Origin of the sequence: Streptomyces sp. B6B3 (genome assembly GCF_039871525.1) — a bacterium.
GTDB lineage: Bacteria > Actinomycetota > Actinomycetes > Streptomycetales > Streptomycetaceae > Streptomyces.
This window is the reverse complement of record NZ_JBDPLU010000010.1, coordinates 229,205-274,250: the sequence shown is the minus strand read 5'-3', so window position 1 is coordinate 274,250 and position 45,046 is coordinate 229,205. Positions and strand designations below refer to the sequence as shown.

Sequence of the window (45,046 nt, the reverse complement as noted above, 5' to 3'; positions counted from 1 at the left end):
CGGGGGGGCGGCCCGCCGCGGGGGGGGCCGCCCTCTCGGCGCGCTCGTCACGGCCCGAAGGTGAGGGTGTCGACGAAGAGTTCGGGCTGCGAACCGTCGGGCCAGTCGGCGACGACGTAGAGGTCGTGCGCGCCGCCGGGGTCGGTCACCTCGGCGGTGAACGACTCGTAGACCCGTTCGGACAACGAGGTCGAGCCGGTCCACGGCAGGTTCTCGAGGCGCGCCACCACCGGCCCTTCGGGCCCGCCGGCGTGCACGGTGACGTTCGCGCCCGCCGTGCGGGTGGCGAGCCGGATCGTCAGCTCCCCGACGTCGGCGACGTTGATCCGCGGGAACATGAACCAGTTGCCCGAGTCCGGCAGGAACAGCTCGCCCATGTAGAGGGCGACGCCCTCGCCCTCGGGGTAGGTGGCGGCGTCGTACTCGCTCGGATGCAGCACCACGTCGCTCTCGCCGGTGAGCGGGGGCGCCTCGCCGGCGCCGCCCGCGTCGGTGTAGCTGGCCTGGACGATGTGGAACACGTACGCGCCTGGCCCGTGTTCGGCGTCCCGCCCCGGCGAGATCACGCCCTCGCAGTCGGCGTTCGGCGTCGCCTCGCCCATGGGGTGGCCGTGCTCGTTGTGGCCCAGCAGGTACGTCACCTCGCCCTGGGTGCAGTCCACCGCCCCGCCGTCCGGATCCTCGACGCTGACCCGGAACGGGATGTCCTCGCCGAACTCGGCGAACGTGCCGTCGGCCGGCGTCTCGATGGTGACGGTCGGCCGGGTGTTGCCGGCGACCACCGTGAGACGGGTGGTCGCGGAGGCGCCGTGGGCGTCCGTCACGGTCAGCCGCGGCTCGAAGGAACCGGCGGTGGTGTAGGTGTGCGAGACCGTGGCGCCGGTGGCGTCGTCGGTGCCGTCGCCGTCGAGGTCCCAGGCGTAGCCGAGCGCGTCGCCGTCGGGGTCGGTGGACGCCGTGGCGTCGAAGTGCACGGCGAGCGGCAGCGCGCCGGAGTCGGTGCTGGTCTCGGCGGACACCAGCGGGGTGCGGTTGCCCTCCACGTGATCGATCCGGTAGAGGCCGGCGTCGTCGTTGCTGGAGCCCCAGCCGTTGCCGTACTCCAACACGTACAACGAGCCGTCGGGCCCGAACTCCAGGTCCATGGGCTTGGCGAAGTCGAGGTCGGGCAGGAACTCCCGCATGTCCCGGGGCTCCGTCAGCTGCCGGTTCATGTCGGTGGTCTGCACCCAGTCGGTGGTCCAGTCGTAGAAGAAGCGGCGGCCGTCGAACCATTCGGGGAACTTCGTCGGGGAGTCGCTGTCCTCGTCGTAGTGGTACATCGGCCCCGCCATGGCGCCGCCGCCGTAGAGCTCGGGGAAGTACTCCTGCTTGTCGTAGGTGTAGTAGACGGTGGCGGGCTGGATCGCCGGGAGCCTGACCCGGCCGGTGTTGTTGGGCGAGTCGTTGACCGGCCGGTCGCAGTCGAACCAGGGTCCCGGCTCGTCGGTGACGTAGTTCCAGTCGTTGTAGGGCTGGTTGTCCATGGTGCAGTACGGCCAGCCGTAGTTGCCCGGCTCGGTGATCAGGAAGACCCGGACGTGTCCCGCGGGGCCGCGCTCGGGGTCGGCCTGCACGGCGTCGGGCCCGTAGTCGGCCATCCAGAGGGTGTCGGTCCGTTCGTCGTAGTCGCCGAGGGTGAACGGGTTGCGGAAGCCCATCGCGTAGATCTCCGGCCGGGTCAGGTCCGCGTGATCCCGGCTCTCCGGGAACAGGTTGCCCGCCGGGACGCGGTAACCGCCGTCCGGCAGCGGCACGATGCGCAGGATCTTGCCGTTCAGGTCGTTGGTGTTGGCCGAGGTCCGCTGGGCGTCGCCGCCCTCGTGCCCGGGTCGTTCGTCGGTGCCGGGAAAGCCGCGGGAGGCGCAGCACTCGGTGTTGTCGCCGGTGGCGACGAAGAGTTCGCCGTCGTCGGTCATCAGCAGGTCGCCCGCGCTGTGCCAGCCCATCACCCCCGCGGGATGCGGGATGTCGATGATCGGGGTCTCGGAGTCCGGGTCGAGCACGTTGTCGGCGCCCAACGTGAAGCGGGACACCCGGGAGACGAAGGTGGTGTCCCAGTCGGGCGGTGAGAAGTGCAGGTAGAGGTGGCCGGTCTCGGCGAAGTCCGGGGCCAGCGCCAGGCCCACGAGGCCCAGTTCGCCGGTGACCCGCACGGGCACGGTGCCCGCCACGACCGACGTCTGCAGGTCCGGGTCCCAGATCTTCACCCGGCCGTCCCGCTCGATGTAGACCACGCGGCCGTCGGGGGCCACGCTGATCCGCATCGGCTGGGTCAGGCCCTCACCCTCCAACAGCACCTTCTGGAACCGGTCGTCGGCGGGCGGCTCGGCGGCCGCGCTGCCGGTCCCGGCGACGGCCCCGTCGTGGGCGCCGTCATGGGCGCCTTCGTGGGCCGCCCCGTCGTGAGCAAGGGCCGTGGGCGCCAGCAGCGCCCAGGGCAACAGCAGCGCGACCAGCACGGCCCGCAACCGGCCTGCCGCGCCCGGGCGGTGCGCGCGGCACCGCCGAGGGCCTGACCTGGGTCGGTGAGGGGACATCGGGTTCCTCCGTCTCTCGCGGCTGAGCCGGGCGTGGGGGAATCTAGGCGCTCTCCGCGTCACCGGGAAGACCACGGACGGCGATTGACCGACTTTCCTCGGTGACCGACGCGTCGCCTCCGGTGCGCTGCCGGAAACGGTCGGCCCGCCGCGCGTATCGTGCCGCGCGCCGGCCGGTGCGACGATGAGGGTGTTATGGACGCGGGCCGAGCGTTGCGAGTGGCGCGGGCTGCGGTCTTCGCCGGGCTCTGCGTGCTGCTCGCCGCCTCGGGCCACGTCCTGGCCTCGGGTGCCGCGGTGTCCGCCGCCTCGTTGCTGCCCGCCTTCGCCGGCTGCGGCGCCGCCGCCTGGCTGTTGGGGCGCCGGGAGCGCGGGACGCGCGCGGTGGTCCTGGCGGCGCTGGGCACCCAGGCGCTGCTGCACGTCTTCTTCTCGGTCTTCTCGGTCTTCCCCGGCTTTCCCGGCTTCCCCAGCTTTCCCGGCTTCTCGGGCCTCGCCCCCGGCCAGGCCCGCTGCCCGGCGACGCCGGCCGCCGACTGGTGGCGGCTGGTCGAACCGCCGCCGTGTGGCTCCCCCGGACCCCATGCCGAGTCCCGCCACACGGTCCCGCACGACGCCACGGCGGCCCCTGAGGCCATGACCGACGCGGCGGCGCAGGCCCTGGCCGGTCCCGCGCACGGCGCGCTGCCCGGCGGTTCCGCCGGGATGCTGGCCGCCCACGCCGCCGCCGCGCTGCTCGGAGCCCTGTGGCTGAGTCGCGGCGAGCGCGCGGTGTTCCGGTTGCTGCGCCGCGCGGCCCAGCGCGTGCTGCCGCCCCTGCCACTGCCGGACGGCTGCCGCGCCGCGCCGGCGCCCACCCGGTCGGCCGTCCCGCGCCCCGACCGCGACACGCCGGCCCCGCGTCGGCCCACCTTCGCCCGTTCGCTGCCGTCCCGCGGCCCGCCGGCGCCGCTCGCTGTCGCGACGACAGCACGGCGCCACGGCCGGGGCTCCCCCACCTGAACGCGCGTCACCGCGCTCCCTCCTGCCCTCAGGGACCCCGGGTCCCGGCCCTCTCCCCGCCGCGCCCTCCCCGCGGACGGCGCGGCCCACGTGAAGGGCGACGGGACGATGACCTCAACGACTGGTGCCGGGGACGACGCCACGGTGACGGCCTGGGCGCTGGCCGCGCGCGGCGGCGACCGGGAGGCCGCCGACCGCTTCGTGCGGGCGGTGCGCGGCGACCTCCAGCGCTATCTCACCGGGCTCACCGGCGATCCGCAGGGTGCCGAGGACCTGGCACAGGAGACCCTGCTGCGCGCGCTGCGCGGCCTGCCGGCCTTCCAGGGCCGCTCCTCGGCACGCACCTGGCTGTTCGCCATCGCCCGGCGAACGGCGATCGACCGCCTGCGCTACGAGCGGTCCCGCCCCCGGCTGGCCGCGACCGCCGACTGGACGGCGGCGGCGGACGGCGCCCAACGCGCCCATCCGCCCGGGTTCGAGGAGGGGGTGGCGCTGCACGACCTGCTCGCCGCGCTGCCGGCGGACCGGGTGGCCGCGTTCACGCTCACCCAGATACTCGGGCTGCCCTATGCCGAGGCCGCGGCGGCCACCGGATGTCCGGTCGGCACCGTGCGTTCCCGGGTGGCGCGGGCCCGACAGACGCTGATCTCGCAACTGGCCACGGCCGAGGGGGCCGGGGCACCGGAACCGGTCCGGAGAACGCACCTCCCCTTTTCTTAGTCGTATGAAACGGGCACCTGGTTCCCCGCGCCATCCGAATAAGTTGCCACATTTTCCCGGAGTTTCGCGATCGATAATCCGGGGCACCATTCGCGTCGGTCAGACACCACTTTTCTGGTGAGTGAGGTGACCAACCGTCATGCCATGGTATGAGGACGAGAATTCCCGGTCCGATTTCTCCGCCACCCTCCTCTCCGATTCCCTGTTCCGCAAACGAAGACGACGGGAAACGGCGCGGGTCGGGAACGTCCCTCGACCACCACTCCCGGCGGCCCGTCGTGCGCGCCCGTCCCGCGGACGGCCGGTCGCCCCCGGAAGGAGTTCTCCATGATCCGACCACCACTCCCCCGCGTCCCGGCGCCCACCGGGCGCCGCCGGTCGGGCGGGGGGTGACCGAAGTGCCGCCGCCACCCCCCACCGTCGTGCACGAGCACGTCACCGACGCCGTCAAGGCGCCCGACCTGGTCAGGCTCGGCCCGCACACCGTCCTCGCGCGGTTCGAGACGCTGAAGGTCTACGCCGCGCTCGGCGCCGTCCGCCAGTTGCTGGAGCGCGGCGTCGTCACGCCGGGCCAGACCATGGTGGACAGTTCCAGCGGCATCTACGCGCTCGCCCTCGCCATGGCCTGCCACCGGCACGGCCTGCGCTGCCACATCGTCGCCTCCACCACCGTCGACGAGACCATGCGCGTGCAGTTGGAGATCCTCGGCGCCACCGTCGACCAGATGCCGCCCGCCCACGACTTACGGCTCGACCAGGAGCGCCGGGTGCGCCGGGTGCGCGAACTGATCGCCGAGCGCCCCGACATGCACTGGATGCGCCAGTACCACGACGCCGTCCACTACGCCGGATACCGCGAGTTCGCCGAGTTGGTCCGCGCGGCGCTGCCGGGCCGGGAGCTGACCGTCGTGGGCGCGGTCGGCACGGGCTCCTCCACCGGCGGCCTGGTGCTGCCGCTGCGCGAGCACGGCCTGGACGTCCGGCTGGTCGGCATCCAACCGTTCGGCAGCGTCACCTTCGGCGCCGAGCGGTTCCGCGATCCCGAGGCCATCATCGCCGGCATCGGCAGCTCGATCCCGTTCGAGAACGTGCGCCACCAGCTGTACGACGCGGTGCACTGGATCGACTTCCGCCACGCCATGGCCGGGGCCGTGGGGCTGCTGCGCGACCACGCGGTCTTCGCCGGCCTGTCCACCGGCGCCGCCCATCTGGCCGCCGGTTGGGAGGGCGCCCGCCACCCCGGGCGCACCTGCCTGGTCATCGGGCCCGACACCGGGCACCGCTACGTCGAACGGGTGTTCGCCCGGCACCGCGAGGCGGCCGATCCGCGCACCCTGAAGCCGCACCAGATAACCGACCTCGCCGATCTCGCCCCTCCGTGGTCCGTCATGGAGTGGCGGCGCCGGCCGCACCCCGTCCGCCCCGCGCCGGCGCGCGTCGCCCGGGCCGGCCGTCCCCGCCGACCCGCCGAGGACCGCGGCAGGGAGACCGCCTCCTGACCGTCGCCGCCCGACCGTCCCCACCCGAACGACGTCGCCCGACCGACGGCCCCGCTGATCCCGGCGGCGGGATCAGCGGGGCCCTCCCGGACGGCGGCCGCCGCGCGAGCGCGACCTGTTGACCGGTCAGGTCGTCGCCTCTACGGTCTGCACGGCTGGCCGACGACTTCTCCGCCGGCGCCGACCAGTGGAGCCACGCCACCGGCGTCGGCAGCCGGGCGGTGGCGGACGGCGCGTACGTGCAGAGCGACACCACCGCGGAGAACACCATGGTCACCGCCGGCGACCCCGGCTGGACGAACTACGACCTGGCGGTGACCGCGACGAAGCAGGCGGGCGGCGAGGGCTTCCTCGTCGGCTTCGGCGTGCGGGACACCAGCACCTACTACTGGTGGAACCTGGGCGGCTGGAACAACACCGCCTCGGCCGTGGAGAAGGCGGAGGACGGCGCCAAGACCACGCTGCTCCAGGACGGCACGACGATCGAGGCCGGCCGCGCCTACGACATCCGCGTCGAGGTGCGCGACCGCGAGGTCACCCTCCTCCTGGACGGCGAGGAGTGGGGAAGCTTCACGGACGACGCGGTCGCCGAGCCGTTCCGACAGGCCGTCACGCGGGACGCGGAGACCGGCGACCTGATCCTGAAGGTCGTCAACGCGCAGGAGGACGCGGCCCGCACCGCCATCGACCTAGGCGCCGGCACCGCCGTGCGCCCGACGGCAGAGGTCACCACCCTGCGGGGCGATCCGGAGGCGGTGAACACCGGGACGGAGCGGCCCGTCCAGTCGGTCGAGTCCACCTTCGACGGGGTGGACTCCCGCTTCGACTACACCTTCCCCCCGTACTCCGTGACCTTCCTGCGCATCCCCGCGGAGGAGTGACGACCGGATGCCCGCGGACCCCGCCACCGTCACCGGCGGGGTCCGCGCCGCCCGCGACCGCGCGGCCCTCCCCGTCGCCCGCCCGGCGGACTTCCATACAAGATCCATATGTGACGGCTGGGATGCTGAGCGCATGCGGGTACTACTGGTCGAGGACGAGCAGCCGTTGGCCGGGTACATCGCGGTCGGGCTGCGCAAGCGGGGCTTCGCCGTCGACGTGACGCACGACGGCGCGACCGCCCTGGAGAAGGCCGAGGGCACGCCGTACGACGTGGTGGTGCTGGACCGGAACCTGCCCGGCGTGCACGGGGACACGATCTGCCGGCGGCTGGCGCGCCGCGGCACCTCCCGGATCCTGATGCTCACCGCCTCGGACGCGGTGCAGGACCGGGTGGCCGGCCTGACCCTGGGCGCGGACGACTACCTGGGCAAGCCCTTCGCGTTCCCCGAGCTCGTCGCCCGGGTGCAGGCGCTGGCGCGGCGCAGCACGCCGGCCCGGCCGCCGGTGTTGCGCGCCGCCGACGTGGTGCTCGACCCGGCGCGGCGCACGGCGGAGCGCGGAGGCCGGCCGCTGTACCTGACGCCCAAGGAGTTCGGGGTTCTGGAGTTGCTGCTGGCCGTGGACGGCGTCGTGGTCAGCGCCGAGACGCTGCTGGAGAAGGTGTGGGACGAGCACGCCGACCCGTTCACCAACGCGGTGCGGATCACCGTGGGCACGCTGCGCCGGAAGCTCGGCGAGCCGCCGCTGATCGGGACCGTCACCGGCGCCGGCTACCGGATCAGGGCGTGCGCGCCCGACTGACCGCCAGGAGCCGGCTCACGCTTCTCTTCACCGTGACCGTGCTGGTCGCCGGGTTGCTGATGACGGCGCTGACGTACGCGTTGATGCGCGGCAGGCCCGTCGTGCGGATCGTTCAGTACGAGCGGCGGCTTCCCGGCGCCGAGGCCCCGTCGCCCTCCGCCGAACTGGGCCATCTCCTCGACGAGGCTCGCTCCGCGGCGCTTTCCGATCTGCTGACCCGGGCCACCGTGGCGCTGGTGGTGGTGACGCTGCTGGCCGCCACGCTCGGCTGGTTCGTGGCGGGCCGGGTGCTGCGCCCGATCCGGACCATCTCGGCGACCGCCCAGCGGCTCTCCGCCGAGAACCTCTCGGAGCGGGTGCCGGTCCGCGGGCCGGCCGACGAACTGGCCGCGCTCGCCGGCACCGTCAACGGGATGCTGGACCGGATCCAGCGCGGCATCGCCGAACGCGACCGGGTGCTGGCGAGCCAGCGGATGTTCACCGCCAACGCCGCGCACGAGCTGCGCACCCCGTTGACCACGATGCGCACCGCGATCGACGTCACCCTCGACGGCACGCCCAGCCCGCGGGAACTGCTCACCATGGCCGGCGACGTCAGGACCGCCGTGGAGCAGAGCCAGCGCACCCTCGACGGGCTGCTGGCGCTGGCCCGCAGCGAGGGCGGCCTGCGCGAACGCCGGCCGGCGGACCTCGCACACGTCGCGGCCGGCGTGCTGGAAGGCGCGACCGACCCGGCGGCGGCCCGCGACGTCACCCTCCGTCCGGAGCTGCGCCCCGCACCGGTCACCGGCGAGCCGGTGCTGCTCGAACGCCTGGTGAACAACCTGGTGGACAACGCGGTGCGGTACAACGTCCCGGGCGGCCGGGTCGCCGTGACGACGGGCAGCGCGGACGGGTGGGCGTTCCTGCGGGTCGCGAACACCGGCCGGCCGCTGCCCCCCGACGCGGCGGACGGGCTGCTCGAGCCGTTCGTCCGCGGCGCGGAGGCCCAGGGCGAGGGCGCGGGGCTCGGCCTGTCCATCGTGCGCGCCATCGTCGCCGCCCACAGCGGGGAGCTCCGCGCACTCGCCACGCCCGCCGGCGGTCTGGACATCACCGTCCGCCTCCCCTTCCACTCCGACACTCCCCCGGGACGGTCGGAACCCGAGGTGGCCAATCGAACACTTCGGGTAGTCGAGGGCTGAGAGGCCCGCGCGCCGACCGGGGTCCGGGCCGCCCGACCTTCGGGAGTGCACCATGCCAACGAGCCGCACCGCCGACGTCGCCGTCGTGGGAAACGGCGTGCTGGGACTGTCCGTCGCCGTCGAGGTGGCCCGACGGGCGCCCGACGCGCGGGTCGCCGTGGTCGGACCGCCGGAACGGCGGATGGGCCGCGACCGCCGCGGCCGGCGCCATGCTCAACTGCTTCGGCGAGGTGACCCGGGCGACCGCCTCGCATGTCGCCTCGGAGGCGAGGTTCGCCGTCGCCCGGCAGGCGCTCGACGCGTGGCCGGACTGGCTGGCGTCGCTCCATGACGCGGCCGGGACGGGGCTCCGCCGTTACCTGCTCGCGGCGCGTGACCACCACGGCCGGGCCCGCGCCGGGGGCGGGCCCGGGGCGGGCGGGGCATCCGGGTGAACCGGGGTGCGGCGTCGTTTGCCGTGGTCGGTCGGGGGGACTCGGGGCCCATGAGCCAGGCGCAGGGTAAGTCGCGGGTGGCCGACGCCGCCCGGCGGAGGTGGCGGGGCGCGGCGCGGCCGGGCCGTGGACCGGTGATGACGGCGCTCGACCGGCTGGAGGGCGCGGCCGTGCTGGATCCGGTCGCCGAGCGGCTGCGGCGCTGGGTGCGCGCGCTCCCGTTGGGTCAGGCCAGGGACGCGTTGCACGGCAGATGGCTCGGGCATCCGCTGCACCCGGCGCTGGTGCAGGTGCCGATCGGCGCCTGGACGTCGGCCGCGGTGCTCGACCTCCGGCCCGGTCAGCGTGGCGCCGCCGGCACGCTGGTGGCCGTCGGCCTGGGCGGGGCCGCGCCCGCCGCGCTGGCCGGCTGGGTGGACTGGGCCGAGCTGCACCGGCAGCAGACCCGGGTCGGCCTGGTGCACGCGACGTTCAACATCGCCGCCATCGGCCTGTACGCGGGGTCGCTGGCCGCCAGGATCGGCGGGCGGGACCGCGCCGGACGCCTGCTCGGCTTCGCCGGCCTGACCGCGGCGTCGGCCGGCGGCGCGCTCGGTGGCCACCTGTCCTTCCGTCAGGCGTCCGGCGCGAACCACGCCGAGGAGGTGCCGCATCTGGTCCCGTCGGGCTGGCAGGTGATCGGCGAACTGGCGGACCTGCCGGTGGGCGAGCCGGTGCGGCGCACCGTGGGCGAGGTTCCGGTGCTCGCGCTGCGCGAGGGCGACGACACGGTGTGGGTGCTGGCCGAGCGGTGCAGCCACCTGGCGGGGCCGCTGTCCGAGGGCGAGATCGTCGACGGATGCGTGCGGTGCCCGTGGCACGGGAGCACGTTCCGGCTGTCCGACGGCTGGAACGTGGGCGGTCCGGCCACCGCGCCGCAGCCGGCCTTCGACGCCCGGGTGGTGGACGGGCGCGTCCAGGTCCGGCTCCGCGAGGAGCCGAGCGCGGCCCGCTCCGCCGGCGCCGGCGGCACGCTCGGGCAGGCCGGGTCCGAGGCTGCCTGAGGTTCCGGCCTGGGGTTCCGCGCCCTGCCGTCCCCGCGGTCAGCGGGCGTCGGCGCTGCGCAGGGTGAGAATGCGCACCTCGCGGTCGCCCGGATGTCCGTCCCGGCCGTGCCAGCAGCGGTAGTTGTCGAGCAGCAGGATCTCCCCCGGGGCGACGGCGAAGCGGGGCAGCGTCCGCTCCGTCTCCCGCACCCGCTCGTCGAGGCGCGCCAGCATGGCCCGCACGTGGTCCGCCTCGGGGTCCCGGTGCAGCGGGACGGCGCCGTCCGTGCGCCGGACGATGCGCCGGCCGGTGCGGGTGTACTCGACGTGCCGGCCGACCCGCGGCGTGGCGGGGAGGCCGCGCAACCCGGCCCAGGCGCCGTAGAGGTCCACGTCGGCGGTGGTGAGGAAGGTCCACAGCTCGGGGTCGGCCGCGGCGCACTCGTCCACGAACCGGTAGGCGTCGGCGACGAACGACGCCCCGCCGGAGTCGGACGGCCGGACGCACTGGACCAGCACATGGTCCTCGTCGGGGTCGCGGCGCCGGGTGGGCACGCCGCCCACGTCGACGGTCAGGTCGAAGCTGTCGGCGTGCAGGTGGACGGGGTCCGCGTCCCGGGAGGTCCGGCGGCGCACCGGGAAGAGCCGCCGCAGCCGGTCGCCGAGCGCCAGCGCGGCGGCCACCACGAGCGCGTCGGCCGTCGGCGCCAGGCCGGCGAGGAGCACCGCGCCGTCGCGGTCGAGCAGGGCGCGGGCCCGGGCGGCGTCCGCGGCGTCGGTGGCCTCGACCCTGGCGGGAACGATGCCGAGGGCGGCGCCGGACGCGGGGGCCTGGGGGTGGGCGGTGCGGATGGGCATGGCGCGGGCGCTCCTTGGGCGTGCTCGGTGTTGCTCGGTCGTGCTGGTCGTGTCCGGCCGGGGCGGGCCGGTCTGGGCGGGCCGGTCTGGGCGGGCCGGTCTGGGCGGGTCGGGTCAGGGGGCGTGGGGTCGTCGGGAGAAGTGCCGGGCGGTGGGCACCGTGGCGGCGGCGGCCGGGGCGAGGAAGCAGACCAGGGCGCAGCCGGCGAGCACCGGGCCGGCGCCGAAGGCGGCCACCGCCGGGGCTATGAGGGCGAGCCCGGCGGGCGCCAGGCCGTAGGAGAGCAGGAAGTCGAGCGACGACACCCGGGCCAGCAGGCGGGGTTCGACCTCACGCTGGATGGCGGTGAACCAGGGCACGTTGAAGAGCTCGATGCCGAGTCCCGCGGCGGCGTAGGCGGCCACCACGAACGCCGCGTCGCTCGGCAGCCACAGGCTCAGCGGCGCGAAGCCGTAGCAGGCGAGCCCGGCCAGGGCGGCCCAGCCGAGGGTGCGGGGCCGCCAGCGGGCCATCAGCACCGCGCCGGCCAGCGCGCCGGCGGTGTACCCGGTGGTCGCCAACGCCAGCACCACCTCGGTGCCGTAGCGGTCGCGGCTGACCAGCGGGAGCACGACCCCGGTCGCGGAGTATCCGGTGGTGATGACCGCGGCGAGCGCGGCGAGGCCCGCGAGGAACCACGGGTGCCGGCGCGCCTCGCGCACGCCGTCGGCGAACTCACGCAGCATCCCGGCGCGTTCACCCGCGCCGGCCGGGGAGTCCGGGGAGGCAGGGGAGGCGTCCCGCGCGCCGCCCGGCGGCACCAGGCCGGCGGCGAGCCAGAGCGCGGCGGTGCCGAGCAGCAGGGCGCCGGTGCCGACCACGGTGGCGAGCAGCGCGGTGAGCGCGGGGGCGGTGAGCGTGGTGACGCGCACCGACAGGGACAGGGCGGCGTTGGCCTGTTGCCGTCGCGAATCCGCGACGACCTCGGCGGTCAGCGCCTGGAACGCGGGCCGGCAGGCCCCCTGTCCGGCGCCCACGACGAGGGCCGCCGCGGCCATCAGCGGCAGGGAGCGCCCGAGTCCGACGGCGATCAGCGGTGTCGCCGCCGCGGCGGCGAGCGCGGACCACCGCACGACGCCGCGCCGCGAGTGCCGGTCGGCCAGCACGCCCCCGACCGGCACGGCGACCAGGAAGCCGGCGGTGCGGGTGGCCAGCACCAGGCCGAGGCCGCCCGGGCCGAGCGACGACTCCAGCACGGCGAGGCCGAGCACGAACGGCATCGCCCAGGTCGCCAGTCCGGACGCGGTGCTGCCCGACCACAGGCGCAGGAAGGCCGTGTCGCGCAGCAGCGGCCGGGGGTGGACGAGCTCTGACGTCGTCGCCGGGGGTGCGGTCACAGCGACCGTGCTCCTTCTGTCAGTATTGCCAACAGTATGCATCTGCGATGAACAAGTAGATTCAAATGAAAATACTTTTCGTTTAGACTACCGGCCATGTCTCTTCGCACGAACCTGGGAACCGTCGCCGTGTTGACGCTCGTCGTCGCCGGCTGCGCCGATCCGTCCGGGAGTTCGCCGGACTCGTCCGCCGGCGGGGACGGCCCGACGGTGTCGAGCTGCGGACGGGAGTTGACGTTCGCCGACCCTCCGGAACGCGTCGTCACGCTGGACCAGTCCTCGACCGAGACGCTGCTCGCGCTGGGCCTGGCGGACCGCATGGTCGGCACCTCGAACCTCAAGTCCCGGGTGGCGCCGGAGTACCAGGCCGCCTACGAGGAGATCCCGGTGATCAGCCCCGACATACCCACCGCCGAGCAGCTCCGCGAGGCCGCTCCTGACCTGGTGGTCTCCTCGTTCTCCGAGCACTTCACCCGGGACCGGGTGGGTACCCGCGCGGAACTGGCGGACCTCGGGCTGCCCTCGTACGTCAGCGCCGTCGACTGCCCGGGCGCCAACGCCGCCGACCTCACCTCCTTCGACCGCCTCTTCACCGACTACGAGAACCTGGGCCGGATCTTCGGCATCGAGGACCGGGCCGCGGACCTGGTCGCCGAGCAGCGGCGGGCGACCGAGGAGGCCGCCGCGGCCGGCGAGACCCTGACGGAGGAGACCTCCGTGGTGTGGGTGTACTCGGTCTACAACGACGTCCCCTACGTGGCGGGGCGGGGCGGGATGCCGGACGCCATGGGCGAGCTCGCCGGCCTGACGAACGTCTTCGACGATGTCGACGAGCTGTGGCCCGAGGTGTCCTGGGAGGAGGTCGCCGCGCGGGACCCGGACGTCATCGTGGTCGGCGACCTGTCGGAGCGCGGCACGCCGGGCGACAGCGCCGAGGAGAAGCTCGCGATGATGCGCGACCATCCGGTGGTCTCCCAGCTGCCGGCGATGCGGGAGAACCGGATCATCGAGGTGCCCGGCATCGAGATGGACCCGTCGGTGCGCACCGTGGACGCGCTGGGGGTGCTGGTCGAGGGACTGCGGGACCTCGGTCATGTCCGCTGATCCGGCCCTGCTGGGCGTGCTGCACCCCACCGCGCGCGGCGCCGAGGCGCCGGCGCCCCCGACGAAGCCCGTCCCGGCCGCCCGGCCGCCGGCCCGGCGGGGCGGGGGCCGGAGGCGGCGGGCGGTCTGGTTCGTGTGCGGCGTCGCGGTGCTGCTGGTGTCGGTCGTCCTCTCCGTGCGGATCGGCGCGAGCGACGTCGGCTACGGCGAGCTCGGCCGGGTGCTGGGCGGCCGCCTCGGGCTGGACGTGGAGCCGCTGCCGCCGCTGCTCGACTCGCTGGTGTGGGACCTGCGGCTGCCGCGGGTGCTGATGGCCGCGCTGGTGGGCGCGACGCTGGCGGTCAGCGGCGCGGCGTTGCAGGCCCTGACCCGCAACGCGCTGGCCGAGCCCTATCTGCTCGGCGTCTCCTCCGGCGCCTCCACGGGCGCGGTGGCGGTGGTGGTGCTGGGCCTCGGCGCCGGCTCGCTCGGCGTCACCGGCGGCGCGTTCGTCGGCGCCCTGCTGTCCTTCGGCCTGCTGCTGCTCCTGCTGCGGCGCGGCGGTCTCGACTCGCTGCGGATCGTGCTGACCGGGGTGATCGTGGGTCAGTTCTTCTCCGCGCTGACGTCGCTGGTGCTGATGGCGTCGGGCGACCAGGACACCACCAGGGCCGTCACCCACTGGCTGCTGGGGTCGATGGCCTCGGCGCGCTGGGACGTGGTGGTGGTCTGCGCGGTCGTGGCCGGGGTGGGGCTGGCCGTGGTGTGGGTCTTCGCGTCGGCGCTGGACGGCCTCGCGTTCGGCGCGGACACCGCGGCGTCGTTGGGGATCGACGTGCGGGCGGCGCGCGGCGTGCTGTTGGTCGTGACGGCGTTGATGACCTCCGCGGCCGTGGCGTCGGTGGGCGCGATCGGGTTCGTCGGCCTGATCGTGCCGCACGGCGCGCGCTTCCTGGTGGGTCCCGGGCACCGCACCCTGCTGCCGTTCGCCGCGCTGGCCGGCGCGGTGTTCCTGGTGTGGACCGACGCGCTGGCCCGGATCGCCTTCGCGCCCCGCGAGGTTCCGGTCGGCGTCTTCACGGCGCTGGTCGGCGTGCCGCTTTTCCTGCTCGTCCTGCGCCGGCGGGGGGAGCTGTGAGGATCAGCGTCGAGCGGCTGAGCTGGGCGGTGCGCGGCACCGTCATCGTGCGGGAGGTGGACGCCGACATCGGGCCCGGCGAGACGGTCGGCCTGATCGGGCCCAACGGCTCGGGCAAGTCGTCGCTGCTGCGCTGCGTCGCGGGCCTGCGCACACCCACCTCCGGAGCCGTCCGCTACGACGGCCGGGACATCCGCGACTGGTCGGCGCGGAGCGTCGCCCGGCACACCGCGTTCGTGGAGCAGGTCGCGCACGCCGAGAGCGACCTGCGGCTCGGCGACGTCGTCGCGCTGGGCCGGACGCCGTTCCGCGGCCGGCTGCGCGGGCTCGGCCCGACCGACCATCTGGTGGTCGAGGCGGCGCTGGCCCGGGTGGGGCTGACCGGTCTCGAGTCCCGGCCCTGGCACACGCTCTCCGGCGGCGAGCGGCAACGCGCCCATCTGGCGCGGGCCCTGGCCCAGCAGCCGCGCGGCATCCTGCTGGACGAGCCGACCAACCACCTCGACGTCCGGCACCAGTTGGCGCTGATGGAGCTGCTGGCCACGACCGACCAGACCGTGCTGGTGGCCCTGCACGACCTGACGCTCGCCGCCCGCTACTGCGACCGCCTGCTGCTGTTGCACGGCGGCCGGCTGGTCGCGACCGGGTCGCCGCGCGAGGTGTTGACCGCCGACCGGCTCCGGGAGGTCTTCGGCATCGACGCCGAGGTGGACCGGGACGCGCTGGGCAACCTCACGGTGGCCTACCGGGGCGCGCTCTAGATAAAAATGATTTTCATTTGTATCGTGAGGGAGTTGCCGTCACCTCACCCGTAACGGAGCTCTCCACGTGAACGCCTCACCGTCGCTCGCCCTCCGGACCGTGGCCGAACTGCACGCCGCCGTGCTGGCCGGCGACCTGGGTCCGCCGCCCGCCACCCGGGTGGCGACGAGCGTCTTCTGGCTGCACCACGGCACCCGGCTGGCCGGCGGCGGGACCACCTACCGCAACCACTACGTGCTGGTGCGGGTGGGCGGTTCGTTCGGCGCCTGCGCGTTCGAGGCCGGCGAGATCGACCCGGCGGTCTGCGCGGACGCCTCGGGCAGCCCGCTGGACGCGCTGCTCCGCGAGGCGCCCCCGGCGCTCCGGATCGCCGCGCTCGACGCCTACCTGGCCGAGGGCCGCCCGCACCGCGACGCCCCGGACGCCGAGCCGGTCACCCTGCCCGCCGGGCCGCCGGAGGTGCGCGCAGAGGCCAGGGACGCGGCGGTCGCCGGGCTTCTCGACATCCGGCCCGGCGCCCGGGTGGCCCTCATCGGCGTCGTCAACCCGCTGGTCGCGGCCATCCGCGAACGCGGCGGCGACTGCCTGCCCTGCGACCTCAACCTGCGCACCACCCGGTGGGGCGACCCGGTCACCGACTCGATGGCCGAGGTGCTCGACGCGGCGGACGCGGTGGTCGCCACCGGAATGACGCTGGGCAACGGCACGTTCGACGCGATCCTGCGGCGCTGCCGGAAGCGCGGGCTGCCGCTGGTCGTCTACGCGCAGACGGGAAGCGCCGTGGCCCGGGCGTTCCTGGGCGCGGGCGTCACCGCGCTGTCGGCGGAGCCGTTCCCGTTCTCGCAGTTCAGCGCGGAGCCGACGGTGCTCTACCGGTACCGCGCGACCGCGCCGGGGAGCGCCGGATGACGGCGACCGGCGCCGGCCACGCCGCCTGCCACCACGGGGAGATACTCCAGGGCGTCTTCCGCGACCGGCGCGGGGCCCGCTGCCTCGGGCTGGTGACCCTGCCGGTGCCCGGCGTCGGCAGCCGCGCCGAGTTCGAGCGCCGACCCGGCACCCCGCCCGAGGACCTCGCCGTGCTCCCCGCCGACCGGACCCGGGCCCGGCGGGCCGCAGCGCTCGCCGTCGCGGAATGCGCCCGCCGGACCGGCCGGCCGCCCTGCGGCGGCCGACTTCGACTGCGCGGCGGGGTGCCGGTGGGCCGCGGCATGGGCTCGTCCACCAGCGACGTCATCGCCGCCGTGCGGGCGGTCGCCGCCAGCTTCGGCACGCGGCTGCCGCCCGCGGCGATCGCGGAGCTGGCGGTGCGCGTCGAACGCGCCTCGGACCCGCTGATGCTGGACGGCGGTCCGCTGCTCTTCGCGCAGCGCGAGGGACGCGTTCTGGAGGTGCTCGGCGCCGCGCTGCCGCCGGTCGTGGTGCTCGGCTGCGCCACCGGCGGCGGACGGCCCGTGGACACGCTGAGCGTGCCGGCGGACCGCTACGGCGAACGGGACGTGCGGGCCTTCGAACGGCTGCGCGCGCTGCTCCGCCGGGCCGTGGCCGCCGCCGACCCGGTGCTGCTCGGGCACGTCTGCACCGCCAGCGCGCGCCGCCACCAGCGGCTGCTGCCCAAGGAGGAGTTGCCGTTGCTTACGTCCCTCGCCGCGGCGGCGGGCGCGGTCGGCGTGCAGGTCGCGCACAGCGGCAGCGTGGCCGGCCTGCTGTTCGACGCCCGCTCCCCCGACCTGGACCGCCAGCTGCGGCGCTGCGCGCGCGATCTGGCGAACGAGGGCCTGACGCCCGGCGCCCTCTTCGCCACCCGTCCGCATCCGCCCGCGCCCGCGCTGCCGACCGCCCTCACGGCCCCGGCCACGGTCACGGCCACCCCCACGTCCGCACGAGAGGGAGACCCCACGTGTTCGACCACGTCGCGGAGGCGCTCGCCCGCCCCGACCTGATCCGCCTCGAACCCCGCCTGTGCTGCCTGCGGTTCGAGACGATGAAGGTCGTCTCCGCGCTGGCCGCCGTGCGCCATCTCCTGGACCAGGGCCGGATCCGTCCAGGGGACACCCTGCTGGACAGCTCCAGCGGCATCTACGCCTACGCCCTGGCGCTCGCCTGCCACCGCTACGGCCTGCGCTGCCACATCGTCGGCTCCGCGACCGTCGACGCCACCCTGCGCGCCCAGCTCGCCGTGCTCGGGGTCCGGCTGGAGCAGATGGCGCCCACCGCCAACCTCAAGCTCGACCAGAGCCGGCGCGTCCGGCGCGTCGAGGAGATACTCCGCGACCACCCCGACCACCACTGGATGCGGCAGTACCACGACGAGGTGCACTATCTGGGCTACCGCGCGGTCGCCGAGCGGCTGCACGCGGAGCTGGGCGACGCGACGCCGCTCACGCTCGTCGGCGGCGTGGGCTCGGGCGCCTCCACCGGTGCCCTCGCCACGTACCTCAGGGAGCGCGCGCCGGACACCGAACTCGTCGGCGTGCAGCCCTTCGGAAGCGTCACCTTCGGCAGCGCCCACGTCGCCGACCCCGAGATCATCATCGCCGGGATCGGCAGCTCCATCCCGTTCGGCAACGTCCGGCACGCGCTCTACGACACCCTGCACTTCACCGCCTTCGAGGCCGCCCTCGCCGGCAGCGTCGACCTGCTGCGCCGGCACGCGGTGTTCGCCGGGCTGTCCACCGGCGCCGGCTACCTGGCGGCCCGCTGGGAACGCGACCGCGACCCGCGTCGCACGGTGGTGTTCGTGGCCGCCGACACCGGGCACCGGTACACCGACGCGGTCTTCGCGCGACACCGGGAGGCGGCCCCCCTGGCCCGGCTCGCACCGCACCAGGTGACCGACCAGGACGACCTCGCCCTGCCGTGGAGCCGGATGCCGTGGCGCCGGCGGCCCGCAGGTCAGGGCCTGGCGAAGTCGCGCAGGACCGGGAGGTAGTCGGTGGGCTCGCCGCCGCCCGCCTGGCGGGTGGAGGTCCAGACGCACGGGAACCCCGAGCCGTCGCATTCGGGTCCCCACCACAGGGCGACGTCCGCGCCGCCGTCGCGCATGCCGTCCAGCACCGAGCGGATGGCCGCCGGGCTGCTCTCCGGGCCGTCCGCCGAAAGCGGCGCGTAGAACTCCGCCCACCAGATGGGCAGGTCGGCGCGGCCGCCGAGCCAGGCGGAGACCGCGCGGAACATGTCGCCGGCCCGGTCGGCGGGCGGGTGGTAGCCGTCGTTGGTGCTGGCCCAGCCGTCCACGGTGAGGAAGTCGGCGCCGACGCTGTGCTCCAGCCAGTAGTCGACGGCGTCCAGATCGCGCTGGTCGACCGTGCCCCAGTCACCGGTGAGCGACGAGGGATGGCTCATCTGGTCCTGGTCCCGGTACACGTTGAACGACACGTAGGGGCCGCCGATCATCAGGTCCGGGTCGTGCGCCTTCAGGCGCTCGTAGACCAGGTTGTACAGCTCGGTGTAGCCCTCGTGGTCCCAGCGGTTGCGCTCGTCGTCCCAGAAGCCCTTGAACTCGTTCCACACCTGGAAGTACCGCACCTGCGGATAGCGTCTGGCGGTCTCCACGGCCAGGTCCGCGAAGTCGTCGTAGTGCTCGGGGGTGGGCGCGGCGTCCATGTCCCAGTCGTCGGTGCCCTTCATCCAGCCGGGCGCCGAGCAGAGCGTGATCACGGCCTCGCCGCCGGTCCGCTCGATGAGGTCCATGCGCTCGTCCATGCTCGCCCAGTCGTACACGCCGGGCTCCGGCTCGGGATTCTCCGTGCCCCAGCCCATCAGATGCTGGTTCTGCAGCGGGCCGACGGTGGTCAGGATCTCCTCGGCCCGCGCCCGGGACTCGGCCTGGCCGTCCACGCTCTGCTGGGTGTGGGTGACCCCGACCTCCAGGGTCTCCGCCGCGGTGGCGCCGGCGCCCTCCTCGGATGTGACCGCCTCGGATGTGACCGCCTCGGAGCTGACCGCGCCGGACGCGGGGGAGAGTCCGGCGCCGGCCAGGCCGACGGTGACGAGCAGGACAACGAGGCGGGCCCGCGGACGGCGACGTGCCGCTGAAGACGTCATCGTCGGATCGTAGGCCCACCTCACTCCGCCGGTCACGCCCCCGTACGCCCCCTCGGACGCTCACGGGCCGCGCCGCACCGCCGCGTCCCTACCCGGGGGACGGTGCCCTTCGATCGCGGCCGGTGCGTCGGGTGGAGGGCTCGGGGGCGGGGGCCTCGTCGGCCGCACCGAAGTCCGGAGCCTGGAAGGGGTTCGTCACCGGAGGTCGCGGTGCCGTCACGGTGTGCGGGACGGCCGGCTCCGGTTCGGAGAAGAGCGAGAACGTATCGATGGGGCTTCCCACTTTCGGTGGTGGACTCGGTCCTGGACAGGGTTAACGGCGCGACGTGGTGACGAGTCGGCTCCGGCGCCCCGGAGGGCGGCCGGCGCGGACCCATGCCACGCCACGGCTGGACGTCGGGCGGTGCCTCGTCCGAGGCCCCTTCAGAGCTTGGTCATCTTGCTGAAGGGGGATGTGATCCGTGTCCGGGCGGTACCGAAATCGACGAGCACGGCGGTCTCGCCCTCGGCGCCGACGACCCAGCCGAGGCCGTGCTCGTCGTGCGTCACTCGGTCTCCCACGGAGAACTGCTTGGGGTGCGGCGCGGCCGGGGCCTTGAAGGGGCTGGACGGCAGGTGGCGCCGGAATGCTGGTTTCGTCATCTCCACCAGTATGCGCCTGCCGTCCGGGTTACGGCCCACACTCTCGATCCAGTCACCGGATGGTTATCGCCGCGGTCGCGTGTGACGCAGGACACAGCGGCCCCCGGCCCCGGCCTCACCCCTTGGTCGCGCCCTGGAGCAGGCCCGCGATGAAGCTGCGCTGGAAGACCGCGAAGAGGATCAGGATCGGCAGCATCACGATGATCGTGCCGGCCGCCAGGGTCGGGATGTCCGTGCTGTTCTGCCCGACGAAGAAGCCGAGGCCGGCCGGCGCCGTGTGCTTGGTGGTGTCCTGGATCAGCACCAGCACCAGCAGGAACTGGTTCCACGACCACATGAAGACGAGCAGGCCCAGGGTCATCAGCGACGGCCGGGCCAGCGGCAGCAGGATCCGCAGCAGGATGGCGCCGCTGGAGGCGCCGTCGATGCGGGCCGCCTCCACCAGCGACGGCGGCGTGGCGAGGAAGTGGGTGCGCATCCAGAAGACGCTGAACGGCATGAACAGCGCGATCTCCGCCAGGATGACGCCCAGGTAGGAGTTGGTCAGGCCGACGCCGCGCAGGTCGAAGTAGAGGGGGACGACGACCAGTTCCACCGGGATGGTGAGGCCGGCGACGAAGAAGCCGGCGACCGCGTCGCCGCCCGGCAGGCGCATCGTGCCCAGCGCGTAGCCGGCGAGCGTGGCGAGGACCAGGGAGGCGGGCACCACGCCGAGCGCGATGACCAGGCTGTTGCGGATCAGGTCGGAGAACCCGGCCACCGACCACGCCGCCTCGTAGTTGTCCCAACTCCAGCGCTCCGGCCAGGTGAGGCCCACCACGGGCGTGCCGGCGGGCTGCACCGAGGCCAGGAAGACGCTGAGGAACGGGATGACCACGGCGATCGCCAGCACGGTCAGCAGCGCGTAGCCGGACCAGCGTTCCGCGGAGGTGGCGGTGTTCGCGGAACCGCCGGCGGCGGCGCCGGAACGGGCGGGGCGGCGGGCGGCGCGGGGGTCGACGGTGTCGGTCGCGGTGGTGTTCGTGGCGGTGCTCATCACTCGGCCCTCTCCGGCCTGGACAGACGGTTGACGGCGTAGACCAGCACGAGGATCAGGCAGCTCAGCACGACGGCCAGGGCGGCGGCGAGGCCCACCCGCCCGTCGGAGAACGCCAGCCGGTAGACGAGAAGGCCCGGCACCGTGGTCTGCTCGCCCGGGCCGCCGTTGGTGGTCACGTAGACGATGTCGAAGCTGGCGAGCGCGGCCACCAGGGTCACGGTCATCGCGACGGCCACCTCGCCGCGCAGGTGCGGCAGGGTGACGGAGACGAACTCCCGCACGGGGCCCGCCCCGTCCAGCCGGGCGGCCTCGTAGAGGCTCGGGTCCACCTTCTGCACGCCGCTGAGGAAGAGCATCATGCACAGGCCGCTCAGCACCCAGGTGCCGACCAGGCCCACGGCGACCAGCGCGGCGTCGAAGTCGCCGAGCCAGGCCCGGGTCACGCCGTCCAGGCCGACCGCGCGGAACGTCTGGTTCACCAGGCCGTCGTCCCCGTACAGCCAGCGCCAGGTCACGCCCACCGCGACCAGCGGCACCACCTGCGGCAGCATGAACAGGAACCGGTACGCGCCCATGCCGGGCCGCCGGTGGCGGGCCAGCAGACCGGTCATGGCCAGGCCGAACGCGATCGGCAGCAGCGAGAAGAACGCCACCAGCACCAGGGCGTTGAGCACCGACCGGCGCAGCACCGGATCTTCTAGGAGAATCTCCCGGTAGTTGTCCAGGCCGACCCACTCGCCGAGAGTGACGCCGTCCCAGTCGAAGAAGGAGAGGTAGGCGGTGTGCAGCGCGGGCAGCACCGCGAAGGCGAGGTAGACGGCGAGGGCGGGCAGCACGTACAGGTAGCCGCGCCACCGGCCGCGCCCGCGGGTGGTGTGGAGGGCCGGTGCCGGCCTAGTCCGCGTGTTGTTCATCCCACACGTCCTGGAGAGAGTCGAGGTAGTCGGCCGGGTCGACGCGGTCCGCCACGAGCTTCTGCACGCCGGAGCGCAGCGCGTCGAGCATGGCGGGAGCGGCGAAGTCGGGGAACGTGGTGATGCCGTCGTCCGTCACGGCCTCCCGGTGAGCCGCCGCCACGTCGGCGAGCACGCCCTCGGGGTCGGCGACGGCCTCGGGGTTCGTCGGCAGGAAGCCGTTGTCGGCGATGATCTGGTTGGCCTCGGGCGAGGTCATGAAGTCCAGGAACGCGCCGGCGGCCTCGGGGTGTTCGGTCTGCGAGGAGACCGCGTAGGAGACGCTGAAGCCGGACGCCACGGTTGGGTCGCCGGGCCGCTCGCCGGGCAGCGGGAAGAAGCCGACGTTGTCGCCCATGACCGTGGCCAGCTGGCCCGCGGCCCAGTTGCCGTTGACCAGGAAGACGCTGTCGCCCTGGGTGAACTGGGCGGTGGAGTCCCCCTGCGCGGTGCCGTTGGCCGAGTCGTTGTAGTAGCCGCGGCTCCCCCAGTCGATGACCCGCTCGGTGGCGTCGATCGCGCCGTCGGTCTCGATGGTGGCGCCCGGCGTGCCGTTCACCCAGTCCCAGTAGTCGTCCGTCGGCATGCTCTGGTTCAGCAGCGCGGCCCACAGGTGCAGGCCGCCGGTGTCCAGCGCGCCGACGCCGAGCGGGGTCAGGCCCGCGTCCTGGGCGGCGGCCAGCTGGTCCTCGAACTCGGCCAGCGTGGCGGGCGGGCCGTCGATCCCGGCCCGCGCGGCGAGGTCCTTGTTGTAGTAGATGCCGGTCATCGACAGGCCGGCCGGGACGCCGAACAGGGCGTGGCCGCCGGTGGCCTCGCTGGTGAGCCCCGCGGTGAGCTGGTCCAGGCTGACCGGCGGCACCGCCTCGTCCCAGCCGTACGCGTCGCGGTACGGCGCGAGGTCCAGCACGTAGCCGTCCTCGGCGAGGTCGCTCATGCCGACCGCGTACTGGGCGATGTCCGGCGCGGTGTCGGACGTCATGGTCAGCTTGAGGTTCTTCACGTAGTCGTTGAACTGCTTGAACTCCGGCTCGATCGTGATCCGCGGATGGTCCTCCTCGAACGCGGCGATCAGCGCGTCGACCATCAGCGGGGCGTCGGCGAACTGGAGGCGCAGGGTGATGTCCTCGTCCGGCACGGCGGTCGAGGACGGCGCGCTGCGCGGTCCCGGCGCCTCGGCCGCGCTGCCCGGGGTGAGCGCCTCGCAGGCGGCGAGCGGCAGCACGAGTGCCGCGGCGCCAGCCGCCGCAAGGCGCTTGCCGCGTGTGCCGCGCGGTCGGCGGGGGCGGGTCGGTGGGGACACCGTGCCTCCATTCTTGGGAAAGGGCCTGATGAGTGGGTTCGTGGGGGACCTGATGGGGATCGAGGTGCGGGATGACGCGGCCGTTGGCGAGGTCCGGCCGCGGTGCGGTCCGGGGAACGCGGCGGTGGCGTCGTGATCGGCGGGAAGGCGGGGGCGCGTGTGCGCCGGCGTCGGTGGTGGCGGTGGTGGTGGCGGCGGGCAGGTGTCGGGGAGATCGTTGGGTGTGGCGGCGGGGATCGTTGGGGCGGTGTTGGTGGCGACGGGGCGGTGTCGGGATCGGTGGGTGGCGGGTGGTCAGCCGGTCGGGCAGCGGTCGCGGTGGCGGGCGAGGAGGGCGCTGTTGTGGCGTTCGGCGTCGCCCTCGGCGTTCTGGCTGATCAGCAACGGCGGCGACTGCCCGTGTTCCTCGGCGAGCAGCTGGGCGACGCGACAGGTCAGGGCGTTGACGAGGGCGGCCCCCACGACCGTGGAGAGCGCGCCCACGGTGACGTCGGCGACGGGCACCACCGTGTCGCCGAGCCGGCCGTGCGTGTCGATGACGATGTCCGCCACGTCCAGCAGGCGCCGCCCGGTGGCGTGCCGGGGCACGGCGGCCAGGGAGTGCGCCCGGTTGGTGAGGGCGACGACGGTCGCGCCGCGCTCGCGGGCGCCGAGGGCGAACTCGATCGGCACGGCGTTGATGCCGGAGTTGGACACCACCACCACGACCTCGCCGGCGCGGATGTCGGCGGTGGCGAGGATCGCGGCCGCGTAGCCGGCGACGCGTTCGGCCGCGCCCGCGTGCCGGGGCGCGTGCGGGGACAGCGCCGGGTCGGCGATGACGTTGACGGGCGCGAGGCCGCCGGCGCGCTGGAGCGGCTCCAGGGCGACGAGCTGCGAGTGGCCGCTGCCGAAGTAGTGGACCACTCCCCCGGCGGCGATGCTCCCCGCGATGGCCCGGGCGGCCCGCTCGACGGCCGGCCGCTCGGCGGCGACCAGCACCCCCAGGTTCGCCCGCAGCGCGTCGAGGTACGCCACATCGGCGAGCTCCCCACCGGCCGCCTCCGGCGCACCGACCCCGGCCCGCGCGGCAACGCCGGTCGCGTCGCCGGCAGCCGACGATCTGCTCGCCGCCGCAGGGACCGCGGCATCTCCCGAACCCGGGCCGCCAATCCGGCCAGGGCCGTCACCGGAACCGGCCGCAGCCGCGACGTCCCCTCCGCCCGACGCGGCTGACCGGCCGTCAGCAGGCGACGGGCGACCTGACCCGGTGGAGTCGCCGGGCTCACCCGGTCGCTCGCCGGATTCGGTCGTGCCGGCGCGGCCGGCGAGGTCATCCGGCTGCTCGGCGGTATTCCCTGCGCTCCGCGGCGCCGCGGCGGCCGGTGGCGGAGCGGGTGTCGCCGAGTCCGCCCTGATGGGCGCACCGCCGCTGGACGACCGGCGGCCGGTGCCGCCGGGGGACGCGGCTCCGACGGGCTCCGGGCCGCCGGAACGGCCGAGGCCGGCCGGGTCCTTGCCGGCCGCATGGCCGGACTCGTGGGTGGGCATCGTCGGGTGGCCCCCTGAGGGTGTCGTGCTGGTGTGGTGCGGGTGCAGCAGCCCGCGGAGCGGGCCGGGATCGTGGGCGAGGGCAAGGCCGCCGTCGAGCGCGTCGCCGCGCGCCGGTCGCGGTGCGCCGTGCGGCAGCAGGGCGGCCAGTTCCTCGGTGAGTGGCCCGGTGAGGATCGCGCCGGCGCGGACCAGGCCGCCGGTCCAGGCGACCGGCACCGGCTCCGCCGTTTCGGGAAACGCGCGTCGGGCCGCCGCGGCGATCGCGCGGGCCAGGTCGCGGCCGGCGTCGGCGAGGAGGTCGCGGGCGGCCGGGTCGCCGGACGCGGCGGCCCGGGCGACGTCCGCGGCGAACGCCGCCACCGCCTCGGCCGGCCGTTCGGCCGCCGACAGCCGCCCCGGCAGGCCGCCCAGCGGCCCGAACCGGCGCACGGCCAGGTCCCGCAGGCCGGTCGAGCCCGCGCGGCCATCCTCCGCGCGCAGCGCGAGGTCGAGCGCCCGGCGCGCGATGTCGAAGCCGCTCCCCGCGTCGCCCAGCAGGTGTCCCCAGCCGTCGACGACGGCGGTTCGCCCGTCGGCGCCGACGCCGAGCACCACCGTGCCCGTGCCGGCGGCGAGCACCACGCCGGGGACGGCGCCGAGCGCGCCGGCGTACGAGGTGACGACGTCGCCGCAGACGAGCGCGGTGACGGCGCCGGTCGCCGTCGCCAGCAGCCAGGGCAGGCCGGCCGCGCTCGCCGGGTCCTCGGTGACGCCGGTCAGCCCGGCGACCAGGGTGTCCGGGCGCCGCGCGGGATCCGGCAGCCGGCCGGTCAGCGCGCCCACCGCGGCGGCGATCGCCTCGGGGGCGCCTGGTTCGGCGGGGTGCGGCAGGCCGGGCCCGGCGACGCTCGCCAGCCGCGCGCCGGCCACGTAGAGCGCGGCGCGGCAGCCGGACTTGCCGCCGTCCACGGCGACCGTGACCGGGCGCCGCGCGGCGGTGCCCTCGGCCCGTTCCGCCGCCCGCGTCGTCGCTCGCATCCTGCCGTCCTGTGGTCCGTACCGGTGAAAGAGGTCTGGACCATACCAGCGGCCCCACGAACGCACCAGACCCCGTGCATCGATCGCCATTAGCGCAGTTCAGCCCTTGACCACGATTCCGTGGCTGCCTAGCCTGACAGACCGTGGTACGTACCACAGCGAGCACGGGGAGAGCGGGGGTCGCGTGATGACGCCAGGCGAACGGCAGGGCCAGGCCGCCGGACGGCTGCTCCGGCGGGTCCTCGGGGACCGGGCCGGGGCGTTCACGGTCGAGGTGGCGCCCGGGGCGGAGACCGAGTCGGGAGCCGGGGCCGACTGGTTCGAGGTCGACGCCGCGGCGGGCGGCGGCGTGGCGCTGCGCGGCTCCAGCGGCGTCGCCGTCGCCTCGGCGCTGCGCTGGTACCTGCGGACCGCCTGCCGGACCCAGGTCACCTGGGACGCGCCGGCGCCCCGGCTGCCGGACCGGCTGCCGCGCACCGGCACGGAGGCCCGGATCGTCTCGCCGTACCGGCACCGCTACCACTTCAACGTCTGCACCTTCGGCTACACGACCGCGTTCTGGGACTGGGCGCGCTGGGAGCGGCACATCGACTGGATGGCGCTGCACGGCGTGACGACGCCGCTGGCCATGACGGGCGCCGAGGCCGCCTGGTACCGGACGCTGCTGGGCGCGGGACTGGACGACGCCGCCGCCCGGGACTTCCTCGGTGGCCCGGCCTACCTCCCGTGGAACTGGCTCGCCTCGGCCGCCGGCTGGGGCGGCCCGTTGCCGCGGGGCTGGATCGAGGGACACGCGGATCTGGGCCGACGCGTTCTGGACCGCGAGCGCGAGCTCGGCCAGCGTCCGGTGCTCCAGGGCTTCTCCGGGCATCTGCCGGCCGAGCTGGTCCGGCGGCGCGGGGCGCGCGCCACGTCCCTGCCGTGGTGGGACTTCGAGGTCTCGATGCTCGACCCGCGCGACCCGCTGTTCGAGGAGTTCGGCACGGCGCTGCTGACCGAGCAGACCCGGCTGTTCGGCACCGACCACCTGTACGCCGCCGACCCGTTCATCGAGACCACGCCGCCGGTGACCGAACCGGCCGAGGTGGCCCGTGTCGCGCGGGCCGTGCACGGGACGATGACGGCGGCGGACGACCGGGCCGTGTGGGTGCTCCAGGCGTGGCCTTTCTCCTATCTGGCCGACTACTGGACGGCCGACCGCACGGCGGCGTTCCTCGGCGCCATTCCGGACGACCGGATGCTGGTCCTGGACCTGTGGGCCGAGCACCAGCCGGTCTGGCGGCGGGCCGGCGGATATCACGGCAAGCCGTGGGTGTGGTGCATGCTGCACAGCCTCGGCGGGCGGCCGGGGCTCTACGGCCGGCTGGACGAGGTGGCCGCCGCGCCCGCGCTCGCCGGGGCGGACCCGGTCGGCGGGTCGCTGGCCGGGGTCGGCGCCAGCATGGAGGCGTTCGGCGGGGATCCGGTGCTCTACGAACTGCTGGCGGACGTCGGCTGGTTCGGCGGTGTCCCCGACATGTCCCGCTGGCTGGCGGAGTGGACCGCGTGCCGGTACGGCCGAACGACGCCGGGCCTGCGGCGCGCCTGGGAGCTGCTGCGGGACACGGTCTACGCCGTGGACGGGCCCGGGCCGCCCGCCTCGGTCGTCCTCTGCCGCCCCACGCTGGCCGGCGACCTGCGCCCCACCCCGCCCCCGCATCTGCCGACCGACGCCTCCCCCGTCGTGCCGCCGGGCCTGGCCGAGGCGTGGCGGCTGCTCGCGGACGCGGCGGACGAGACGGCCCCGGCGGACCTGCCCGAGGTCGACGCGGGTCCGCTCGGCCGCGACCTCTGCGACGTGACCGCGCAGGTGCTGACGCATCTGGCCTGCGCCCGGCAACGACGCGCGGCCGACGCGGCGCTGGTGCGGGACGCCGACGCGTTCGCGACCGCCGCGGCGGAGCTGCTCGCGGTCCTGGCCAACCTGGACGACCTGCTGTCCACCCGGCCCGAGTACCGCCTGGACGGCTGGCTGGCCGACGCCGCCGGCTGGGCCACCACACCGGAGGAGGCCGCGCTGTACGACGCGAACGCCCGCCGGATCCTGACGGTCTGGGGCCATCCGCACAGCGAGTTGCACGACTACGCGGGCCGGCACTGGGCCGGTCTGGTCGGCTCCTTCTACCTGCCGCGCTGGCGGCGTTGGTGCGAGGAGGTCGCGCGGGCGCTCCGGGTGGGCGCCGCGTTCGACGCCGAGGGCTTCGAGGCGTCCCTGGTCGACTGGGAGGAGCGCTGGGTCGCGGGCGCGGCCGGGACCGCGTCGCCCCCGCCCGCCACCGAGACGACGGCCGCCGTGGCGCGCGGGCTCCTCGCCCGGTACCGGCCGGGGGACAATCGTGGCTAGCAGAGGTGTGCGACACCACGGAGTGGACGTGACGGACGGGGCGACGGACGCGACAGACGTGACAGCCGAGGACACGTACAAGCACGAGACGCTGCGGCGGCAGCTGCAGGCCGACATCGCCCGGATGCGTCCGGACGAGGCGCTGCCCACGGAGCGCCGGTTGGCGGAGCGTTACGGGGTGAGCCGGGCGACGGCCCGGCGCGCGCTGCAGGCGCTGCGCGAGGACGGGCTGGTGCGCAGCGTGCGCGGGGTGGGCACCTTCGTCTGCCAGCCGCAGATCACCAAGACCTCGGCGCTGACGTCGTTCTCCGAGGACCTGCGGGCGCGCGGCTACCGGCCGAGCGCGGAGTTGCTCGGCGCCGAGCGCGTCGCGGCGGACCTGCACCAGTCCACGGCCCTTGGCGTGGACCCGGGCAGCGAACTGCACCGCATCGAACGGCTGCGGCTGGGCGACGACTTCCCGGTCTGCCTGGAGACGGTCTACCTCTCCGCCGAGCGCTTCCCGACGCTGGACGCGACGCGGCTGACCGGATCGCTGTCGGAGGCGCTGCGGACCGCGCACGGCGTCCGGGTGGTCCGCGCGGCCCAGCAGATCCGGGCGGTGAACGTCACCGGACGCCAGGCGCGGCTGCTCGACGTCCGCGAGGGCTCCGCCGCCCTGCTGGTCCGCCGCACGACCTTCGACGACACGGGTCATATCGTCGAGTACGGCGAGTCGCTCTGCCGCGGCGACCTCTACGAGTTCTCCATGGTGGTCACGCGGTAGGGCCTCCGTCCGACCGCTCCGGCCGGCGCAGTCCCGCGACGAGGATGCCGACCATCCGGCGCGCGTCGTAGCGCGGATCGCTGCCCGCGCCGATGCACAGGTTGCCCACGGCCCGCATCAGCTGGATGCCGTCGAGGCCGGGGCGGATCTCGCCGCGATCGGCCGCGGCGTCGAGCAGTTCGTCGCACACGGGCACGAGCCGGTCGAGGAAGTAGGCGTGCAGCGTGTCGAAACCGGCGTTGTCGGGCTGCAGCACGCCGGCGAGTCCGTGCTTGGTGACCAGGAAGTCGACGAAGAGGTTGATCCACCGCTCCAGCGCGGCGTAGGGCGTGGCGGAGCTCGCCAGGAGCGCGGGCCCGGCGGCGGCGCAGGCGTCGACCTGGTGGCGGTAGACGGCGATGATGAGGTCCGCCCGGGTCGGGAAGTGGCGGTAGACCGTGCCCATGCCGACGCCGGCCCTGGCCGCGATGTCGCGCACCGGCGCCTCCACGCCCGAGGCGACGAAGACCGCGGCGGCCGCGTCCAGCAGCGTCTGCTTGTTGCGCCGGGCGTCCTTGCGCCTGGATCCGGCCGCGCTTCCCGTGCTCTGACCGCTGTCGTCCACCGCGGCGATCCTTCCCGTCACTTGCAAAGCGGAACAGCGCTCCGTATCGTCTTGTGGAGCGACGTTCCGTTTCGCTCATTCTGGCAGACCCGGGACCGACGACCAAACGGAAGGCACACCCATGTCCGACCCCACCACCCCCGTCGCCCGGCCGATCGCGGACCCGCCGCCCACGGTGATATCCGCGGGCCCGGTGACGCTGCCCGCTCCGGGTCGCGGCACCGGTCTCCAGGTCCGCGTGTCCCCCCCCGCCACCGGAGCCGATCTTCCGGTCATCGTCTTCTCGCACGGCTTCGGGCAGTCGATGAACGGCTACGCCCCGCTGGCGGACTTCTGGGCGGCCCACGGTTTCGTCGTCCTGCAGCCCACCCACCTCGACTCCAGGACCCTCAACCTTCCCGCCGACGACCCGCGCACCCCCCGCGTCTGGCGCATTCGGATCGAGGACCTCACGCGGGTGCTGGACGGGCTCGACCGGCTGCGGGCCGCCGTGCCGGGCCTCGGCGACCGCCTCGATCCGGGCCGCGTCGCGGTGGCCGGCCACTCCTGGGGAGCCCAGACGGCCAGCACGCTGCTGGGCGCCCGGGTCCTCGACGCCGACGGCGTGCCCGGCGAGGACTGGTCCGACGCCCGCGTCTCGGCGGGCGTGCTGCTCGCGCTGCCCGGCCTGGGCGACGACCTCACCCCGTTCGCCGCCGAGCATCTCCCCTTCATGCGGCCGTCCTTCGCCGCCATGACGACACCGGCGCTCATCGTCGCCGGGGACCGGGACCAGTCCTCGCTGTCCACCCGCGGCCCCGACTGGTTCACGGACCCCTACACCCACAGCCCGGGCGACAAGAGCCTGCTCACCCTGTCCGGCGCGGAGCACTCGCTCGGCGGCATCAGCGGGTACGCGGCCGCGGAGACGACGGACGAGAACCCGGCGCGCGTCGCCCTGGTCCAGCGGCTCACCTCGGCCTTCCTGCGCAGCGCCCTGAACCCCGGGGACACCGCCTGGAAGGCGGCGGCCACCGCGCTGGAGGAGGATCCCACCCCCCTGGGGACGCTGCGGAGCAAGTAGCCGAACCTCACCAGGGGTCACCGCACGGTTGGCGCTGGTAGGCGGGGGGTGGAGTAGGGATCGCCCTCCCCTGGCGGAAGCGGATCCTCCCGCAGCCGGGGGCCTCCCACGGCCGCCTTACGCCGACCGAGCGCCCTGACGAACGAGGCGGCGTGCTCGGTCAGTTGCCGGAAGACGTCGGCGGGCATGACGGGAACCGGCGCTTCCGGACGACGCCCGTCCGGGTCGTCGGCGCGGTTCTCAGCCGAAGTCGTCACCGAAATCGTCGCCGAAGGCCGCGCCGAGGGCGGCGGCGATCAGTCCCGGCAGGTCCGGGCGCCCGTCCTCCTGCGCCCAGCGCATCAGGGCGACGTGCATGGCGGCGAGGCAGGTGCTGGCCGCGACCCAGGTGCGGAACTCCGCGTCGGGGTCGGGGGCGTCGCCGAGCAGGGCGTCGACGATGGCCTTCTGGGTGGCGTACTGGCTGTCCAGATGCCGGGCGCGCAGGGCCGGCGTGTCGATCATCAGCCGGAGGCGGGCGAGCAGCAGGTCCCGCTCGGGCACCGGGGGCGTTCCCGTGCCCTCGTCGGCGGGACCGACGACGACCCGGGTCGTCTCGACCAGCGTCCGCCCGATCCGACGCACCAGCGGCTCGTCGGCCGGCCGGGCCGCGACCCGGGCCGCGATGAGCGGGTCGTACCGGTCGTGGAGCACCAGGTCTTCCTTGGTCGGGAAGTGCCGGTAGACGGTCATCGTCGACACGCCCGACGCCCGCGCGACGTCGTTGACGGTGGTCGCGTCGTAGCCGTCCTCGGCGAACAGCCTCATCGCCCGCGCCTGGATCATGCGCTGGGTCTCCGCCCGCCGGCGTTCCCGCAGGCTCGGCCCCTCACCACTCATGAGTGATACGGTACCGTACTGGTAGTGACTAACATTTTGGTAGTCACTACCAGCACTACCAGCACTGCCACACGCATCGCAGGGGTGAGGGACATGAGCAGACTGACCGGCAGGACCGCCCTGGTGACCGGGGCCTCGCGCGGCATAGGGCGGGCCATCGCCAAGCGCCTCGCCGGCGACGGCGCGGACGTCGCCGTGCACTACGGCGGCGACGCCTCCGGGGCGGACGAGACGGTCGCCGGCATCGAACGAGCCGGCGGGCGTGCCTTCCCCGTCCGGGCGGAGTTGGGCACGGACGGGGACGTCGACACCCTGATGACCGGTCTGGAGCGCGGGCTGGCCGGGCGACCGCTGGACATCCTGGTCAACAACGCGGCGGCCGCCCCGGGCGGCCCGATCGAGACGGACACCCCTGAGCAGTTCGACCGCCTCTTCGCGGTGAACGTCAGGGCGCCGTACTTCCTCATCCAGCGGGCGCTCCCGCTGCTGCCCGACGGCGGCCGGATCATCACCCTGACGTCGGTCGCCACCCGGGTGGCCAACCCCGGCCAGACGTCCTTCGCCATGGGCAAGGGCGCGCTGGAGACGATGACCCTGACCCTGGCCAGCGCGCTGGGCACCCGCGGCATCACGGTGAACGCCGTCGCCCCCGGCGCCACCCGGACCGACGCAAACGCGGCCTTCTTCGAGGCCCCGGGCCTGGCGGAGTTCCTCACCGGCCAGACCGCGCTCAACCGCCTCGGCCGGGCCGAGGACGTCGCCGACGCCGTCGCCTTCCTCGCCTCCGACGACGGCCGCTGGATCACCGGCCAGACCCTCGACGCCAGCGGCGGCATCCACCTCGGCCTCCGCGGCTGACCGCGGTTCGCCGGCCCCGGTTCAGCGGGCGGGCAGCAGGGCCTGGCGCAGGGGCTCCCGCCAGGTGTCGGTCGCGCGGTCGTAGGCGCCGAAGTCGGTGCCGAACTCCCAGTAGGCCCAGGCGAGCCCCAGGCGCTCGGCGCACTCCCGCACCCAGGCGGTCCACCGGGCGCGGGAGTCCGGATCCGCCCGCTCGTAGGCGCCGAACTCGCCGACGAACATCGGGACCCCGTGGTCCGCCGCCCAGGCCGCGGCCAGCGCGAGGTCGTCGGCGACGGCCCCACGATCGGCCGCTCCGCCCCAGGTCGTGCCGAGCCACGGAGCGGATCCCTCGACCCAGTGCGCGCCCTGATGGGTGAACGGGAACGGCGCGTAGTAGTGGATGGTCGCCATCAGGTGCGGGTCGTCGGGCAGTCGGAGCTTCGGCAGCGCGTGGATGTCGTTCATCTCCGCGGGCCCGACGAGCACGGTGCGCTCGGGGTTCGACTCCCGCACGGCGGCCAGGGCTCGGGGCAGCAGGGCGTTCCAGCGCTCCGCGGTCAGGGCGGCGCGCGGCTCGTTGAGCAACTCGAAGTGGACCGGTGCCGGCCGGTCGGCGTAGCGCGTGGCGATCTGCCGCCACAGCGCCAGGAACCGCTCGGCCTGCTCGTCCGGCGCGTCGGTGAGCTGGTGGTAGTGGTGCACGTTGAGCACGACGTTCAGCCCGCGGGCCAGCGCCGCGTCCACGGCCCGGTCGACGCGCCGGAAGAAGTCCTCCTCGACGACGTACGGAGCGGCCTCCGCGGCATGCCACGCCCACGCCACCGGCAGCCGGACGGTGTCGAACCCGGCGTCCCTGATCGCGTCGAAGTACCGCCCCCGAGGCGACACCGCGTGCTCGCTCCCCGGCGGGGCGTCCAGCGCGTTGCCCAGATTCATCCCCGCGCCGAGCGCCATGTCCCCTCCGATCCGCACGAACCCCTCGCGCCCGGCGAGTGTACGCAGCACCGGCGACAGCGGGCCCGCGGGCTCGGGGGCCGCCCGACGGACAGGGCCCCGGGTGGGAAACCGCGTGCGTCGTTCCCGCGGCGGACGGACACTATGGCGGTGGACATCGACGCCGCCGGGGTCGCGGCCGCTTTCGGGCTGGGGCGGCCGGTCGGGGAGTGGCGGCCGCTGGCCAACGGCGACCATCCGTCGGACAGTCGGGTGCTGACCACCGTCCGGGGGCGGTGGGTGGTCAGGAGCGGCCGGCTGCTCGGGGACTGGCATCGTCGGCACGCGTGGCGGGTGCACACGCTGGAGAGCGCGGCCTGGCGGGCGGGCATCCCGATGCCGCGACCGGTGGCGCCGCCCTCCCCGGCCGTCGGCTACTGGCACAACCCGCACGGGGACGCGCTGGTCCGGGTGAGCGAGTGGCTCGAGGGGCACGACCTGCGGCGGCCCGGAGCCGGGGCGGACGCGGCCGCGTGGGCGGGCGACGCGCTGGGCCGGATCGCGCTGCTGGACACGGCGGCGGACCTCGGCCCCGAGGACGAGCCCGCGCTGCATCCCCTGTCCGACTGGCACGAGTGGGTGGCCGAGGCGGAGGCGGGCGACAGTCCGGTCGCCGGGCCGGCCCGTTCGCTGCTGCCGGTCGTCGAGGACGCGACCGGCCGGGTCCGGGAGGCGCGGCGGAGCCAGCCCGGCACGGTTCTGGTCCACGGGGACACGTCCCGGACCAACGTGCTGCGCACCGCGACCGGTTACGCGCTGATCGACTGGGAGTCGGCGCGGGCGGACGTGCCGTGGTGGGAGGCCGTGAACGTCGGGTTCCGGTTCGCCACTCCCTTCAACGGGCCGACGGCCGACGGCGACCCCCGGATGGTGCGACCGCTGATCGCGGCGTATCTCGACCGGGGCGGCCCGGGCGGCCCGGCCGACGTCTCGGCGTTCGCCGGCATGCTGCGCAGCCAGCTCGCGGTCATCGCCTGGTGCCTGTGGCTGGCGCTGGGCCACCGCCAGGCCGACGCCGCGCGGCGGGATTTCGGGCGGCGCATCGTGGCCTCGGCCGCCCGGGAGATGCCGCGGGTGCTGCGGTCGTTGGACGGTTGGGCGACGCTCCTGCGGTGACGCCGCCGCGCCCAAGCGGTCCCGTCCACACGCTCCGCGTTATGGCCCACAGGCTTCGAGACAGGTTCCCCTACACACCGCCGCCCGGTAGGCAGCGCCGCCACCCTCGCCGTCCCCGGCGGGCCGACCGGCCGGCGGGTCGATCTCGACGCCCTCAGGGAGGCCACTCATGAGACATTCCGGATCCAACGGCCGACGAACGCGGCTCGGCGGGCTGGTCGCCGGCGCGTTGGCCGCCGCCGTGGCGGTGACGCTCGTCCCGTCCCCGGCCGGCGCCGACCCCGCGGCGGAACGGGCGACGGGCGCCGTGGGCGCGGCCGACGGCTGGGCCTCGGTGCCGGGGTGGGGTCAGGACGGCACCACCGGCGGAGCCGGCGGCGAGACGGTCACGGTGAGCACCGCGGACGCGTTCCTCGACGCGATCGCGTTCGAGGGCCCGTTGATCATCCAGGTCGACGGGACGATCGCGCTGCCGGGACCGATGCACGAGGTGACCTCGGACAAGACGATCGTCGGGCGCGGCTCCGACGCCGGGCTGACCGGCGGCGGGCTGAACATCGGGCTGCCGGTCGACGACAGCGTCACCGAGCCGCCGGACGACGCGGTGCACAACGTCATCATCCAGAACCTGACGTTCGACGACTGGGCCGACGACGCGATCAACATCCAGATGTTCTCCCACCACGTCTGGGTCGACCACAACACGTTCGTCAGCGGCTACGACGGCGCGGCCGACGTCAAGCGCGGCTCGTCGTTCGTCACGGTCTCCTGGAACCACAGCACGCACGGGAAGAACATGCTGGTGGGCCACAGCCCGGACAACGGCGCGCAGGACATCGGCCGGTTGGACGTCACGTACCACCACAACTTCTTCGACGGCACGGTCGAGCGCAATCCGTGGGTGCGCTTCGGCGACCAGGCACACGTCTACAACAACTACTACGTCGACGTCAGCAAGTACGGCGTCAGGTCCAGTTCGGACGCCGCGATCCTGCTGGAGGGCAACTACTTCGAGAACATCGCCGTCCCGACCGAACTCGACGTGGTCGACACCCAGTTCGGCAACCTGGAGGCCCGGGACAACTGCCTCGTCAACTCGGGCGAGCTGCTGACCCGCGGCAGCGCGGGATCGATCCCGTACGACTACGTCGCCGAACCGTGCGACGTCATCAAGTCGCGGGTGACCGCGGGCGCCGGCGCGGGCACTCTCTCTCCGCCGCACGACTGACGTCCCCCCGGGAGCCCGGGCACGACGGGTGAGGGGACCAGGGGGCGCCGCCGTCCGGGGACAGCACATCCCCGGACGGCCGGCCTCCGATCAGGCGGCTCCGCGTGTTCGCCCTACGGCGTCACGTCGCCGTTGATGTGGACGCGGGCGGTGGCGACGTTGCTGGCGACGCCGAGCTCGCGCAGGTCCCGGGCGTCGACGCATCCGTCCTCGTTGGCGTCCGGAACGGTGGCGGGAGCGTCGTCGTAGACGCCGTCGTAGTCGAGATCGTCGATCACGGCCACCGTGATGACGCTGTCGACATCGGTGCCGAACAGCGGGGCGCCCACGATCCAGGTGTCCTGGATGGTCGTGGTAGAGCGGTTCTTGTCCGTGAGCGCGGTGATGTTGAACAGATTGGCCAGATTCGTGCCGGGGCCGGAGAACCCCGACGTGGTGGACGCCAGGACCACCACGCCGGGCAGGCGTTCGTCCTGGCCGGGACCGAAGGTGCCAGGCAGCGGATCAGTCTCGTTGTGCGCTCCGGGACCCGTGAGTTGGGCGGTGGTGAAGCCCGAGGTGCCCGTCGGGTAGGTCACGTTGAGGTCCACGATCCAGTTGGCTCCGTCGGTGCCCGTGCGGTCGCCGTGTCGCGGCGAGAGGATCTCCACGGACGGCGCCCACCCCGCGTGGCGCGCCTCGGTCTCCGGAACGTTCGCCGCCGCGTCGGTCGCCGCGGCGGCCGCGGCCGCCGCCGTCGCCGTCGCCGTCGTGGTGAACGCCTTCGTGGTGGTCGCCGAGGTGGTGGCCGCGGCGAGTGCCGCGACGGCGAGTGCCGCACCGGCCGTACGGCGGTACCTCGTCGTCATCGTCATCATGATCTCCCCGTCCTTGTCTGGTCAGCGTCGGTGGTTCCGGCTGCGTACGGCGGGGTGTACGTCCGCTGCCGCGGCCCGGTTCAACGCGGTGACCGGTTTCCGGATCGCACCGGTCGCACCGGTCGCACAGGTCACGGACGGGCGGTCGCGACCGTCCGTCCCTCGTGGTCCACGACGCGCATCACCTCGATGTCCGACGGGCGCAGCGAGCTCGCGCCGACGAGACTGGCCTCCGCGGCGGCGGTCTCCGACCAGGTGGCGGCTCGTTCGACGGCGCCGTCGATGCCGGTCACCTCGAGCACGAACGGCCCGCCGGCGGGCAGGTCCGCCAGCTGCACGTCCACCTCGGTGCCCCACGGTTTGCCGGTGAGCACCGCCCGTCCTGACGTCGCGGTCTCGCCCCCGGCGACGAACGAGACCGACGGCCCGGAGGGCGTGCCGCCCGGCGTCTCGGCATCGCGCAGCAGGGTGACGCCGAGCCCACCCAGGGCCAGGAGCACCACGGCCGCCGCGGACGCCATGAGTTGGCGGCCGCGTCGCCTGGCGCGCACCTTCTCCGCTCGCAGCGTGTGGAGCAGACTGTCGAGACCTGGTGTGGCTTCCGGCCGGCTGGCGGGTGCCCTGCCAGCCGCCTCGGGGGGCAGGCTCCGCAGCAGGTCGTGCAGCGGCTCGGCGTCCGCCAGCTCGTCACGGCAGGCGGCGCAGCCGGCCAGATGCGCCTCCACCCTGCGCCGATCGGCGGCGTCGAGCCCGCCGAGGACATAGGCGCCGAGCAACAGGTGCGTGTCGTCGTGGCTGTTCATCGCAGGACTCCCATCTCCTCGAAGGCGGCGCGCAGCGCGCGCACGGCGTAGTAGGCACGAGACTTCACGGTGCCCTCCGGCAGCATCAGCCGCTCGGCGACGTCCCGCACGGAACGCCCCCGGTAGTACAGCTCCGTCACGACATCGCGGTGCTCGGCCGACAACCGGTCGAGTGCCTCGGCGACGAGCCAGCCGTCGATGACCCGCTCCAGTTCGTCGGTCGTCGGCGCGCTCGCCACGGCCGGGTCGTCGGACACCAGCCGGGGCCGGCGCTGCTCGGCGCGCCATGCGTCGGTGACGACGTTGCGGGCGATGGTGAAGAGGAAGGAGCGGACGGTCGCCGCCGAGGTGTCCAGCGAGTCCAGGCTGCGCCAGGTGCGCATCATCACCTCCTGGACCAGATCCTCGGCGCGGTGCCGGTCGCTCACGTAGCGACGGACGAACGCCAGCACCGCGTCGTGATGCTCGCGGTACAGCCGGGTCATCACGGCCTCGTCGGCGTCTTCCGACTCCACGCCGCGGCGTCGGCCGAACGACGGTTTCCTGCGCATCCCTGCTCCTCTCCCCGATCACCGGAGTCTCGTGCTCCCGGCCCGCGTCCCCGCGTCCGGGCCTCGTCACCGGCGCCCTCACCCGGTGACCCGCGGATCGGCCCAGCGAGACGGCCGAGGGCACCGGTAGAGCCGTGTACGACGGGAGCGGCGCAGCGGTTCACCGGGCCAGGCGCACCGATCATTATTTGACCGATCGTTCCAGTGAGGGCTAGTGTCTGCCGCATGGCACGGACCAAGGAGTTCGATCCGGACGCCGCGCTGCAGTCGGCGCTCGAGCTGTTCTGGCTGCGCGGCTACGAGGCGACGTCGATGGCGGACCTGGTCGAGCACCTCGGCATCGGGCGCGCCAGCCTCTACGCGACCTTCGGCAGCAAGCACGAGCTGTACCTGAAGGCGCTGGACCGGTACACCGAGACGCGCGACCCGCTGCTCCTCACCGAGCTCGCCCAGCCGGGGCCCATCCTGCCCGCGGTGCGGGCGGTGGTGCGTCGCTTCGCCGAGGAGGCCGTCTCCCCCGAGTGCCGGAGGAAGGGCTGCTTCGTCACCAACACCGCCGCCGAACTGGCCCCGCACGACCCCGCGGCGGCCCGCCGGGTCGAGATCAGCTGGGAGCATCTGGAGACCCCGCTGCACTCCGCCCTCGTGCGCGCCAGGGCCCAGGGCGAACTGCCCGAGGACCGTGATCCACGCGCACTGGCCCGCATGCTGCTCGTCCTCCTGCAGGGCCTCCGGATCGTCGGCAAGGCGTCGAACGATCCCGCCCGGGTACGGGACGCGGCCGAACAGGCCCTGGCCCTGCTGGACTGAACCGAACCCGCCCGCTCCTCCACCGCACCGCCGTACCGCCGTACCGCCGCATGCCCAAATTATGGATCGATCGGTCAAATATCAGGAGGGCAGCATGACCGCCACCGACCTCACCGTCGATGCCACCGGTGTCACCGCCACGCGGCGGCGACGCGCGTTCGTCCTGCTCGGTGGCGTCCAGGCCACGCTGATCTTCACGCTCGCCGCGATCGGCGTGCCGCTGCCCGAGATCGGGCGCGAACTCGGCCTGGAGCGCGCCGACCTGATCCTGCTCAGCGCCGCCTACGGACTGACCTTCGCCGGCCTCCTGCTGTTCGGCGGTCGTCTGGCCGACCGTTACGGCGGTCGGCGCGTGCTGGCCGCCGGTCTCCTCCTCTTCGCCACCGCCTCGGCCGCCGCCCCGTTCTCGCCCACCTTCGAGGCGCTGCTCGCCGCCCGCTTCGCCCAGGGCGCGGGCGCGGCCCTGGTCGCGCCCGCGGCCATGGCCGTGCTGCGCGCGGTCTTCCCCTCCCCCGCCGCGTACGGCCACGCGATGGCCACCTGGGGCGGGCTCTCGGTGCTCGGCGCGACCGCGGGCAACCTGCTCTCCGGCCCGCTCGCGGAGGCGCTGTCCTGGCGGTGGACCTTCGCGCCACCGTTCGTGGTGGCGGTCGTGGCGCTCGGCCTCACGCCCTGGCTGCTGCCGGACACGGCACCGAACCGGGGCAGGACGCTCGACCTGCCGGGTGCGCTGCTCGCCACGAGCGGGCTCACCCTCGGCAGCTACGCGCTCGTCGTCACCGACGCCCGGCCCTGGTCGTCGGCCGGTGTGCTCGTGCCGCTGGTCGCCGGGGCCGCGCTGCTCGGCGCGTTCCTCCTCGCCGAACGACGCATCCGCGACCCGCTGCTGCCACCCCGTTTCCTGCTCGACCGGCGGCGCGCCCTCGCCCTCGCGACGATCGCCCTGAGCGCCTGCGGGACCGCGATCACCTTCGTGCTCCTCTCGCTCCACTTCCAGCAGGAGCGCGGCTGGTCACCGTCGCAGACCTCGGCGGCCTTCGTGCCGTTCGCCGTCGCGCTGATCGCGTCGGGCCGGGCGGCCGGACCGCTCATCGGCCGGTACGGACCCCGGGCCGTCACGGCCGCCGGGCTCGGCACCGGCGCGGCCGGGCTGGTCCTGCTCGGGCTCACCGGGCTCGACGCGGCCATCCCGTACGCCTACGGGCCGCTGCCCGGGCTGGTGCTGCTGCCGGCCGGCGTCGCGGCGTCCTTCGCGGGGGCCGCCGTCCTCGCCACCGACGGCGTGCCGCGGGAGCAGACCGGGCTCGCCGGCGGCCTGCTCAACACCGCGATGGAGTTCGGCCCGACCGTCCTGTTCGCCGCCCTGCTCACGCTCGGCGGCGACGCCTCGTCCCTGGCCGCGACGGGAGCCGCGCTCGCCGTCGCCGCCCTCGCCCACCACCGCGGCTGACGCGGATCACAGAGAAACGACAGAGAGAACAGAGAGAAGGGAATCGTTCGACATGAACCGCTTCACCGGCAGGACCGTCCTCGTCACCGGCGCGGGCACCGGACTCGGCCGCGCCATCGCGCTCGCCTTCGCCGCCGAGGGTGCCTCGGTGGTCGCCGCGGGACGCACCACCGCCACGCTGGAGGAGACCGTCGGCCTCATCGAGGCGGCGGGCGGCACGGCCGCCGCCGTCACCGCCGACGTCACCGACGCCGACCAGGTCCGGCACCTCGTGCGCGAGACCGTCTCCCGCTTCGGCGGACTGGACGTCGCGGTCAACAACGCCGGGATACTCCGCGGCGGCGGCGTGCCCGTCGCCGAGGTGAGCGAGGAGGACTGGGACGCGGTGCTGCGGACCAACGTCACCGGCGTCTGGCTGGCCATGAAGCACGAGATCGCGCACATGAGCCGGAACGGCGGCGGCACCATCGTCAACATCTCCTCGAACCTGGGCGCCCACGTCCGGATCCCGAACCTCGCCGCGTACCTCACCTCCAAGGCGGCGGTCACCGCGCTGACCCGCGCCGCCGCGCTCGACCACATCGACCAGGGCGTCCGCATCAACGCCGTCAGCCCCGGCGCCTCCGACGCACCCATGTCGCTGCGCCCCGGCGAGACCGCGGCCGACCGGGCGGAGCGGCTCAAGACGGAACTCCCGCTCGGCCGGATCGCGGAGGCCGCGGAGGTGGCCGCGGCGGTGCTCTACCTGGCCTCGCCCGCGGCCGGTTCGGTGGTCGGCGCCGACCTGGTCATCGACAGCGGGGCCGCGGCCTGACTGTCCGTGGCACACGGGGTCCGGGCCCGCCGCGGCGGGCCCGGACGCGCCGCGTTCACCTGCCGCGGCGGAGGGCGTCGGCGTTGGGGAGGTCGGTGGCGGGGGACGGCGGGGGCAGGGACGGAACGGCGTTGTCGGCGATCTGGGTCAGGGAGGCCGGCGACCTCGACGTGCACCGCGTGGCCGAGCTCCGGCGTCGCGTTCGCGAGGTCCTCGGCGACGACGCGGGCGAACGCCTCGTCCTCGGCGACCTGCCAGCGCACCTCGACGCTCGCGTTCGGCATGCCGCCCCTGCCGTCGGGGGCCAGCGGCTCCGGTGCGAGCCGGGTCCACAGCACGACGCCGTCGGGCTTGGGGGCACCTCCCGCGCCCCTGGGCCTGGGGGAGGGTCGCCGGACGCGACCCCGAGCGTGAACGGGTAGGCGGCGAACCGGCTCTTCCCGAACGCCGTTGCCGTGTAGGGCCCGACGCCGAGCACGAGGGCCGCGGCGCCCGCGCCCGTCACCGCGAGGAAGCGTCTGCGCTCGGTCTCGCCCAGCCTCGTGAGATGCCGCCCTCGCTGATCGCTCCGCCGCCTCGACACGCTCAACTCTGACCCCCTTCTTTGGCTGTCCCGCAGGTTCCCCCGTGAGGGCTCGCGTGTCGCCACCGCGCCGACCCTTGTACCGGTTATAGTGGTTACATGAGCGGCATCGAGAAGGGCTGAAGCCATGCCCACCGGACTCACCAAGGACGCCGGCTGGCAGATCGGCGTGTCCCGCACCCTGTCCCACTCCCCCGAGGCCGTCTGGAACCTGGTCAGCCGCCCCGAGGGACTCGCCCTCTGGCTCGGCGCCGGCGCGGACCTGGTGCCCGAGCGCGGCGCCACATACCGGACGGAGTCCGGCGTCACCGGCGAGGTGCGCTCCTACCACCCGGGCGAGCGGATCCGGCTCACCCACGACTCGACCATCGTGCAGGTCACCGTGACGTCCGCCGGCGGCGGCCGGGCCGTCCTCGGCTTCCACCAGGAGCGGATGGCGAGTTCGGAGGAGCGCGAACGGCAGCGGATCCACTGGCGACGGGCCCTGGACCGCATCGGCGCCGCGCTCGACGGAGACTGACGCGGCCTCGGCCAGACGGTTCACCGGGGGCGGGCGAACCCCTAGGGTGCCGCCATGCGCACCGGGCGACGCTCCCGAACCGTGGCCGCCGTGGCGGTGGCCGGCCTGACACTGGCCGCCTGTGCGGTCGATCCCGGCTCGGGGAGCACGACGATCACGTACGCGCTCTGGGGCGCGAACCAGCTTCCGGCGTACCAGGAATGCGCGGAGGACTTCGAGCGGGCGAATCCGGACATCGACATCCGGATCGATCAGCGGGGCTGGGACTTCTACTGGTCGACGCTCGCGCTGGGCATGGTCTCGGAATCCGCGCCCGACGTCTTCACCGACCACCTGACCCGTTTCCCCGACTGGGTGACACGCGACCAGATCCTGCCGCTGGACGACTACATCGAACGCGACAACGTCGACCTGAGCGTCTACGAGGACGGCCTGGCCGACCTGTGGATCGGCCCGGACGGCAAACGCTACGGCCTGCCCAAGGACTTCGACGCCGTGGCCATCTTCTACAACAAGGACATGCTCGCCGAGGCCGGCATCACCGAGGACCAGATGAACAACCTCACCTGGAACCCCGACGACGGCGGCAGCTACGAGGACGTCATCGCCCACCTCACCGTCGACGCCAACGGAGTGCGCGGCGACGAACCCGGCTTCGACAAGAACAACGTCGAGACCTACGGCCTGTGGATGGAGGAGTCCGGCGGCACCAGCCACGGCCAGACCCAGTGGTCGATGTACGCCGCCTCCACCGGCTGGCTGCCCACCGACACCAACCCCTGGGGCACCAGCTACAACTACGGCGACCAGGAGTTCCAGGACACCATCGCCTGGTGGCGCGGCCTGGTCGACAAGGGCTACATGCCCTCCTGGGAAGCCCAGGAAGGCGTCAACTGGGCAGACCAACTCGCCGCCGGCAACACCGCCATGGCCACCAACGGCTCCTGGATGACCGGCACCGTCTTCGGCACCGACCTCAACGCCGGCATCGCCCCCACCCCCATCGGCCCGAGCGGCGAACGCGTCAGCATGGTGAACGGCCTGTCCGACTCCATCTACGCCGGCACCGAACACCCCGAGGAGGCCTGGCAGTGGGTGAAGTACCTGGGGTCGCTCGAGTGCCAGCAGGTGGTGGCCGAGCACCACGTCGTCTTCCCCGCCATCACCGAGGCCGCCCACGTCGCGGAGCAGGCGTTCGCCGACGAGGGCATCGACGTGTCCCCCTTCATGACCCACGTCCAGAACGAGCCGACCCTCCGCTTCCCGGTCACCGAGCACCCCGCCGACGTCATCAGCAGCCTCACGGCCGGCATGGAGGCGGTGATGTCAGGCCAACGCCCCGTCGACTCCCTGGTCGACACGAACCGCGAGATCAACGCCCTCTTCGGCAACTGACCAGCCCGGCCCCGCAACCAGGGACCGGAGACCGGGAGACCGCCCTAGGCGACCTCCAGCGCCGTCCGGGCCAGCTCCAGGAACCGCAGGTGCTCCTGGCGCAGCTCCCGGTACGCGGCGTCGTAGCGGCCGCGGTCCTCCTCGTCGCCCGTCGCCAACGGTCCGAGCAGACGGCTCGTGGTGATCGCCGCGGCGGCGCAGCGTCTGCGCCGCCGCGGCGACCGGGGCCGGTCCCTCCAGGACGACCTCCCGGCTGGCTCTGGTCACCTCGTTGAGCGCCACCCGAGCCGCGTTCCGCAACTGCGCGAGGACGGCGACCCGCGGCTGACCCTGCGGGGCGGCGTCGACCTCCTCCATGCGCCAGAGCACCTCCGACAGGCCGTGCACCGCCGCGCTCATCTCCCGGTACGCGTCGCGCCGCCGGGTGCGCGTCTCCGCGACCTGGGCCGCGTGCGCGGTGACCTCGGCCTGCACCCGCGCGGACCGGGTGACACCCCGGCCGGTGACCCAACTCGCGACCACGGCCGATCCACCGGTGATGAGACCGATCCACCAACCGCTGTCCGACACACGGGAACTATGGCAGCCGCCCCAGCCGTGGGCCGTGCCCTGGGGTGCGGCCCACGCGCTCCTAGGCCGGGGTGATGCGGCCGCGCCAGGCGCCGGACTCGTCCTCGCGGTGCTCGATGTAGCTCTTGAAGCGCTTGATGTCGCCCTTGGCGCGCCGGTCGAGGATGCCGACCATGTCGGCGAACTTCTCGGCGGTGCCGTCGGACTGCACCTCCATGACGAGGTTCACCTTCGTGTGGTCCTCGTCCAGCTTCCGGAACGTGACGATGCCGTGCTGGCTGATCTCGCCCCCGGTGGTGCGCCAGGCGATGCGCTCGTCGGGCACCTGGTCGACGATCTCGGTGTCGAACTCCCGCCGCACGCCGGCGATGCTGGTCCGCCAGTGGTTGTGGACGTCGTCGATCTGGACGACCTCCTCGACGCCCTCCATGAAGTGGGGGAACTCCTCGAACTGGGTCCACTGGTTGTAGGCCATGCTCAGCGGGACGTCGACCTCCACGGACTCCTGCACGAGACCCATGGCGTTCTCCTCTCGTCGTTGCTGTGCCAGACCCCTCGAGTGCCCACCACCCCGCGGTCGTTAACACCCGACCGAAGGCCGAAGCGGTTCAGCGGAGTACGGCCGCCAGCAGATCGGTGCCCAGTGCCGTGAGTTCGGGCGGGTTGAGGGTGTAACGGACATAACGACCGTGGCGTCGGGCGGTGAGCAGGCCCGCGCGGCGCAGGACGGCGAGGTGGCGGGACACCTCCGGGGGTGAGATCTCCCAGAAGTGGGCCAGCTCGCCGGTGGTGTGCGGGCCGCGGGCCAGGGTGCGCAGGAGTCGCAGCCGTACCGGATGGGCGAGTGCCTCCAGCCGGAGGGTGACCGTTTCCAGGGAGACCGGCTCCGCCGGACTCGGCTCGGCGACGGGGTACTGCACCACCGGATGCCACCCGGGGGCGC

Annotated in this window: 41 protein-coding genes and 2 pseudogenes (1 of these 43 only partly in view); 25 read left to right on the top strand and 18 right to left on the bottom strand. The window is 74.2% G+C overall.

What is annotated here, in order from left to right; translation table 11 throughout:
* Positions 1–47: 47 nt before the first annotated feature.
* Positions 48–2,579, bottom strand: coding sequence for a PQQ-dependent sugar dehydrogenase (locus ABGB06_RS22190; protein ID WP_347592053.1), 2,532 nt, complete (start codon positions 2,577–2,579; stop codon positions 48–50).
* A gap of 195 nt (positions 2,580–2,774) precedes the next feature.
* Here ABGB06_RS22190 and ABGB06_RS22185 point away from each other — a divergent pair, with 195 nt between their 5' ends.
* The 8 genes and pseudogenes from ABGB06_RS22185 to ABGB06_RS22150 all read left to right on the top strand — a co-directional run bounded on the left by ABGB06_RS22185 (position 2,775) and on the right by ABGB06_RS22150 (position 10,144).
* A complete protein-coding gene (locus ABGB06_RS22185; protein WP_347592051.1) occupies positions 2,775–3,581 on the top strand; it encodes a hypothetical protein in 807 nt (268 codons plus the stop codon).
* Positions 3,582–3,689: 108 nt separating this feature from the next.
* Positions 3,690–4,301, top strand: a complete 612-nt coding sequence (locus ABGB06_RS22180) for a sigma-70 family RNA polymerase sigma factor (protein WP_347592049.1) — start codon at positions 3,690–3,692, stop codon at positions 4,299–4,301.
* A 398-nt stretch (positions 4,302–4,699) separates the two neighbouring features.
* On the top strand, positions 4,700–5,800 hold the full coding sequence (locus ABGB06_RS22175; RefSeq protein WP_347592047.1) for a pyridoxal-phosphate dependent enzyme: 1,101 nt from the start codon (positions 4,700–4,702) through the stop codon (positions 5,798–5,800).
* A gap of 155 nt (positions 5,801–5,955) precedes the next feature.
* A pseudogene (locus tag ABGB06_RS22170) lies at positions 5,956–6,681 on the top strand (alpha-N-arabinofuranosidase); the annotation flags it as partial.
* 133 nt (positions 6,682–6,814) lie between these two features.
* The gene (locus ABGB06_RS22165; protein WP_347592069.1) at positions 6,815–7,483 is read left to right on the top strand and encodes a response regulator transcription factor; all 669 of its coding nucleotides are present in this window, start codon (positions 6,815–6,817) and stop codon (positions 7,481–7,483) included.
* Positions 7,468–8,667, top strand: a complete 1,200-nt coding sequence (locus ABGB06_RS22160) for a HAMP domain-containing sensor histidine kinase (RefSeq protein ID WP_347592045.1) — start codon at positions 7,468–7,470, stop codon at positions 8,665–8,667. The genes ABGB06_RS22165 and ABGB06_RS22160 overlap by 16 nt, the downstream gene beginning before the upstream one ends.
* A 209-nt stretch (positions 8,668–8,876) precedes the next feature.
* On the top strand, positions 8,877–9,101 hold the full coding sequence (locus ABGB06_RS22155; protein ID WP_347592043.1) for a hypothetical protein: 225 nt from the start codon (positions 8,877–8,879) through the stop codon (positions 9,099–9,101).
* A 137-nt stretch (positions 9,102–9,238) separates the two neighbouring features.
* Positions 9,239–10,144, top strand: a complete 906-nt coding sequence (locus ABGB06_RS22150) for a Rieske (2Fe-2S) protein (RefSeq protein WP_347592068.1) — start codon at positions 9,239–9,241, stop codon at positions 10,142–10,144.
* A gap of 39 nt (positions 10,145–10,183) precedes the next feature.
* Here ABGB06_RS22150 and ABGB06_RS22145 read toward each other — a convergent pair whose 3' ends face one another.
* Positions 10,184–10,984, bottom strand: a complete 801-nt coding sequence (locus ABGB06_RS22145) for a TauD/TfdA family dioxygenase (protein ID WP_347592041.1) — start codon at positions 10,982–10,984, stop codon at positions 10,184–10,186.
* 114 nt (positions 10,985–11,098) lie between these two features.
* Complete coding sequence (locus tag ABGB06_RS22140; RefSeq protein ID WP_347592039.1) at positions 11,099–12,361, bottom strand: MFS transporter; 1,263 nt, start codon at positions 12,359–12,361, stop codon at positions 11,099–11,101.
* A gap of 96 nt (positions 12,362–12,457) precedes the next feature.
* Here ABGB06_RS22140 and ABGB06_RS22135 point away from each other — a divergent pair, with 96 nt between their 5' ends.
* The 6 genes from ABGB06_RS22135 to ABGB06_RS22110 all read left to right on the top strand — a co-directional run bounded on the left by ABGB06_RS22135 (position 12,458) and on the right by ABGB06_RS22110 (position 18,276).
* A complete protein-coding gene (locus ABGB06_RS22135; RefSeq protein WP_347592037.1) occupies positions 12,458–13,465 on the top strand; it encodes an ABC transporter substrate-binding protein in 1,008 nt (335 codons plus the stop codon).
* The gene (locus ABGB06_RS22130; protein ID WP_347592035.1) at positions 13,455–14,582 is read left to right on the top strand and encodes an iron ABC transporter permease; all 1,128 of its coding nucleotides are present in this window, start codon (positions 13,455–13,457) and stop codon (positions 14,580–14,582) included. The genes ABGB06_RS22135 and ABGB06_RS22130 overlap by 11 nt, the downstream gene beginning before the upstream one ends.
* Positions 14,579–15,343 carry an ABC transporter ATP-binding protein gene (locus tag ABGB06_RS22125; protein WP_347592033.1) on the top strand — a complete coding sequence of 255 codons (765 nt, stop codon included), beginning with the start codon at positions 14,579–14,581 and terminating at the stop codon, positions 15,341–15,343. The genes ABGB06_RS22130 and ABGB06_RS22125 overlap by 4 nt, the downstream gene beginning before the upstream one ends.
* Before the next feature lie 67 nt (positions 15,344–15,410).
* Positions 15,411–16,253, top strand: coding sequence for a DUF364 domain-containing protein (locus tag ABGB06_RS22120; RefSeq protein ID WP_347592031.1), 843 nt, complete (start codon positions 15,411–15,413; stop codon positions 16,251–16,253).
* The gene (locus tag ABGB06_RS22115; protein ID WP_347592029.1) at positions 16,250–17,287 is read left to right on the top strand and encodes a GHMP kinase; all 1,038 of its coding nucleotides are present in this window, start codon (positions 16,250–16,252) and stop codon (positions 17,285–17,287) included. The genes ABGB06_RS22120 and ABGB06_RS22115 overlap by 4 nt, the downstream gene beginning before the upstream one ends.
* Complete coding sequence (locus ABGB06_RS22110; RefSeq protein ID WP_347592027.1) at positions 17,245–18,276, top strand: pyridoxal-phosphate dependent enzyme; 1,032 nt, start codon at positions 17,245–17,247, stop codon at positions 18,274–18,276. Before ABGB06_RS22115 ends, ABGB06_RS22110 begins: the two co-directional genes overlap by 43 nt.
* Here ABGB06_RS22110 and ABGB06_RS22105 read toward each other — a convergent pair.
* From ABGB06_RS22105 to ABGB06_RS22080, 6 genes are all read right to left on the bottom strand, one after another.
* Positions 18,240–19,391 (bottom strand): xylan 1,4-beta-xylosidase, encoded by a 1,152-nt coding sequence (locus ABGB06_RS22105; RefSeq protein ID WP_347592025.1) that lies wholly within the window; start codon positions 19,389–19,391, stop codon positions 18,240–18,242. The two genes, ABGB06_RS22110 and ABGB06_RS22105, sit on opposite strands and share 37 nt — an antisense overlap.
* Before the next feature lie 423 nt (positions 19,392–19,814).
* A complete protein-coding gene (locus ABGB06_RS22100; RefSeq protein ID WP_347592023.1) occupies positions 19,815–20,033 on the bottom strand; it encodes a hypothetical protein in 219 nt (72 codons plus the stop codon).
* Positions 20,034–20,148: 115 nt separating this feature from the next.
* Positions 20,149–21,069: a carbohydrate ABC transporter permease gene (locus ABGB06_RS22095; protein WP_347592021.1), complete on the bottom strand. Its 921-nt coding sequence runs from the start codon at positions 21,067–21,069 to the stop codon at positions 20,149–20,151.
* Complete coding sequence (locus ABGB06_RS22090) at positions 21,069–21,986, bottom strand: sugar ABC transporter permease (RefSeq protein WP_347592018.1); 918 nt, start codon at positions 21,984–21,986, stop codon at positions 21,069–21,071. Before ABGB06_RS22090 ends, ABGB06_RS22095 begins: the two co-directional genes overlap by 1 nt.
* Entirely contained in the window at positions 21,967–23,328 is a 1,362-nt protein-coding gene (locus ABGB06_RS22085) for an extracellular solute-binding protein (protein ID WP_347592016.1), read from the bottom strand. Before ABGB06_RS22085 ends, ABGB06_RS22090 begins: the two co-directional genes overlap by 20 nt.
* A 294-nt stretch (positions 23,329–23,622) precedes the next feature.
* Positions 23,623–25,878, bottom strand: coding sequence for a sugar isomerase domain-containing protein (locus tag ABGB06_RS22080; protein WP_347592014.1), 2,256 nt, complete (start codon positions 25,876–25,878; stop codon positions 23,623–23,625).
* Between the two features lie 187 nt (positions 25,879–26,065).
* Here ABGB06_RS22080 and ABGB06_RS22075 point away from each other — a divergent pair, with 187 nt between their 5' ends.
* Positions 26,066–28,261 carry an alpha-N-acetylglucosaminidase gene (locus ABGB06_RS22075; protein WP_347592066.1) on the top strand — a complete coding sequence of 732 codons (2,196 nt, stop codon included), beginning with the start codon at positions 26,066–26,068 and terminating at the stop codon, positions 28,259–28,261.
* A gap of 58 nt (positions 28,262–28,319) precedes the next feature.
* On the top strand, positions 28,320–29,027 hold the full coding sequence (locus ABGB06_RS22070) for a GntR family transcriptional regulator (RefSeq protein WP_347592012.1): 708 nt from the start codon (positions 28,320–28,322) through the stop codon (positions 29,025–29,027).
* Here the strand turns inward: ABGB06_RS22070 and ABGB06_RS22065 are convergent.
* Positions 29,017–29,631 (bottom strand): TetR/AcrR family transcriptional regulator, encoded by a 615-nt coding sequence (locus ABGB06_RS22065; RefSeq protein ID WP_347592010.1) that lies wholly within the window; start codon positions 29,629–29,631, stop codon positions 29,017–29,019. The genes ABGB06_RS22070 and ABGB06_RS22065 overlap by 11 nt on opposite strands.
* Positions 29,632–29,752: 121 nt before the next feature.
* Here ABGB06_RS22065 and ABGB06_RS22060 point away from each other — a divergent pair, with 121 nt between their 5' ends.
* Positions 29,753–30,694 (top strand): chlorophyllase, encoded by a 942-nt coding sequence (locus ABGB06_RS22060; RefSeq protein WP_347592008.1) that lies wholly within the window; start codon positions 29,753–29,755, stop codon positions 30,692–30,694.
* Between the two features lie 240 nt (positions 30,695–30,934).
* Here the strand turns inward: ABGB06_RS22060 and ABGB06_RS22055 are convergent, their stop codons facing one another.
* On the bottom strand, positions 30,935–31,573 hold the full coding sequence (locus ABGB06_RS22055; protein ID WP_347592006.1) for a helix-turn-helix domain-containing protein: 639 nt from the start codon (positions 31,571–31,573) through the stop codon (positions 30,935–30,937).
* A 93-nt stretch (positions 31,574–31,666) separates the two neighbouring features.
* Here ABGB06_RS22055 and ABGB06_RS22050 point away from each other — a divergent pair, with 93 nt between their 5' ends.
* A complete protein-coding gene (locus ABGB06_RS22050; RefSeq protein ID WP_347592004.1) occupies positions 31,667–32,431 on the top strand; it encodes an SDR family oxidoreductase in 765 nt (254 codons plus the stop codon).
* A 21-nt stretch (positions 32,432–32,452) separates the two neighbouring features.
* Here ABGB06_RS22050 and ABGB06_RS22045 read toward each other — a convergent pair whose 3' ends face one another.
* Complete coding sequence (locus ABGB06_RS22045) at positions 32,453–33,418, bottom strand: glycoside hydrolase family 5 protein (RefSeq protein WP_347592002.1); 966 nt, start codon at positions 33,416–33,418, stop codon at positions 32,453–32,455.
* A 99-nt stretch (positions 33,419–33,517) separates the two neighbouring features.
* Here ABGB06_RS22045 and ABGB06_RS22040 point away from each other — a divergent pair, with 99 nt between their 5' ends.
* Positions 33,518–34,522 (top strand): phosphotransferase, encoded by a 1,005-nt coding sequence (locus tag ABGB06_RS22040; RefSeq protein ID WP_347592000.1) that lies wholly within the window; start codon positions 33,518–33,520, stop codon positions 34,520–34,522.
* A gap of 169 nt (positions 34,523–34,691) precedes the next feature.
* Positions 34,692–35,750, top strand: coding sequence for a pectate lyase (locus ABGB06_RS22035; protein WP_347591998.1), 1,059 nt, complete (start codon positions 34,692–34,694; stop codon positions 35,748–35,750).
* Positions 35,751–35,863: 113 nt separating this feature from the next.
* Here ABGB06_RS22035 and ABGB06_RS22030 read toward each other — a convergent pair whose 3' ends face one another.
* The 3 genes from ABGB06_RS22030 to ABGB06_RS22020 all read right to left on the bottom strand — a co-directional run bounded on the left by ABGB06_RS22030 (position 35,864) and on the right by ABGB06_RS22020 (position 37,961).
* Entirely contained in the window at positions 35,864–36,598 is a 735-nt protein-coding gene (locus ABGB06_RS22030; protein WP_347591996.1) for a hypothetical protein, read from the bottom strand.
* 140 nt (positions 36,599–36,738) lie between these two features.
* Positions 36,739–37,410, bottom strand: coding sequence for a zf-HC2 domain-containing protein (locus ABGB06_RS22025; RefSeq protein WP_347591994.1), 672 nt, complete (start codon positions 37,408–37,410; stop codon positions 36,739–36,741).
* A complete protein-coding gene (locus ABGB06_RS22020) occupies positions 37,407–37,961 on the bottom strand; it encodes a sigma-70 family RNA polymerase sigma factor (RefSeq protein ID WP_347591992.1) in 555 nt (184 codons plus the stop codon). The genes ABGB06_RS22025 and ABGB06_RS22020 overlap by 4 nt, the downstream gene beginning before the upstream one ends.
* 225 nt (positions 37,962–38,186) lie before the next feature.
* On the opposite strand from ABGB06_RS22020, the gene ABGB06_RS22015 reads away from it, so the two are divergent.
* The 3 genes from ABGB06_RS22015 to ABGB06_RS22005 all read left to right on the top strand — a co-directional run bounded on the left by ABGB06_RS22015 (position 38,187) and on the right by ABGB06_RS22005 (position 41,035).
* Positions 38,187–38,771, top strand: coding sequence for a TetR/AcrR family transcriptional regulator (locus tag ABGB06_RS22015; RefSeq protein ID WP_347591990.1), 585 nt, complete (start codon positions 38,187–38,189; stop codon positions 38,769–38,771).
* A 94-nt stretch (positions 38,772–38,865) separates the two neighbouring features.
* The gene (locus ABGB06_RS22010; protein WP_347591988.1) at positions 38,866–40,221 is read left to right on the top strand and encodes an MFS transporter; all 1,356 of its coding nucleotides are present in this window, start codon (positions 38,866–38,868) and stop codon (positions 40,219–40,221) included.
* A gap of 52 nt (positions 40,222–40,273) precedes the next feature.
* Complete coding sequence (locus ABGB06_RS22005) at positions 40,274–41,035, top strand: SDR family oxidoreductase (RefSeq protein ID WP_347591986.1); 762 nt, start codon at positions 40,274–40,276, stop codon at positions 41,033–41,035.
* Between the two features lie 137 nt (positions 41,036–41,172).
* Here ABGB06_RS22005 and ABGB06_RS22000 read toward each other — a convergent pair.
* Positions 41,173–41,513, bottom strand: a pseudogene (locus ABGB06_RS22000) (PhoD-like phosphatase N-terminal domain-containing protein); the annotation flags it as partial.
* 232 nt (positions 41,514–41,745) lie between these two features.
* On the opposite strand from ABGB06_RS22000, the gene ABGB06_RS21995 reads away from it, so the two are divergent.
* Entirely contained in the window at positions 41,746–42,138 is a 393-nt protein-coding gene (locus ABGB06_RS21995; protein WP_347591984.1) for an SRPBCC domain-containing protein, read from the top strand.
* Between the two features lie 54 nt (positions 42,139–42,192).
* A complete protein-coding gene (locus ABGB06_RS21990; protein WP_347591982.1) occupies positions 42,193–43,533 on the top strand; it encodes a sugar ABC transporter substrate-binding protein in 1,341 nt (446 codons plus the stop codon).
* Positions 43,534–44,164: 631 nt separating this feature from the next.
* Here the strand turns inward: ABGB06_RS21990 and ABGB06_RS21985 are convergent.
* Both ABGB06_RS21985 and ABGB06_RS21980 read right to left on the bottom strand, forming a co-directional pair.
* Positions 44,165–44,623, bottom strand: coding sequence for an SRPBCC family protein (locus ABGB06_RS21985; RefSeq protein ID WP_347591980.1), 459 nt, complete (start codon positions 44,621–44,623; stop codon positions 44,165–44,167).
* Between the two features lie 88 nt (positions 44,624–44,711).
* Positions 44,712–45,046 carry the 3' portion of a DUF5937 family protein gene (locus ABGB06_RS21980; protein WP_347591978.1) on the bottom strand. It continues 751 nt past the right edge of the window, so the window shows 335 of its 1,086 coding nt (coding positions 752–1,086); the start codon falls outside the window, past its right edge; its stop codon occupies positions 44,712–44,714.

Bases quoted from the DNA above. Each gene is read 5' to 3' on its own strand.
- ABGB06_RS22190 (WP_347592053.1), bottom strand. From the start codon at position 2,579: ATGTCCCCTCACCGACCCAGGTCAGGCCCTCGGCGGTGCCGCGCGCAC.
- ABGB06_RS22185 (WP_347592051.1), top strand. From the start codon at position 2,775: ATGGACGCGGGCCGAGCGTTGCGAGTGGCGCGGGCTGCGGTCTTCGCC.
- ABGB06_RS22180 (WP_347592049.1), top strand. From the start codon at position 3,690: ATGACCTCAACGACTGGTGCCGGGGACGACGCCACGGTGACGGCCTGG.
- ABGB06_RS22165 (WP_347592069.1), top strand. From the start codon at position 6,815: ATGCGGGTACTACTGGTCGAGGACGAGCAGCCGTTGGCCGGGTACATC.
- ABGB06_RS22155 (WP_347592043.1), top strand. From the start codon at position 8,877: ATGCTCAACTGCTTCGGCGAGGTGACCCGGGCGACCGCCTCGCATGTC.
- ABGB06_RS22150 (WP_347592068.1), top strand. From the start codon at position 9,239: ATGACGGCGCTCGACCGGCTGGAGGGCGCGGCCGTGCTGGATCCGGTC.
- ABGB06_RS22145 (WP_347592041.1), bottom strand. From the start codon at position 10,984: ATGCCCATCCGCACCGCCCACCCCCAGGCCCCCGCGTCCGGCGCCGCC.
- ABGB06_RS22135 (WP_347592037.1), top strand. From the start codon at position 12,458: ATGTCTCTTCGCACGAACCTGGGAACCGTCGCCGTGTTGACGCTCGTC.
- ABGB06_RS22130 (WP_347592035.1), top strand. From the start codon at position 13,455: ATGTCCGCTGATCCGGCCCTGCTGGGCGTGCTGCACCCCACCGCGCGC.
- ABGB06_RS22115 (WP_347592029.1), top strand. From the start codon at position 16,250: ATGACGGCGACCGGCGCCGGCCACGCCGCCTGCCACCACGGGGAGATA.
- ABGB06_RS22105 (WP_347592025.1), bottom strand. From the start codon at position 19,391: ATGACGTCTTCAGCGGCACGTCGCCGTCCGCGGGCCCGCCTCGTTGTC.
- ABGB06_RS22100 (WP_347592023.1), bottom strand. From the start codon at position 20,033: ATGACGAAACCAGCATTCCGGCGCCACCTGCCGTCCAGCCCCTTCAAG.
- ABGB06_RS22095 (WP_347592021.1), bottom strand. From the start codon at position 21,069: ATGAGCACCGCCACGAACACCACCGCGACCGACACCGTCGACCCCCGC.
- ABGB06_RS22090 (WP_347592018.1), bottom strand. From the start codon at position 21,986: ATGAACAACACGCGGACTAGGCCGGCACCGGCCCTCCACACCACCCGC.
- ABGB06_RS22080 (WP_347592014.1), bottom strand. From the start codon at position 25,878: ATGCGAGCGACGACGCGGGCGGCGGAACGGGCCGAGGGCACCGCCGCG.
- ABGB06_RS22075 (WP_347592066.1), top strand. From the start codon at position 26,066: ATGACGCCAGGCGAACGGCAGGGCCAGGCCGCCGGACGGCTGCTCCGG.
- ABGB06_RS22060 (WP_347592008.1), top strand. From the start codon at position 29,753: ATGTCCGACCCCACCACCCCCGTCGCCCGGCCGATCGCGGACCCGCCG.
- ABGB06_RS22055 (WP_347592006.1), bottom strand. From the start codon at position 31,573: ATGAGTGGTGAGGGGCCGAGCCTGCGGGAACGCCGGCGGGCGGAGACC.
- ABGB06_RS22050 (WP_347592004.1), top strand. From the start codon at position 31,667: ATGAGCAGACTGACCGGCAGGACCGCCCTGGTGACCGGGGCCTCGCGC.
- ABGB06_RS22035 (WP_347591998.1), top strand. From the start codon at position 34,692: ATGAGACATTCCGGATCCAACGGCCGACGAACGCGGCTCGGCGGGCTG.
- ABGB06_RS22030 (WP_347591996.1), bottom strand. From the start codon at position 36,598: ATGACGACGAGGTACCGCCGTACGGCCGGTGCGGCACTCGCCGTCGCG.
- ABGB06_RS22025 (WP_347591994.1), bottom strand. From the start codon at position 37,410: ATGAACAGCCACGACGACACGCACCTGTTGCTCGGCGCCTATGTCCTC.
- ABGB06_RS22020 (WP_347591992.1), bottom strand. From the start codon at position 37,961: ATGCGCAGGAAACCGTCGTTCGGCCGACGCCGCGGCGTGGAGTCGGAA.
- ABGB06_RS22015 (WP_347591990.1), top strand. From the start codon at position 38,187: ATGGCACGGACCAAGGAGTTCGATCCGGACGCCGCGCTGCAGTCGGCG.
- ABGB06_RS22010 (WP_347591988.1), top strand. From the start codon at position 38,866: ATGACCGCCACCGACCTCACCGTCGATGCCACCGGTGTCACCGCCACG.
- ABGB06_RS22005 (WP_347591986.1), top strand. From the start codon at position 40,274: ATGAACCGCTTCACCGGCAGGACCGTCCTCGTCACCGGCGCGGGCACC.
- ABGB06_RS21995 (WP_347591984.1), top strand. From the start codon at position 41,746: ATGCCCACCGGACTCACCAAGGACGCCGGCTGGCAGATCGGCGTGTCC.
- ABGB06_RS21990 (WP_347591982.1), top strand. From the start codon at position 42,193: ATGCGCACCGGGCGACGCTCCCGAACCGTGGCCGCCGTGGCGGTGGCC.
- ABGB06_RS21985 (WP_347591980.1), bottom strand. From the start codon at position 44,623: ATGGGTCTCGTGCAGGAGTCCGTGGAGGTCGACGTCCCGCTGAGCATG.